Raw genomic sequence first — 57671 nt, forward strand, 5'->3', positions numbered from 1 at the left:
TTGTCGCTTTGGACAAAGAAATGACGTGCCGCCACGCACAGTGGCTAATAGTGATAAAGAGAAAATCCGACTCTCGCAGACCACTAAGGCTGAAAGCACCAACCCGGCATAGACCCCAACCGCTAACCCTAGACCCCAACCGCTAACCCTAGACCCCAACCGCTAACCCTAGACCCCAACCGCTAACCCTAGACCCCAACCGCTAACCCTAGACCCCAACCAAACCCTAGACCCCAACCGCTAACCCAGAACCCTGGCAACCCGGCATAAACTCCGACCAACTAACCCAGAACCCCACCAACCCAACCCCAAACCTGACGAGTGCGAACGAAAACCTAGTGGTATGGGCCTTGCTCGAATCCCGTCTAATCGAACGAGACCCCAGCGAGGCACGCAGTGACATCCCCCCAGCAACCCCAGGACCAACAACCGCAGAGCGAGATCAAGGGCTGCCCGGAAGACCTGCCCCCAGGTCTGCGCTACGTCGATGACTCCCGCCCCGGCTACACTCGCACATGGAAAAACGGCGCCTTCGTCTATTTCAACACCCAGGGCAACCCCCTCTCTGACGACGCCGACATCAAACGCATCAACGCCCTCGCTATCCCTCCCGCGTACACCAACGTCTGGATCTGCCCCGACTCGCGCGGCCACCTGCAAGCCACCGGCCGCGATGCCCGCGGCCGCAAACAATATCGATATCACCCGCATTGGCGCGAAACCCGCGACGCCACCAAGTACGAACGCATGCTGGCGTTCGGCGCCGTATTGCCGAAACTCCGTGCCCGCGTAACCCGGGACTTCGACCTCGAAGGCATGCCCCGCGACAAGGTCCTGGCCACCGTGGTCAAGCTCCTCGACACCACGCTGATCCGCGTAGGCAGCGAAGAATACGCGCGCGAAAACAAGTCCGACGGACTCACCACCCTGCGCAAGAAACACCTGAGCGTCAAATCCGGCACGCTACGCTTCCAGTTCCGCGGCAAAAGCGGAATCGAACACGATGTCTCGGTGAGCGACCCGCGCATCGCCAGGATCATAAAACGCTGCATGGACCTGCCCGGCCACGACCTGTTCCAGTACCTCGACGCGAACGGCGAACGCCACACCGTCAGCTCCTCCGATATCAACGACTACCTCCACGACATCACCGGCACCGACTTCACCGCGAAGGACTACCGGACATGGGCCGGCAGCGTGTTCGCCCTGGCGGCGTTGCGCAAGCTGGCGTGGGAAACCGTGACCGAAGCGCGCAAGCATGTGGTCGGCACGATCAAGGAAGTATCGAAGATATTGCGCAACACACCGGCCGTATGCCGCAAATGCTATGTCCACCCAGCGGTGATCGAAGCGTTCGAAGCCGGTGAACTCGCCGACGAACTGCCACCCTCCCGCCGATCCGGCCTGAAAACCGACGAAACCTTGCTCGCCATTTTTCTGGAGAAGGACGCAAAGCGCCGAGCCCGGGAAGCAGCGCGCGGTCGCAAGAATCCCGCAAATGGCGCTGATCCGCAGCTCGCCGGACTGCTCGACAAGTCCAGTCGAAAAGCGAAAGCGGCTGCGCTAAAGAACTCGTCGAAGGACGTCCGGGGGGAGGCCTCCACACCGAAAAATGCATCGGCAGCCGCGCGCCCCACGAGCAAGAAGATCGCGCGCGTACGGTCATCGACGGCGGTGGCCATCCGCTAAATCAGCCAGTTGAGTTGCCCAGCTAAATTGCCCGGCCTAACCGACCTTGCTCATTTCGAAGACGTTGGTCACGGCCTCGCCATTCCATTCGTATTCCAGATAAGCAGCATGATGGCAATCGCGCAGCAACGTAGTGCGGAAAGCGGCGAGGCATTCGCCGCCGTGATCCCGCACCGACGGATACGCGATGCCCGGCGCACCCGCTTCCCGCGCAGCCCGTCCCAACGCCTGCCCCGCGACGTAACTGGATGGCGAAAGAATCGCTGGATCAAGCGTAGCTTGTTCCAGCCGGCCTTTGCACAGATCGATGACATCGCCTTGCGCCAGCACGGTGTAGAGCCGCATCTGCTGACGCAATGGCGCTTGTTTCGTGTCCGCGAGAAACAACGCGGAGTGATAACGCGTTTCCTCAATGGCCGAGCGCCGGTCGCGCGCGCAATAAAACACGCCGTAGCTGCCATCGGAGAATCGGCTGCCGTTCGGGTTCAGATGGGTGAAGGCTGCCATGATCGGACCGTAACCGGCGCCGAACTGACGCTCGGCGAGCGGCACCAGATCCAGGTCGCCCACTTCTGTGCGCAAGCGGTCATTGGTCATGGCTTCGAGCGCGTAAAGGGCATCGAAATCCTGAGGCGATGCAACGCGATCGAACAGGTTCACGGCAGGAAAACGCGTGGGAATCACGCGATAAGCCGGCGACCAATTGAGGTCAGCGTGCGGCCAGTCAGCGTGCCAGTCGTTTTCAGCTTGCGGCAGATTGGATAGATCGCTCACGCCCAACCGCCTCGCATCGCATCGAGATATTGGCGAACCGCCACGAGATCGCTCACGTTGCCCGCGAGCATGCGGTCAAGCGCGCGTCGTCCGCCAAACGGCGGCGCGGTATTCGCGCGCTTGATCCAGCCATCCGCGGCTTCGGCTTGTGGCAACAGGATCTGCAACGCCTTGTAAATGCCGAGAATCAGCGAAAGCCGCTCGAGCGTGTCGCGCCCAAGACGCGCCGTTTGCGGCGTGGCTTTCCACTTGAAGAACGTAGACCGCCCCGGAGAACCGAGCAAAACGATCTGCTCATCGGCTGACAGGGCCCAGTCGCGCGCGATATTGAAAAATGCACGCAAACCTGCCGCGGACATGTCCGCGATCGACGGCTGTGGCGTAGCAATGGGGCCCGGAACGCGTTGAGCGCGTGGCATATAGATAAGTCTCGTTAAGAACTTGATTCGTATATTAGTCTATTTGTGGACTATATCAAGTTTTAACTGCGACCGGGAGCCGCGCCCAAGTGTATGTCGGTTCGCAGCGGGGCCAAAAAGCGCCGCTGCTAGTGTTTAGCGTGGTATGGGAAGCGTTATTCCTGGACGTTCCCATCTGAATCCGTCGGACCGTAGCGCCGCCCCGACACGTGCGCGCGCAATACTTCTGCGATCTCTGATGTAGTGAACTCTGCCGGCACGACGCTGAACTGGCTGCAGGGATCACTCTTACGCGCCCATTCGACCATTCGATACGCCTTGCCCCACGGTCTTTCCACGGCCTCGGAAAGCCGGCATTCGTGCAGCGGCAGGGCGTGGTCGGTTTTCATCGTGGACTTGATGTTCTGAAACGATGCGCTGGCGGCCATGACGTGTCCTCGCGGTGAAAGCCCTGATTTAAAAGCCGCCGCCGGTGGCGGCGATAAAAGCTCGCGTTTGTAATGTGCCTTCCGACAATTAAGTGCAACTTAAAACCAGACGGGTTTACGTGCACACTGCTCATCGCTGCGCGAATGCTTTTCCGTCGCCCGGCATTACTGTATATTCATACAGGTGAATGCTTTTGCATGGACACGAAACATGAACAGTCATTCCTCTGCTGAAGCCGCTGCGCTCGCCCGTTACGTGCAGGCTACGCGCGCAGTATCGGCCGCTTTTGACGCTACGCGCAGCGAACCGGAACTGGACGCGGACGGCCGCACGGTCGCGCTGGCGCTGCAACGGCTGGACAGCGCGTTGCTTGAACTCGACACTTCGCAGCGCTCACTGGACGCTATACTTTTGCGCGCTGGTGGGCACTGAACACTCTGGAGCACTTGCTGTGAGACCTGTTTTATCCACACTCTCTTCGAACGTCGTGCTTGCGGTCCTGGCCGGATTCATGGGTCTGGGCTCGCTCGCCGCCGCTGCGGCGCAGCGGTACGTCGAAGTCTGGAATCCGCCCGAAGCGCAAATGCATAAATCGAAGGCCAAACCGCGCTGCGTGCAGTCGGCGCAGGTAAAGAAAAAGCGCAAGAGCGGCCCAGCCGTCAAGCAGGTCGCCGATAAAACCAGCATCGCACCACCGGCGCTCACGCCTGCCCCGGCGAATCCGGGACACGCGAAAATGGCGCCCAAAGGGACGGACTCAACGCCGCGCCTGCCGCCGCTGATCGGACCGGACGGACGCGTATTGCGCGTGTGATCCTGAGTTCGGGGCGTTGATCCAGTGCGGTGTACACCGTTCAAAAAGCGGACCGCACAACTCCGCCGTCCACCCGCAGCGCAGCGCCATTCGTAGCGGACGACGCTTCCGAGCACACGTACACCACCATATTCGCCACTTCTTCCGTCGTGGCAAAACGCTTCAGCAGGGAACTCGGCCGCGCCGTTTCGAAGAAGCCTTTCTCGAACTCTGCGAACGACTTGTTGCCCATGCCCTTCGCGGCCATTTCGTCGAGACCGTCGGAATGCGTCGGACCGGGCAATACCGCGTTCACCGTCACGCCGGTGCCTGCGCAGTGTTCGGCTAGCCCACGCGACAATCCCAGTTGCGCCGTCTTCGTCACGCCGTAGTGAATCATCTCGACGGGAATCTGTATGCCACTCTCGCTGCTGATGAACACCACGCGACCCCAGTTCTTCGCTTTCATCTTCGGCAGGTAAGCGCGCGCCAGCCGTACGCCTGACATCACGTTGGTATCGAAGAAACGCAACCATTCGTCATCCGGAATTTCCTCGAACGGCTTTGGATCGAAAATGCCGAGGTTGTTCACGAGCACATCGACAGCCGGATAGCGTGCAACCAGAGAATCGATCTGGCTGGCGTCGGAGAGATCGCCGGCGAAACCTTCCGCATTCGCGCCGGGCACCCGGGCACGTAGTTTCGCCAGGGCTTCATCGACGGATGCCTGTTTGCGCCCGTTCACGATCACACGCGCACCTTCACGCGCCAGTCCGGTGGCAATGGCGAGGCCAATGCCTTTCGTCGATCCCGAGACGAGTGCGAGTTTGCCTTCCAGATGCAGGTCCATGAAATGTGTACTCCTTGATCAGTCAATTTCGAAGAGCGCTCAGAAGCGAATGAAAACCGCCCGCCACAAGGGATGTTCTCCTTCTGGCAGGCGGTAACACAACAGTCTGCAGCAGTTTCACGAAACGCCGCTGCACCTGAGCGCCCTGGCGTTCGCCGTTTATCTTGCATCATCGCCACATAGTGGGGCGGGCGGATGACGCAGCGATTGACTTAAATCTATAGTCGTCCCATGAGCAGCAGCACGATCACAACGATCACGACCACGCCCAGGATCCCACTTGGGCCATACCCCCAGCTACGGCTGTGCGGCCATGAGGGGAAAGCGCCGAGCAGCAGCAGGATCAACACGACAAGCAAGATTGTTCCGATCATTCCACTTCCCCTTAATTATTAAAGTCTGCTGAAGAGTGAATGGCGATGCCGCGTTTGATGCGGCGTGAGTATCGGCGGATTGCTTCTTTACGTGTCCGCTGCGCCAATACCCTCGCGATTACCGCTTTCTTACAGCAAGCGCTGTGCCCGTCGGGAAAAGCATGTGGAGTAAGGCGGGTGGCCGAAAGAGGAACAAACAGCCGTCGGCTATCGGCAAATTCTGCAAGCACGCGAGGGGTTTGAAAAAACCACTCGCGCCTTAATACGAAGGAGGCTTAAATCCGCGTTTGGAAAAGCCCGTTCAGGCTTCCATGTGCCGCTTAGAACAGCCCGCGGAACACCCAGAACAATCCTGCGGCCAGCGCAATCGAAACCGGCAAGGTCAAAATCCAGGCAAGCGCGAGGCTGCGCACGGTGCGCCACTGCAGTCCTGAACCGTTCGCAGCCATAGTCCCCGCGACCCCTGAGGACAGCACGTGGGTCGTACTGACGGGCAAGCCGTAGACGTCTGCCGCGCCAATGGTCACCATCGCGACCAGTTCGGCCGATGCCCCTTGTCCATACGTCAGATGGGTCTTGCCGATCCGTTCGCCGACCGTCACCACGATCCGCTTCCAGCCGACCATCGTGCCCAAGCCGAGCGCTACCGCCACGGCTACTTTCACCCACGTCGGAATGAACTTGGTCGCATGGTCGAGCTGGCCTTTGAAGTTCTTGAGCACGGCGGCGTCATCGGCGGCGAAAGCAGGGGCGTTTTGCTTGTCCATCAGGCGCAGCGCTTCGGAGGCCACATACATATTGTTGCGCACGTTATTCACGATATTTTGCGGCACGGCCGCCATCGAGGACGCAGGCCCGACTTGTCCGTCGATGATCTCGGTGAGCTGCTCGAGCGCGACAACCGTGTCCGGCGCGACCGTCTTGGTCTGCACGTAGCGCTGCACCGTACCGCGCGGGTCGGCAACGGGGGCGGCGCCGTTGGTGTACTTGCCGAGCACTTCGGAGGCGTGATGGCCGACCGACAGGAAGGTCTGCGTCTCGGCCGGCGTGACGGCCTTGTTCAGCGCATAGGCGGTCGGCACGGTGCCGATCAGGATCAGCATGATGAGGCCCATGCCTTTCTGGCCATCGTTGGAACCGTGCGCGAACGACACGCCCGTGCAGGTCAGGATCAACAGGCAGCGAATCCAGAATGGCGGCGGCGTGTTTTTCTTCGGCTCTTTATAGAGCGCGGGAACCCGCACCACGAGCTTCATCACGTAGAGCAGCAAACCCGCCAGGATGAAGCCGACCACCGGCGAGAACAGCAGCGACTTGCCCACCGCGAGCGCCTGGCCCCAGTCGACGCCCGATGTTCCCGACGGGCCGTGCATCATCTGGTTCATCAAGCCGACGCCGATCACCGAACCAATCAGCGTATGGGAGCTCGATGAAGGAATGCCGAGCGCCCAGGTGCCGAGATTCCAGATGATCGCGGCGATCAGCAAAGCGAAGACCATCGCAAAACCCTGCGATGTCCCGACGCCCAGGATCAATTCCACCGGCAGCAGTTGCAGGATGCCGAACGCCACCGCGCCGCTCGACACCAGCACACCGAGAAAATTCCACATGCCCGACCAGACGACGGCGAGGTTCGGCGCGAGCGAATTCGTATAGATGACGGTGGCGACGGCGTTTGCCGTATCGTGGAAACCATTTACGAATTCGAACCCAAGCGCGATCATCAAGGCGACGCCGAGCAGGACGTAAGGCAGTATTGAGGACTGTTGGACCGACTCCAGGTCGTGCATCAGATGCGTCACGCAATAGATAATGCCAACGCCGATCACGACGAGGAATATCGGCATGCTCAGCCTGCGTCCGAGCGAGCGAGGTCCGTTGCTGTCGTTGCTGTCGGGAAGAGTCAAGTCAGGCATGGAACGTCCTTTGGGCTAGAGGCTGCGCGAGTACGGAAGGGAATTCAGGCGTAAGGAAATACCGGCAAGGCGTCGCTTCTGGCGAAATGCGTTGCTCATGGTTGCATAGGCTTTATGTCGGTTTGATGACGCTTGAAACAATGAAATTCGTCTGATCTGAAGGTGTGGTTTGCGACTTGCTGCCCGGCAAGGACAGCCGCTCATCATGGGGAACTTATGTTGCAACTCGTCGAGTTGATGATGGTTGCTCTGGATGCGCCGAATGGTCCGCCGGCCGAAGCGCTGGCGCGATTGAGCCGGTTCGCAACGGCGCGCCGGACGGATTTCGTGCTGCGATCGCACAAAGCCAGGACGAAGCTGGTTGATTGGGAAGTCGCAATCGAGACTGACGATGACCATCGGATTTTCGTGGCAAGGCGCCGTGACTGGCCGCTGATCCGGCGAATTGAAACCGAGGCGGGGCCTTTTGACACGCTGCACGCCTGGATCAAGTCGGAGGCAGTGCTAACTGATCTCAAGACCCTGCTCGGCGATGCCAGCTTTACATTGAGCGAGGCCACCGAGACGGCGATCGTCGAGTGGGATACGCCCGGCGAGATGGATACCGGTGTGCACGTGCGCGCCACGCTGCGGCTTGACCCGGATCACCCGGCAATGCTCACGCTAACCGCTGCCCCCGACGCACGCGAGGCGCTGTTCGCGACCGCCCATGAGATCGCGGAGACGCTGTCGTTCCTGATCGTGCCGATCGCTATCGACCGCTCTTCGCGTGAGCCGGTCAGGGCCGGCAAGCTGAAGTTGTCGAAAGACGCCAGTCCGACCGATGCATTCGTCGAGATCGGCAAGTCGGTTGCGGCGCAATGGTTCGGCAACGACGCTGCATCGCGCGGCGGGCTGGAGGTGGAACACGTGCATCAGTTGAGAGTGGCGCAGCGCCGCTTGAAGACGGCGCTCAAGCTTTTCCCCGAATGGATCGACGGCACCTGGACCACCCGGGTCGCACCCGATCTGAAATGGTTCGGCGACTTGCTGGGTGATGCCCGCGACTGGGACGTCTTCGCCGACGCTACGCTTGCCGCCTACGCGGCATCGGATGACTCGCAGCATAAGGACGCGTGGAAACCGACGCAAAGCGCCGCCGATACCCACCGCATCGCGGCCCGCAAGCGTCTGCAGGACGCGATGAATTCCCCGCGCTACGCTCTTCTCGCGTTGTCGTTTGTCGAGTGGTTCAGCACGCTCGAAGCGCCCCCGAAGCACGCGGACCAGACGCTCGCCGCTTATGCGCAGAAGCGCATCACGAAGCATTATCGGAAGATCGAGCGGGCGCCGGATCTCACCACGCTCGATGCACCCACGCGACACAAAGTGCGGATACATGCCAAGCGCCTGCGTTACGCACTCGAATTTTTCCGCTCGCTGCTGACCCGGGAAACCCGTAAGGAAGTTGAAGAGGCATTGGGGAATCTGCAAAGCGTCCTGGGCGATGGCAACGATGCGGCCGTCGCTGCTCAGCGGCTGGCCGATCTGAAAGAAGCCAGCGATTTCCAGAAGGGTTTGGCGAAGGGCTTTGCCGTCAACGCGCAACGAATGAGCGCAATGGAAGGCGAGCGCATCCTGCGCAAGATAAAACCGCCGCGGATCAAATGAATGCATCGATATAATCTTCCGTACTCTCTTGCCATGCGCCCCGCGCTCGCCCCATGACCGAAGAATCCCGTAGCACACCGCACGATGCTATCGAAGTAGGCGGGTCAGTCTGGCTTCGCAGCGGAGAGGTCACGCTTGGCGGCGCAGCGCGCATCGCGTTGCTCGCGGCCATCCAGCAGACCGGTTCGATCACGGGCGCGGCGAAGGCAGTCGGAATGAGTTACAAAGCGGCGTGGGACGCCATCGACACCATGAACAACCTCGCCGGCACCACGCTCGTCGTCCGTGCCACGGGCGGCAAGGGCGGCGGCGGGACCACGCTGACGGCGCAGGCGCTGAGACTGATCGATACCTATCGGGTTATCGAACGGGAGCATCAGGCGTTTCTCGAACGCGCGGGCGCGGCGATTGAAGGTTTCGCGCAGGACTGGCGGCTTATTGGACGAATCGGTATGAAAACAAGCGCACGCAACCAGCTGTTTGGCACGGTCAGTAAAGTCACGCGCGGTTCCGTCAACGATGAAGTCGAACTCGCGTTGCCCGGCGGCCAATTCATTGTCGCGGTGGTCACGCACGAAAGCACCGCTTCGCTCGGTCTCAAGGAAGGCGTTGAGGCGTTTGCGCTTGTGAAGGCGTCGTGGGTGATGCTGATGGTCGATGACGCCAAAGGGTCTTCCGGACCCATGCGGATCTCGGCGCGTAACCAGTTGCGCGGCAAGGTGTCGAGCGTGACGCCGGGTGCGGTGAACGCAGAGGTTTCTCTCGCACTGGACGACGCTACCACCGTCACCGCAATCATCACCAACGAGAGCGTGACGACGCTGGGCCTCGTGCAAGGTCAGGCCGCCGTCGCGGCGTTCAAGGCGTCGAGCGTGATTCTTGGCGTGACGGATTGAGGGTGTTGAGCGCATCGTCCGGCTGCACGATGCCTTCGCGCAAACTCACGACCTGATCGCCGAACATGGCAACGTCGTCGGGATCGTGCGTAATGAGCACCATTGGAATATCCAGACGGCTTTGAAGGTCGGCCAGTTCCTGGCGCATGCGCTGGCGCAAGGTCATGTCGAGCGCTGAAAAAGGCTCGTCGAGCAACAGCAATTGCGGATGCGGGACCAGCGCGCGCGCCAACGCAACCCGTTGCTTTTGCCCACCCGACAGTTGCGCCGGAAACTGCCGGGCAACCTGGGTCAGATCGAATGCATTCAACCAGTAGTCCACATCGGTGTGCGCAACGTGTTTCGACGGATTCCACCAGCCGCGCTTCAGGCCGAAGGCAATATTCTGGCGCACGTTCAGGTGCGGGAACAGTGCATAGTCCTGAAACAGGTACGCGATCCGGCGCGCTTGCGGGCTCAGGTCGATTGCGTTGGCTGTATCCAGCAGCGTGGTTCCATTCAGGACGATTTCGCCTTCATCCGGCTTGATCAGGCCGGCAATGGTTTGCAGCGTCAGGCTTTTGCCTGCGCCCGACGGCCCGAACAGCACGATGCGCTGACTGGTTGAGCGAAACGCGATATCGAGCATGAAATCGCGCTCGGGCGTGATGAAATGCTTGCGCAGGCGGACGGTAAGGGCGGTCATGGCGGTCATGTTTAACGCACCGATGCGGTGGAGCGCTGCGGCAGCAGCCGTCCGGCTGCGAGCAGGATGACCACGCACGTGACCGAGGTCACGATCACGAGGATGTTTGCGGTGCTGTCATCGCCGGCCTGGACTGCGGCATAGACGGCGACCGAGAGCGTCTGGGTCCTGCCCGGCAAGTTCCCCGCGATCATCAGCGTGGCGCCGAACTCCCCCAGCGCACGCGCAAATGCGAGCAGCGCGCCGGCCAGGATGCCGCGGGCGGCGAGCGGCAGCGTCACGCGGAAGAACACGGCGGCTTCGCTGACGCCGAGTGTGCGTGCCGCGCGTTCGAATTGCGGATCGACCGTCTCGAATGCGGTACGCGCCGACTTCAGCACGAGCGGAAACGCGACCACGGCGGACGCGATTACCGCGCCTTGCCAGGTGAATACCAACTGGATGTCGAACTTGTCGAGCCATGCGCCGATCACGCCGCGCCGGCCTAGTAACACGAGCAGGTAATAACCGAGCACGGTCGGTGGCATGACCAGCGGCAGCGTTAGCAACGAGTCGACGAGCTCACGCGCCGACGAACGCCAGCGTGACAAACCGAATGCCACGGCGACGCCGAGCACGACATCGATTGCTGTCGCCCATCCCGCTACTTTCAGCGACAACAGCAATGGAATCCACGCCTGGTCCATGGTTTTGCGTTCTATCTGGGTTCTATCTATATAGCAGCGTTATTTCACTGGCGGTTTGAAGCCGAATTGCGCGAGCGTTTTCTGGCCGTCCGGTGACAATACGTACGCGATGAACTGCTGGGCATCGGCGGCGTGTTTGCTCTGGGCGACCTGGGCGATGGGGTAGGTAATCGATGTTTGCGTCGGCACGTTCAGCGCCACTTTCACGCGATCCGGCATCACGGCGGCGTCGGTGCTGAATACGAAGCCGGCGTCCACTTCGCCGCGCACCACGTAGTCCAGGCTTTGGCGCACGTTGGCCGCGAGCACGCCCTTGGCGCTGACTGCGTCCCATACGCCGGCTTCCTTCAGCGCGCCTTCGGTATAGCGGCCGACCGGCACCGATGCCGGGTCGCCGTAGGCCACGCGTTTCACGCTGGCGGCCGTGAGGTCTTTGACGCTGGCGGGCGCAAACGTGCTGTCTTTCGGGACGATCAGTACGAGCGAGTTCGCGGCAAAGTCGCGACGCGAGTCGGTATCGATGACCTTTTCGTCGATGGCCTTGTCCATGGCCTTTTGATCGGCGGAGGCGAACACATCGGCGGGAGCGCCTTTCACGATTTGCTGCATCAACACGTCGGAGGCGCCGAAGTTCATCAGGACTTTCGTGCCGGGATGCTGTTTCTCGTAGGCGTCGCCGATGGCTTTGAACGCATTGGTCAGGCTTGCCGCGGCGGAGACGACGATTTCATCGGCGTGGGCGGCGGATTGCAGCGTGAATGTGAAGACAGCGGCGATCAGCGAGTGTTTGAGATTGAACACGATGGACAGGTCGAAGGGAATGGAAAGCGTATCGTAATATAGTTGGGGTTATAACGGGAGGGGGTTTTCGTTCGCACTTGGGGTTTGGGGTGGGGGGGTTGGGCGTTGGGGTTGGGCGTTGGGGTTGGCGGTCGGGGTCTATGCCGGGGTGGTGCTTTCGGCCGTGGTGGTCTGCGAGAGTCGGATATTCTCTTTATCACTATTAGCCACTGTGCGTGGCGGCACGTCATTTCTTTGTCCAAAGCGACAAAGAAACGAAGCAAAGAAAACGCTTTTAAACCACGCTACCCTAAGTGTCCACAGCGTGCAGTTTTCATTCATAGGTGCCCCAAAAGCACGGTGCTCGCCAGAGCGAAGGATGTGTGAACCCCTCCTTCTCGCGAATCCTGACACGAACACGCTTCGCCCCGTACGCCCTCGGGCAAGCACCATTGCTAAGGAACCGGTACGGCCTCACACGTCTTTACTGTCATGTCTTGGTGGGTTGCCCGCGTGGCTATCTCGGTGGGCTATACGGCCGACGCATATTTAAAGCTTCTTTTTTTGCAAATTATTTGCGTGGCCTGCGCCTTATTTTCGCCGGTCTGGGGGTGACCCGCTTCAGTGGACGGTTAAGCAGTTGAATTTGCATAGGTGAGTTTGCTCCGTTGGCGTGGGGGTGCGAGTTGTCCACGGCCGGCCAGCGGGTCGCCTATGGCCTCACGCATTTTGCGGCCTCGTTTCCAGGAGGGTTGGCTACGTGGTTCGAGACGCGTACACATTTGGAGCTCGGTTCTCCGCGGATAGCGCGGGGTGCTCCTTGGGCAGGTCCAATCACTGGTGGCGAAGCGTGTGGGTATCGGTGTTCGGAGAAGGAGGGTTTCACACATCCTCCGCTCTGGCGAGCACCGTGCTTTTGGGGCACCTATGAATCAAAACTGCACGCTGTGGACACTTAGGGTAGCGTGTTTGAAAGCGTTTTCTTTGCTTCGTTTCTTTGTCGCTTTGGACAAAGAAATGACGTGCCGCCACGCACAGTGGCTAATAGTGATAAAGAGAAAATCCGACTCTCGCAGACCACCACGGCCGAAAGCACCAACCCGGCATAGACCCCGACCGCTAACCCCAGAACCGACCAACCCGGCATTGACCCCGACCACTAGCCCCAGAACCTAGCAACCCGGCATAAACCCCGACCCCTAACACTGCCAACCCGCCCCCCATCCCCTAAACCAAGCGCGAGCGAAAACCCTTTTACGATTCCGACGTCCCCGAAAACCGCACATCGATATGTTGCGCCGGCGGTGCAATGGGCTTGTCATAGCGCCCCGCTTTCCATCGAGCGCGAATATAAGGTTGCTCACGGCCTGACAAATGCAGGGCGATATCGGTGATCCAGCGCTGCGAAGGCACCGAAATCCCATAGAGCGTGATGGCCACCATCGCAAGACTCACCACAACCGGCGCCCCTGACAACTTGCCGGGTTCCGCCCGCCACGCGAACACTACGAACACCAGCGCAGCGAGCGCGCCGAGCCCGCATCCTGTCACCACTTCCGACACTGAATGCGCATTCAGCAAGATTCGCGACACGCCGACCACAATTCCGATCAACACGCCCACCGACACTCCCGACGCGCGCACCCACCTACGCCCCGGCAAACACGCGACGAACAACGCAACAGGCAACACCGCCGACGACACCATGGCATGACCGCTGATTCCGGTGAAATCCAGATCGCGCACACCGACACCCCATCCTATGAACGCGATTTTCGTCAACGCCACGAGCCCGCTGGCAGCGCCGAGCACACCAAGCCAGCACGCTGCGTAACGCCATGGATAACCAAGCGCCAGCCATGCGGCTACCGCGAGTGCGAGCGGAATCATGACCCCGACGCTGCCGAGCAAGGTAATGGAGAGCCAGAGTGAATGCGGCAAATCAGGCATGAAGATTGATTCTGCAGGGCAGGGAAAGCCGACAGTATATCTGCCCAAGCGCGCTCCGAAATTTTTAGAGGGAATCTAAAGATAACAATGGATTGAATCAAAGTTACTGCAACGTACCGTATCAACGGCGTACATGTCGGCAACGTGACGCAATGTGAAATTCAGTGGCACGCGCACGGTCCCGGAATAGATGCTATTGTGCACTGCACAACATTCGTCATTCCCGAACGGGTTTGGCGATCCATTCTTCTGTGCGGACCCTTAATTCGATGCCAAAAAGCCTGACAAAACTCTGGCTACGAGGCTTGAAACGCCTTGTAGCGACTCAGATCGCTCCGCCCCGAGCGCCCAAAACGCGCGCTCCGGCGCGGCCTGTTCGCGCCAAGGCGGCCAAACCGGTCGCGGCGAAACCGAAAATCTCGGCCAAACCACGCGTCACTCGCGAGTCACGGGTGAGGCCACGAGCCTCGGCGTGGGCAGCGGGAAAGTGGAGCCGGTCGTTCCATTCGGCCCCGCCGGCCGCGGGCCGGTTCGTCAATCACCTGGCGTACGCGTTGTATCTGCCGACTGGCGCATCCCTCACGGACATGCCGCTGGTCGTGATGATGCACGGCTGCCAGCAATCGGCCGAAGAGTTTGCGCAGGGCACGCGCATCAATTTGCTGGCGGACCGTTTCGGATTTGCCGTGCTGTACCCCGAGCAATCGAAAACCGCGCACGTGCACCGCTGCTGGCACTGGTACGAAGATTCCGCCAATTCCGGCGGAGGTGAAGCGGCGGCGGTTGTTTCCCTCGTGCGCGAGATTGTTGCGCTTCACCATTTCGACTCCGAACGTATCTATCTGGCCGGTATGTCAGCCGGTGCGGGGCTGGCAGCCATGCTCGCCGTCAAATATCCGTCGCTGTTCGCGGCTGTCGGATTGCACTCAGGCGTGGTTTTCGGCGACGCAAACTCCGCGATTGGTGCAATGGACGCTATGCGGCGCGGCACCCGTAGCGACCCTGTCGGCTTGATCGATGCCGCAGTCGACGTCGCCGATTACCCCGGCATGCCGGCCATCATCGTGCACGGCGAGCTGGATTCGGTCGTATCGAAAATCAATGCCGAGCAACTGACAACGGAATTCCTGCGCCTGAACCGTTTCATCGACGCAAACGGTGCGTGGCGCAACGGCGAACGCCGCGAGGAAACTCAAGCCGACGGCACTGTTGTGACGGACTACGTCAAAGGCGGCCGGCGAGTGATCAAGACGTGCATCGTGCGCGGGTTGGGCCATGCCTGGAGCGGCGGTGACGACACCGTGCAGTTCCATTCGTCCAAAGGCCCGGACGCGTCGGCCATGCTGTGGGAGTTCTTCAAATACCAGCGCCGCGTGCAATCGGCCGTGCGTGACGAGACCCTGGTTTAGCCCTCAAGTGTTGTAAAAAAGTCTTTCGTATCAACGTGATTCTTTTTTGAGCGCTAGCATTTGCTTAGGGATTACCCTATACTTCGTTCAAAGCACTAGGTAATTACCCTAATCAATCAAGCGAGGTTCACCATGTATCTGCTCAGCCGCCTCTTCCTGTTCCTGACGAAATCCGCCGACCAGCGTGACAAGGAGCGTAACGACGCTTATCTGGCCGAAGCCACTGACATTTACGACCTCGAATACCGCATGCAGAAGCTGGATCGTCGCGCATCGTCGCGTCATCCCTCGTGGCTCGCGCAGTAATTCGTTAGTCAGAGTAGAAGGACAAGCAGGATGGTGATTGCTGGAGCGACAGGCGCGGACTTTCTATCGCTTAAGTCTCGCCGCGCCTTCGAGCTCAGACCAGCTTGACGCGTACGTCGACGTTATTGCGCGTCGCGTTCGAGTACGGGCACACTTGGTGAGCCGTCTCTACCAGCTTTTGCGCTTCAGCCGCGTCCAGTCCCGGCAGTGAAACCCGCAATTCAACGTCCAGTGCAAAGCCACCCTTGTCGTTCGGGCCCACGCCTACGTCGGCGGTAACCGTCGTGTCGGCGGGAACGGTCTTCTTTTGCTGACCGGCGACAAACTTCATCGCGCTCAGGAAACAGGCCGAATAGCCAGCGGCAAATAGCTGTTCCGGGTTCGTGCCGGCTGCGCCCGAGCCGCCCAATTCCTTCGGCGCGCTCAATTTCACATCCAGGTTTTCATCCGACGATACTGCCCGGCCGTCGCGGCCACCCGTGCTCGTTGCGGTTGCTGTGTAAAGGATGCTCATGATGTTCTCCTGTTCAATGGTTGCCGCTCGGCGGCAGAAAGAGGGTACTGCAGGTCTGAATCCGGTAACGCGGTGTCAACGGGACTAAATATATCGCGATAATTATTTGTGTGCAAACTAAATTGGCGAATGAGCGATTGGTTGTGACTATCGGAGTTTTTAGGCTTCGTTGTGTTCCATCAGCGACGCGCGTAATCGCATCAGATCGTCGCGCAGCTTGATGAGCCGGTCGGCGTCCGATCCGGCGGCGCAATAGATTTCGCCCGGGATATCGCGGATAGCCTTCTTCAGTTCACGACCGGCGTCGGAAAGATGGACATGCACCTGCCGTTCGTCTTCAATACCCCGCACGCGCTTGACGTACCCCTGCGCTTCAAGACGCTTGAGCAGAGGCGTCATGGTCGCCGAATCGAGGCTTAGCCGTTCGGCCAGCTGCTTGACGGTCAGATTGTCGCTTTGCCACAGGACCAACATGGTCAGGTACTGCGGATAGGTCAGTCCGACCTTGTCCAGCAGCGGTTTGTACGTCTTGGTCATCGCGAGCGAGGTCGAGTACAGCGCGAAGCAAAGCTGGGCGTCGAGTTCGAGCGGGATTTGCGGGGAAGAGGTCATGGCAGTCGCGCCTGAGTACGCTAAAACGGATATGACGCTAGTGTACGCAAATATTTAGCGCACTAAGCAAGCCGCGTGTTCTCGCTTCACGGCACGCCACAAAACAAAACAAAACGTCGATGACTGGACAGTCACCGACTGTTCGTTCATCCGGGAAGGTTCACACCGACGGTTCGGAGGGATCCGGAATATCCGGTGAATCTTCCGATTGCACACCGAAACAGCCGCGATACGTGGCGTAAAACGAGCAATACAACGCGGTCGTGACGAGGATGGACGCCGGCATCAATACCGCGAGCGCCATTTCCTGCGCGGCGCCGAGCACTTGCATCAACGCGCTGAGTCCGAAGGACACGGCGAGCGCAATTCCAATCCACAACACGCCGTAGATGACAAACGCACCGCGATTACGCCAGCAACTGACGAAGCTGAAAAACAGCGCTTTCACCGGCGGCACGTCGTGCCACGCGACCAGAATAGGCGCGAACCAGAACAGCATGGCGACCGGCAGGTAACAGACCATGGCCACCAGCACCGCGAGCGGGTTGAAGCTTGCTGCCACGGTTTCCGGATCGCCGGCCGGGCCGTTGCCGAGCATCATGTTGAGCAGCAGGCCGTCATCGACCAGCGCGGACGCGGCGAAGATCAGACCCATGGCTGCCACATAAATCACGCCGAGCACAAGCAGGCGGCGTGCGACGATTTGCCCATAGGCACGAAAGCCGTCGACGAGCACCGTAGGCCAGACCGGTTTCTTCGCGATGGTATTGCGGCAAGCCGCCATGAACCCCACGGCCACGCCTGGAATCAGCAGCAGCGGCAGCACGGGACCGATCAGCGGTAGCCGCGAGATTAGCGTCATGGCAAACAGATAGGCGAAGAACACCGTGAGAAACGCGAGCGGATTCCGGCGAAACAGCCAGATACCCTGTCGGAACCACACATAACCGGTTTTGGCGGGGACTTCGATCAATTGCATTGATTAATTACCGTGAACGGAAGGAGGCGCAACGTTGATGCGCTCGCGCAAAATGCGTTCGAAATGGCCGGGATCGTGAGGTTTTAGCATCTCGGCTTCGCGTGGCCGGTAAAAATCATAAAGACGCGACACCCAGAAGCGCAACGCGCCCGCCCGCAGCATGTCGTTCCAGTGATGCGCTTCGGCCGGCGTGAACGGCCGCACCGTCTGATACGCGCGCAGCAACGCATCGACCCGCGCGATATCCAGCGCGCCGCTTGGCCAGTCAATGCACCAGTCGTTCACGCACACGGCGACATCGAAGAGCCATTTGTCGTTGCCGGCGAAATAGAAGTCGAAAAACCCGCCGAGCCGCGTTTCATTCGCCGTCGGATGCGCGAACAGCACGTTGTCGCGGAACAGGTCGCAGTGGCATGGGCCTTCGGGCAGCGACCGATACGCGTCCGATGCAAAAAACGCCGCCTGATAGGCGAGCTCGCTCGCGATCAGCGTGCGCTGTGCGTCGCTCAAATGCGATAACACGGCGGGCACGTTCTCCTGCCACCACGCGAGACTTCGCAAGTTCGGCTGATGCGTGGGGAAATCCCGGCCGGCCAAATGAAGCCGCGCCAGCATCTGGCCCACTTCGATGCAATGCAAGGGGCCCGGCGCCAGTTCCGGCGCGCCTTCCAGTTTCGTCACGATCGCCGCCGGCTTGCCGTTCAGCGTGCCGAAAAGCGTCCCGTCTCGACGCGGCATGGGGTCCGGTACCGGCACGGCGTGCGACGCCAGATGACGCATCAAATCGAGATAAAACGGCAATTGCGTGGCCGTGAGGTTCTCGAAGATCGTCAGCACATACGCGCCGCGCGTGGTCGTCAGGAAGAAGTTGCTGTTCTCGATACCGGATGCAATGCCACGGAAATCGACGGCTTCGCCGAGTTCGTACTGTTGCAGCCAGTCGGTGAGCTGGGAATCGGTGACAGCGGTGAATACGGCCATGCGGGAGAGCGTCGGTGAGGTTGAACAAGCAGGATGACCGACAAGGCGCGTCAGTCAGGCGTTGCGTGGCCGGGAAGCGGCGGCGCGGCGCAGGGCTCAGCGGATGAAACGGGCAGCGGTCGCGGGTTGTCGAGCACTCAAGCACTCGTTAAGCGCTCGACAACCCTTCACTAAGCGCTCAGTACGTCAGGTTCCACGAAGGCAGGCGCGTGCTGGGCTTGCCATTATCGCGTACGGTCGGCGACGTATCGGCGGGCGCGCTCATCTGATAACGCGTGCCGAAGTTCGAGCGCACGTCGATTTCAACCGGTTTGCCTTTGTCGCGATACTCGGTGATTTCAGTGCCGTTCGTGCTTTCTTCGTGGTAGCTCGGCAGGCGCGGCGGCGAAATTTCGACCTTCGAGGTGACTTGTGCGGCGGGCCGGTTGATGGCCTTCAGGTCCGGCAGTCCGGCATTCTCTTCAGGCGACATGACATGCGCCGGAGGAGCATCCGTCGCGACGGCCGATTGCGCGTAGGCGCCCATGCTGGCTGCGGCGAGAATGGCCGCGATGGCGACAGATTGAAGCGGCTTCATGATGTTTCTCCAGATGAGTGCCCGGATTTTAGCAAAACGCACTCGCTAAAGGGACACTAAAGGGACGTTAAGCCCCTCGCAAAAGTCTTATTTTGCGCTGGTTTCATTGAAAGCGTGTTGGCGCGGCGGAACATGTTGAAGAAACGCGTCGCCGGGAGGGGTGTTCATGGGCATGTGGTTCTTCCGTGTTAATGTCGATTCATCACAAGAGCGCAGAAGATCATGACAAACGACCGGACTCAAGCAAGCCATTCCACGCCTGCCAACAACTTCCCCACGGAGTCTTTCGACGACCCCGTGGCCGCGGTCGCGCGGGTATCGGCAATCTACGAAGCCAACACCTCTTTCCTGCGCGACGCGTTCGCGCGCTATAGAAAGCATGAACCTTTTTCACATCGCGTGCGGGCGTGTTATCCGTTCGTGCGCGTGCGTACCGAGTTGAATACGCAAATCGATTCACGCCGTTCATATGGCTTTGTCGCGGGGCCGGGCATATTCGAAACCACGCTGACGCGGCCGGATTTATTCGGCCATTATTATCGCGAGCAATTGCGGTTGCTGACCAAGAATCATCACGTTGGCATTGAGGTGGGTGTGTCGGCGCAACCCGTGCCCATTCACTTCGCGTTTGCGGAAGGCATTCACCTGGAAGGCGACCTGGATCGTGACCGGCTACTCGCCATGCGCAATATCTTCGATATGCCCGATCTCGCATTGCTCGACGATCGCATTGTGAACGGCACGTATGAACCGGCTCCGGGCGAACCGCATCCGCTCGCCTTGTTCACGGCGGCGCGGGTGGATTTCTCTTTGCATCGGCTGAAGCATTACACCGCGACTTCGCCTACGCATTTCCAGAACTATGTGCTTTATACGAACTACCAGTTTTATATCGATGAATTCGTGAAGCTCGGGCGCAAGATCATGTCCCGCGCGGATGATGAAGAAACACGCGCGTATAGAAGCGAATATACGTCGTTCGTGGAACCCGGCGACGTGATCACGGGCAATGAGAACCTTGGTGATTCGCAAGAGGAGCAGCAGGGCGTCGCCCCTCCTCGCTTGCCGCAAATGCCCGCCTATCATCTGAAACGTGCCGATGGCAGCGGCATCACCATGGTCAATATTGGCGTGGGGCCGTCGAATGCGAAGACGATCACGGACCATATCGCGGTACTTCGGCCGCATGCGTGGATCATGCTTGGGCATTGCGCAGGATTAAGGAATACGCAACGTCTGGGCGACTATGTATTGGCGCATGGTTATGTGCGCGAGGACCATGTGCTCGACGCAGACTTGCCGCTCTGGATTCCGATTCCCGCATTGGCTGAAGTTCAGGTCGCGCTGGAGAAAGCGGTCGCGCAAGTGACGAAACTCGAAGGCGTGGATCTGAAGCACGTCATGCGCACGGGAACCGTGGCGAGCGTGGATAACCGTAATTGGGAGTTACGCGATCACCGTGAGCCGGTACAGCGTTTGTCGCAAAGCCGCGCCATTGCGCTCGATATGGAAAGCGCAACCATTGCCGCCAATGGATTCCGTTTTCGCGTGCCTTACGGAACCTTGCTTTGCGTCTCCGATAAACCTTTGCACGGCGAATTGAAATTGCCAGGCATGGCGGACCAGTTTTATCGCGCGCAAGTGGATCAGCATTTGCAGATCGGCGTCAAGGCGATGGAGTTGCTGCGAATGAACGGGCTATCGAAACTACACAGCCGGAAGTTGCGAGGGTTTGCGGAAGTTGCATTCCAATAACGCATTCCAAGAACGCAAAAAAGCGGCTCCGAAAGGAGCCGCTGATTGAGCGCTTACGTTATCGAATCCGCGATCAAACCATCAAAGATAGAACATCCGGTCTTCGTCCGACTTGCCTTCGGCCGGCTGTTCTTCCGCGGTCTCGCGGTCTTCGTAGAACTGGAGCACCGCTTCCAGCACCTGATCCGGATCGTCGATCACCTGCATCAGGTCGAGATCCTTCGCGCTGATCACCCCGGTCGGGATCAGCGTGTTGCGGAACCACGAGAGCAAGCCTTCCCAGAACTCGGCGCCGACCAGCACAATGGGGACATGCCGCGACTTCTTGGTCTGGATCAGCGTCAGCACTTCGGCCATTTCATCAAGCGTACCAAAGCCGCCCGGCATGACCACCACCGCGTCCGAGTTCTTCACGAACGTGACCTTGCGCGTGAAGAAATGCCGGAAGCGCAGCGAGATATCCTGCCACTGGTTGCCCGACTGCTCGTGCGGCAACTCTATGTTCAGCCCCACGGACGGCGACTTTCCCGCATGGGCGCCCTTGTTGGCCGCCTCCATGATGCCGGGGCCGCCGCCGGAGATGACGGCGAAGCCGGCGTCAGAGAATTTCTGCGCGATTTCCATGGTGAGCTTGTAATACGGCGACTCCGGTTTCAGGCGCGCCGAACCATAGATGCTGATGGCAGGGCGAATCTCCGACAGGTACTCGGTCGCCTCGATAAACTCTGCCATAATCGTAAACATCTGCCACGATGCGCGGGCCTTCTTGGCCGTCGCGCGCTCTTGATCTGCGAGCGATCGCAGACTCGGAATCACTTTTCTTTTGTTCATAATGCCTGAAGAACTTAATCTTGAAGGTAAGACCCTGCTATTGGTCGACGGATCCAGCTATCTCTATCGGGCCTACCACGCCATGCCGGATTTACGCGGCCCTGACGGCGGTCCAACCGGCGCGTTGTATGGAATGATCAACATGCTGCGGCGGTTGCGAAAAGACATCAACGCAGAGTATAGCGCGTGCGTATTCGACGCCAAAGGCAAGACATTTCGTGACGACTGGTATCCAGATTACAAGGCAAACCGGGCGTCCATGCCCGAGGACCTCTCGAAACAGATAGAGCCCATCCACGTGATCGTGCGAGCGCTCGGCTGGCCGCTGGTGATGATCGAAGGCGTGGAGGCCGACGACGTCATTGGCACGCTTGCGGTTGCCGCCGAAAAGCGCGGCATGAACGTGGTCGTGTCGACCGGGGACAAGGATCTGGCGCAGCTTGTGACGGATCATGTCACCCTCATCAATACGATGTCCAACGAGACGCTCGATCGCGCCGGGGTGCTGAATAAGTTCGGCGTGCCGCCGGAGCGGATCGTCGACTATCTCTCGCTCATCGGCGATACGGTCGATAACGTACCGGGTGTCGAAAAATGCGGGCCGAAGACGGCGTTAAAGTGGCTTGCACAATACGAAACCCTTGATGGCATCGTGGCACACGCGGACGAGATAAAAGGTGCGGTGGGAGACAATCTGCGCAAGGCTTTGCCGTTCCTCCCCATGGCGAAAAAGCTCGTTACCGTACAGACGGAATGCAACCTGACGGAGCAGATCGTGTCGATCGGGGAAACGCTTCCGGCGCGGCCCGAGGCCCGCGACGAATTGCGCGACCTGTTCACGCGCCACGGTTTCAAGACCTGGCTGCGGGAAGTGGAGATTGCGGACGCGGTGGAAGGTCCGGTCGACACGCCACCCGCGCCGGCCACGGAAATGGAGCGGCATTACGACACCGTGCAGACGTGGGAACAATTCGATGAATGGCTCGCGCGCATCAACGCCGCCGAGCTGACTTCCTTCGATACCGAAACGACCGCGCTCGACCCCATGCTCGCGCAACTCGTTGGGCTTTCTGTGTCGGTCGAGCCGGGGCATGCGGCGTATATTCCGGTCGCGCATCGCGGACCGGACGCGCCCCTGCAGTTGCCGCGCGACGAAGTCCTGCAAAAGCTTAAATCGTGGCTTGAGGATCCGTCGAAGAAGAAGGTCGGCCAGCATATGAAATACGACGAGCAGGTGCTGGCGAACTACGGTATTGAATTGAACGGCGTCGAGCACGACACGCTGTTGCAGTCGTATGTGCTGGAGTCGCATCGGCCGCACGACATGGACAATCTCGCGCTGCGGCATCTGGGCGCGAAGACCATCAAGTACGAAGAGGTGGCGGGCAAGGGCGCATCGCAGATCGGCTTCGACGAAGTGGCGCTGGAGCAGGCCGCGCCCTATGCAGCGGAAGACGCGGACATCACGTTGCGGCTGCATCAGGCGCTTTATCCGCAGCTCGCCGATGAAGCGCAATTGCTCTACGTGTATCGCGATATTGAAATGCCGACGTCGCGCGTGCTGCGCAAGATGGAGCGCAATGGCGTGCTGATCGACGGCGAATTGCTGCGTGTGCAAAGCGGCCAGATCGCCACGCGTTTGATCCAGCTCGAAGCCGAGGCATACATGCTCGCGGGCGGCGAATTCAATCTTGGTTCGCCGAAACAGATCGGCCAGATATTCTTCGAGAAACTGCAATTGCCGGTGGTCAAGAAGACCCCGAGCGGTGCGCCTTCCACCGACGAGGAAGTGCTGCAGAAGCTTGCCGAAGATTATCCGCTGCCGAAGATCTTGTTGGAACATCGCGGCTTGTCGAAGCTGAAGTCCACTTACACCGACAAACTGCCGCGCATGGTCAACGCCAAGACCGGCCGCGTGCATACCAACTATGCGCAGGCCGTGGCGGTGACGGGGCGGTTGTCATCGAATGAGCCGAACTTGCAGAACATCCCTGTGCGGACCGCTGAAGGCCGGCGGATTCGCGAGGCGTTCATTGCGCCGCCGGGAGCCAAGATAGTTTCGGCGGATTACTCGCAGATCGAGTTGCGGATCATGGCGCATATCTCCGGCGATCCGTCGCTCATGCGCTCGTTTGCCGAAGGCGAAGACGTGCATCGGGCGACTGCCTCGGAGATTTTCGGCGTCACGCCTATCGAGGTGTCGAGCGATCAGCGGCGCATCGCGAAGGTCATCAACTTTGGCTTGATCTATGGCATGAGCGCGTTTGGATTGGCGTCGAATATCGGTATTTCGCGCGATGCGGCGAAGCTTTATATCGACCGGTATTTTCAGCGCTATCCGGGTGTCGCCAACTACATGGAAGAAACGCGCACGAAGGCGAAGCGCGATGGTTTTGTGGAGACCGTGTTCGGGCGGCGCTTGTGGTTGCCCGAGATCAACGGCGGCAGCGGACCGCGCCGGCAAGGCGCCGAGCGTGCCGCTATCAATGCGCCCATGCAAGGCACCGCTGCCGACCTCATCAAGCTCTCCATGATCGCGGTGCAGGACTGGCTGGAAGCATCGAAGATTGAAAGCAAGATGATCATGCAGGTCCACGATGAACTCGTGCTCGAAGTGCCCGAAGGCGAATTGGCGGAAGTCCGCAAGCGCCTGCCGGAGTTGATGTGCGGCGTTGCCAAACTGAAGGTGCCGCTGGTGGCCGAAGTTGGCGTGGGCAATAACTGGGAAGAGGCGCACTGAGTGTGTCGGTCGGCCTACCCAGCTAGTTTTGATTGATGTCATAGGGGAGTTTGAATGCACCGTTTCATCATCGTCGGCGGCGGAGCGGGCGGGCTTGAACTGGCCACGCGTCTTGGCGACAAGTTCGGCAGCGCCGACGGCAAACGCGAGCCGCGTGCGCAAGTCACGCTGATCGACCGCAATTCCACGCACATCTGGAAGCCCTTGCTGCACGAGGTCGCTGCCGGCAGCATGGACCCGTTTTCGCAGGAATTGCCGTATGCCGCGCAGGCGCGCTGGCATGGTTTCGAATTCCAGCAGGGCGATCTGCTCGGCATCGACCGGACGGCCAAACGCGTCACGCTCGGCCCCCTTCTCGACGATGAAGCCGGCGAGTTGATGCCGCAGCGCGATCTCGAATACGACACGTTGATTGTGGCGATCGGCAGCACGACGGCTTTTTTCGGCGTTCAGGGCGCGCAAGAAAATTCGCTCGCCCTCGATACCGTCGATCAGGCCGAGTTATTCCGCAAACGGCTGATCGCGGCGTGTATTCGCGCGGAGTATCGGACGCCGGAGCCGGACGCGACCGGCGCTTCCAATGCCGGGCCAAGGCAGCCGCGGATCCAGGTGGCGATTGTCGGCGGCGGGGCGACGGGCGTGGAGTTATCGGCGGAATTGCGCAACACGGCGCAAGTGCTGCACGCTTACGGGCTGCACAAGCTCGATCCGAAACACGATATCGGCATTGTGCTGATTGAAGCCGGGCCGCGCATTCTCCCCGCGCTGCCCGAGCGCGTGTCCACCGCAACCGCCGACTTGCTGGACAAGCTTGGCGTCGCGCTGATGACCAGCGAGACGGTGGCCGAAGTGTCGCGCGGGTTCATCCGCACGGCGAGCGGCAAGACTATCGCTGCCGATCTGACCGTGTGGGCGGCCGGTATTCGCGCGCCGGGCGTGCTCGCGAAACTCGACGGCTTGGCCACCAACCGGATCGGGCAGTTGATCGTGCGCCGCACGCTGCAAACCGAAACCGATGACAACATTTTCGCTCTCGGCGATTGCGCCGCGTGTCCGTGGCCCGGCGGCGAGAAGGAAGGACGTAACGTGCCGCCGCGTGCGCAGGCCGCGCATCAGCAGGCAAGTTTCCTGCTGAAATCGCTGGAGCGCCGGCTTGAAGACAAGCCCTTGCCCGACTACACGTATCGGGACTTTGGATCGCTGGTGTCGCTCGGGCATTTCAGCGCGGTCGGGAGTCTGATGGGCGGGTTGATCGGCGGCAACATGCTGATTGAAGGGCTGTTCGCGCGTTTCATGTATCAGTCGCTGTACCGCATGCATATTGCGGCGCTGCATGGCTGGGCGCGCATGGCGCTTGATACCGTCGCGCACTGGCTGCGGCGCTCCACCGCGCCGCGCGTCAAGCTGCATTGAGGCTGTTTAGAATGGGCAGCCGGCCTTGAAGCGCAGTGCGCGCTTCAAGGCCGGCTGCCGTGTAGTGATCGCGTAGTCGTTGCCGTGCTTTCGGCTTGGCGGCCGGTAGCGCGGCGTTCCCGTACCGGACGTCTGGTTCGCTAGCATCGTGTGCCAGTGGTCCTTCGCGGCCCATGCCGCTGGAGCTTTGCATGCTTACGCCTGAAATCGACAGCCTCGTTCCGCATGTCCCGTTCAACCGGCGCACGTTTATCAAGGCCGCGGTCGGCAGCGGTTTTGCCGCCTGCGTGATGCCGGTGTCCGCGCAAACCATCATTACCGATAGCAACGGTCTGGAAGCCGGTCCGGTCGGCTTCAAGGCCGCCGACGGTACGCTCGTGCCCGCGTACCGGGCGCAGCCGAAAGGCAAGACGCACTTGCCGGTGATCATCGTGATTCACGAGATTTTCGGCGTGCACGAGCATATTGCCGATGTCTGCCGGCGCTTCGCCAAACTCGGTTATCTGGCCGTCGCGCCTGATCTTTATGTGCGCGAAGGCGATGCGTCGAAATTCACGTCGATGCAGCAGTTGAACGATCAACTCGTCTCCAAAGTACCGGATGACCAGGTGCTCTCCGATATCGACTCGACCGTCGCCTGGGCGGGCGAACATGGCGGCGATTTGAATCGGCTGGGGATCACCGGTTTTTGCTGGGGCGGCCGGATCACGTGGCTTTATACCGAGCGCAATCCCCGCCTCAAAGCGGCGGTGGTCTGGTACGGGCGCGTGGTGGGGCCCAAGACGCCGAACAATCCGGCGAATCCGCTCGACCTCGCGTCAAACTTGAAAGCGCCGGTGCTTGGTCTGTTCGGCAAGCTCGATCCAAGCATTCCACAGGACTCGCTTGAGCAGATGAAGCAGGCAATAGCCACGGGGCCGGCGGTCGCGCGCGGCTCGCAAATTGTGGTCTATGACGACGCGCCGCATGCGTTTTTCGCGGATTATCGGCCGAGTTACCGGAAAGCCGATGCGGAAGATGGCTGGAAGCGCACGCTGGCGTGGTTCAGGGAGCACGGGGTGAAATGAGCGGGAAGGAGGACGTTGCCGCCGCAATCCTGTCTGTTTCAAACACCGCATGTGAAGTTGGCCGCGCCGCCGTTTTGTCCAGCGCGGCGCGTGATTCCTGCAATGGGCGGTGAGGGGCCGCCCATTTATGCCGTTGCGCCTTCCTCCGCTCCTGGTAGAGCAACCGTCCCAAGTTCTTGCGATGAGCGAAGAGCGAGTCTCTCACTCATACCGCTGCGCGTTCTTTCACTCCCGGCAGAGCTAAGATCTCACGCAGCCGCGCCGGCAGCCACCGGTCGCGATGCATCCGCACACCATTCGCTCCACGATCCCCCGTAAAGCGCCGCGCCATGCAGGCCGGCGATTTCCATGGCCAGTGCGTTGTGGCAGGCCGTCACGCCCGAGCCGCATTGCAGCACCACCCGATCCGGCGACGTCGCCCCGAGCAGCCCGCTAAATGCCTCGCGCAATTCGTGCGCGGTCTTGAAGCGGCCATCGGCGTTCAGGTTGTCCTTGAAAAAGCGATTCAGCGCGCCCGGAATATGGCCGCCGACCGGATCGAGCGTCTCATTCTCTCCGCGATACCGGTCCGCCGAGCGGGCATCGATCAGCACACGCTCGTGCGTGGTCAGGTTGCGCACGACGGCGTCGACATCGAACGTGACGGCCAGCGGCGCGCCGGCCTTGAACGTGCCTTCGGACTCGGGTGGGGTGGCTGTATCGAGGGGCTGGCCGGCCGCTTGCCATGCGTTGAGGCCGCCGTCGAGCAGCGCGACGGAATCGTGGCCGAGCCAGCGCAACAGCCACCACAGACGTGCCGCGTACATCCCGCCCTGGGCGTCGTAGGTCACGACTTGCTGGCCTTCTTTCAGGCCCAGGCGCTTGAGCGTGGCGACCAGCGCCGCGCGTTCCGGCAACGGGTGGCGGCCGTTCTTGCCGGTCTTTGCACCCGACAAATCGCGATCGAGATGCAGATAATGCGCGCCCGGAATATGTCCCGCTGCGTAAGCGGCTTGCCCGGCTTCGGGCGCTGCGAGGTCGAAGCGGCAATCGACGAGCAGCACGTTGCCGGGCGCGGCGGCGAGGCGTTCGACGAGATTGGTCGCGGAGATAAGCGTGGTGTGGTGCGTGTGCGGCATGACAGCTCCCGGAGCGAACGCGCGGCTTGGTGGGCCGAGGGACGGCGCGTTGCGGTAGTTAAGTTTCAAGTCTAAACAAAAAAGACGGACCTAAGCCCGTCTTTCTTATTCAAACCGCATCCCCTCAAATCTCGCCCAACTGCCGTCGCAAGAACTCATGGAAGTGCTGCATCCCTGACTCCATCGGGCTCTGATACGGCCCGACTTGCGACTCGCCGCGATTCATCAGCGCGCGCCTTCCGGCGTCCATGCGCTCGGCGATCTCATCGTCCTCACGCGCCGTTTCCATATACGCCGCCCGTTCCGCCTCGATGAAGTCACGCTCGAACAGCGCGATTTCCTCCGGGTAATAGAACTCGACGATATTCGTGGTCTTCTGCGGACCCTGCGGAATCAGCCACGACACCACGAGCACATGCGGATACCACTCGATCATGATGCCCGGGTAATACACCATCCAGATCGCGCCGAATTCGGGCGGTTTGCCGTCGCGAAAACGGAGCACTTCGTCGTGCCACTTGCGGTACGTCGGGCTACCGGGTTTTTCCAGGTTCTTGTGCACGCCAACCGTCTGAACGCTATACCAGTCGCCGAATTCCCACGTCAGGTCATCGCAGGAAACAAAGCTCCCCAGGCCCGGATGGAACGGCGCGACGTGATAATCCTCGAGGTATACCTCGATAAAGCTCTTCCAGTTGTAGTTGCATTCGTGCACTTCGACGTGATCGAACATGAAGCCCGAAAAGTCGAAATGTTTCGCCGGGCCGAGCTTGGCCAGATCGGCGGCAACGTCGCGTCCGCTGGACTCGAACAACAGCCCCTGCCAGTTCTGCAAGGGCGATTTGCCGAGGTTGAGGCACGGGTTGTCGGCGAAATGCGGCGCGCCCAGCAACTGGCCGTCGAGGTCGTAGGTCCAGCGGTGCAGCGGACACACGATGTTTTCCGCCGTGCCGCGTCCGTTGAGCATGATGGCCTGGCGGTGGCGGCACACGTTCGAGAGCAACTCGATTTCGTCTTGTTTATTACGGACGAGCAGACGCCCTTCGCCTTCGCCGGGCAAAGCAAAATAACTTCCCGCCTCGGGCACCATGAGTTCATGCCCGATATAGCGAGGACCGCGTTTGAACAGCGTGTCGATTTCGCGCTTGAGAAGCGCTTCGTCAAAGTAAGCCGTGACTGGCAACTGACTGTGAATGGCGTTCAGTTGCAATGCATTGCTCAGATTGGACATTCCCACTCCCGTGAAGACGTGAAAGCAGTGAACAACCCAACCATCGAAAATTCGATTTAGGGAGCCCGCGATTATACCGAAAAGCCTCTCAATGGGGCGCTTAGGGCCTTGATTTGGGTCAATTCCCGCTGAGTAGTTCCGCACGGCGCTGCGTTTTTCACGGACTTTCGGAGATAGGCGCTGATAGCCTGAGACAGGCCACAGGCATGGGTAAGAGCACGCTGAAGGTCGGAAAAGCAGCTTTTGCCGTAGAATGTCCGACTTGTTTCCAAAAATCCGACACCACACTCACGATTCATGGCGAAGACCGCAACGCAGGAAGGCTCGGCAAGCGCGGACAACGCGCCGCTCCCGGAGAACTACGAAACGGCGCTGGCCGAACTGGAGGGGCTCGTGGCGCGCATGGAGGGCGGCGCGCTGAGCCTTGAAGAATCGCTGGCGGCTTACCGGCGCGGCGCCGCGCTCGTCGGCTTTTGCCAGCAACAACTAGAGAAGGTCGAGCAGCAAGTTCGCGTGCTCGACGGCGACACACTAAAACCGCTGCCCGCCGAGGTCCAGCGCGCCACTCAGGGCGCCGGCACAACGGCAGATAACGGGGACGACTTATGACTTTCGATCAATGGATGCGCGCGAGCCTTGACCGCGTGGAAACGGCGCTGGAGCATTACTTGCCGGGAACGGACATCGCGCCCGCCAAACTGCATGAAGCCATGCGCTACGCGGTGCTTGGCGGCGGCAAGCGGGTTCGCCCGCTGTTGTGCCACGCAGCCGGTGAGCTGACCGGCGCTGGTTCGCAGCAACTGGAAGCGGCGAGCGCGGCGCTCGAGATGATTCACGTGTATTCGCTGGTGCATGACGACATGCCGGCCATGGACGACGACGCTTTGCGTCGCGGAAAACCAACGGTACACGTGCAATATGACGAAGCGACGGCATTATTGGTCGGCGACGCCCTGCAGTCGCAAGCTTTCATTGCACTGACGGCGGACAACGGCCTGAGCGCGGCGCAGCAGGCGTCGCTGACGCGTGAACTGGCGCTGGCAAGCGGTTCGATCGGCATGGCGGGCGGCCAGGCAATCGATCTGGAAAGCGTGGGCCGCAAGCTGTCGCGCCCGGAACTTGAAACCATGCATCGCAAGAAAACCGGCGCGTTGCTGCGCGCGGCCGTGCGAATGGGTGCACTCTGTGGCGAAGCGCCGGATGCAGCCGCCATGAACGCACTGGACGCCTACGCGGCTGCGGTCGGACTCGCGTTTCAGGTGGTGGACGACATTCTCGACGTCACGGCCGACTCCGCCACGCTGGGCAAAACAGCGGGCAAGGACGCGAAGGATGACAAGCCGACCTACGTGTCGATCATCGGGCTCGATGCATCGCGCGAACTGGCGGCGCAACTGGGCCGCGATGCGCACGCCGCGCTCGCGCCCTTTGGCCCGCGTGCCGGTCGGCTCGGGGAATTGGCTGACCTGGTTGTGAACCGGGTGCACTGAAACATACGATAAAACGCGGGACCGGCGGGCGTGCCTGATGCAACTTGCGGCACCTTACGCATGCTGTCTTAAGCAGCGCCGGGTAACAACCGAACGGCTTCCGCCAGTTTTCCTAAATGGGACGACGATGTACGACTTGCTGAAAACCATCGACGATCCGGCCGCCTTGCGCGCCCTGGACCGCCACGAACTAAAACCGCTGGCCGAAGAACTGCGTGCCTACGTGCTCGACAGCGTGTCGCAGACGGGCGGGCATTTGTCGTCGAATCTCGGAACGGTCGAACTGACGATCGCGCTCCATTACGTCTTCGATACCCCGCACGATCGCATTGTCTGGGACGTGGGTCATCAGACTTATCCGCACAAGATCCTGACCGGCCGTCGCGATCAGATGAAGACGCTGCGCCAGGCCGGCGGCATTTCCGGCTTCCCGCGCCGTAGCGAATCGAAATACGACACCTTCGGCACCGCGCATTCCAGCACGTCGATTTCGGCGGCGCTCGGTATGGCAATCGCCAGCAAGCTGCAGGGCGACAACCGTTATTCGATCGCGGTGATCGGCGACGGTGCGATGACCGCCGGCATGGCGTTCGAGGCCATGAACAATGCCGGCGTGGCCGACGACGTGCCGCTGCTCGTGATCCTGAACGACAATGACATGTCGATCTCGCCGCCTGTGGGCGCGTTGAATCGCCATCTCGCGCGCTTGATGTCGGGGCGTTTCTACGCGGCGGCGCGTGCCGGCGTGGAACGCGTGCTGCGTGTCGCACCGCCCATGCTGGACCTCGCGCGCAAGCTCGAGGAACACGCGAAGGGCATGATCGTTCCGGCCACGTTGTTCGAGGAATTCGGCTTTAACTACATCGGTCCGATTGATGGCCATGATCTGGAATCGCTGATTCCTACGCTGCAAAACATCAAGGAATTGCGCGGCCCGCAGTTCCTGCACGTCGTGACGAAGAAGGGGCAGGGTTACAAGCTCGCCGAAGCCGATCCGGTCCTCTATCACGGTCCCGGCAAGTTCAATCCGGCGGAAGGCATCAAGCCGTCGACGGCGCCATCGAAGAAAACTTATACGCAGGTCTTCGGCGAATGGCTGTGCGACGCTGCCGAGCAGGATTCGCGGGTCGTCGGCATCACGCCGGCCATGCGCGAAGGCTCGGGCATGGTGGAATTCGAGAAGCGCTTCCCGGATCGTTATTTCGATGTGGGTATCGCGGAACAACACGCTGTGACGTTCGCGGGCGGTCTCGCCGCCGACGGCATGCGCCCGGTTGTCGCAATCTATTCCACGTTCTTGCAGCGTGCCTACGACCAGTTGATCCATGACGTCGCGCTGCAGAACCTGCCGGTGGTATTCGCTATCGATCGGGCCGGTCTGGTGGGCGCGGACGGCGCGACGCACGCGGGTAATTACGACCTCGCGTTCCTGCGCTGCATCCCGAACATGACGGTGATGGCGGCTTCAGACGAAAACGAATGCCGTCAAATGCTGTACACCGCTTTGCAGCAGCCCAATCCGTCCGCTGTGCGTTATCCGCGCGGCGCCGGTACGGGCGTGAAGATCGTCAAGAAGATGACCGCGATTCCGCTCGGCAAGGGCGAAATCCGCCGTGAGTCCACGCAGAAAGTGGGTTCCGGCAAGCGCATCGCGATCCTTGCGTTCGGGACCATGGTCGCCCCCGCGCTGGCGGCGGCCGAGGAACTGGACGCTACGGTTGCGAACATGCGCTTCGTGAAGCCGATCGACGCCGAATTGCTGCGTGAACTCGCCGCCACCCACGACGCGCTCGTGACCGTGGAAGAAGGCGCGATCATGGGCGGCGCGGGTTCGGCATGCGTGGAAAGCCTGTTGGCGAGCGCGGTCATCAAGCCCGTGCTGCAACTGGGCTTGCCCGATGTATTTATCGATCACGGCGATCCGGTCAAGCTGCTTGTTTCGTGCGGACTGGATGGTGCTGGCATTGCCAAGTCGATTCGCGAGCGCTTTCTCGATAACATCACTAGCGCCACTAGTGCCGTCGAAACCGATGCGGGCAAGTTGACGAAACGCGTCGCCTGACGCGAAGAACGTGTGGTGAAGACGGGCGTCGGGGACGCCTGTCTGGTGGTTTCATCCGTGCGCGTCAAGGTTCGCGCGACGAGATTCACGCCACGGACAAGGAAAAAGAATGAATCAGATGAATCCCGCCTTTGCGATGCCCGATGTCCAGAGTTCGCTCGACGTCCGGCAGATTCCAATCCAGCGTGTGGGCGTAAAAGCGGTTCGATATCCGCTGACCATCCGGACGTCCAGCGGCGAATTGCAGCCGGGCGTTGGCGTGTGGAATCTCGACGTTCATCTTCCCGCCGATCAAAAAGGCACGCACATGTCGCGCTTCGTCGCTTTACTCGACGAACACCGCGCGCCGCTCGACCAGGCTGCATTCCGCACCATGCTCGCGTCGATGCTGGCGAAGCTCGAGGCGCATTCGGGGCGTATCGAGGTGTCGTTTCCGTACTTCGTCATGAAGACCGCGCCGGTGTCCGGCGTGCAAAGCCTGATGGATTACGAGGTTACGTTGACCGGTGAGGTGCGTGACGGCGAGACGCGGATATCGTTGAAAGTGCTCGTACCGGTTACTAGCCTGTGCCCGTGCTCGAAGCAGATTTCGCAGTACGGCGCGCATAACCAGCGCTCGCATGTGACTATCGCGGCGGAGCTGAAGGGCGATGTCGCGATCGAGGACTTGATCCGGATCGCGGAAGAAGAAGCCTCGTGCGAGTTGTGGGGTTTGCTGAAGCGGCCCGACGAGAAGTTTGTGACCGAGCGTGCTTACGAGAACCCTAAATTCGTTGAAGACCTGGTTCGCGATGTCGCCACGCGGCTGAATGCGGACGAACGAATTGTGGCGTATGTGCTGGAAGCCGAGAACTTCGAGTCGATCCACAATCACAGCGCCTACGCCGTGATCGAGCATGACAAGCGGGTTTCAGGCGCGGCTGTTTGAACGAGTTGGGTAGTTTTTTAGCGCTTGCGGCTACTTAAGACTTAAGCCTTAAGCCGCCGCCAGCGATGTCAAATCCCAACGCGGCTTCACCGTGAACGCGTAATCGCGCACGGCCTGATCGGGCCAACGCGCGAGACGCAAGGCGCCCGCGAGGGCAATCATGGCGCCGTTATCGGTACATAGCGACAAATCCGGGTAATGCACCTCGAAGCGACGCTTTTTAGCGGCCGCGGACAGTGCCTCGCGCAATTGCCGGTTCGCGCCCACTCCGCCCGCCACGACCAGCCGGCTCAGGCCCGTCTGCTTTAACGCAGCGATCGACTTTGTGGTCAGCACATCGACGGCGGCATCGACAAAACCCCGCGCCAGATCCGCTTTCGATTGCTCGCAGATGTTCGCGCCAAGCTTGCGGCTGTGAGTCAGTACCGCGGTTTTTAACCCGCTGAAGCTGAAATCCAGATCGCCGGAATGCAGCATCGGGCGCGGCAGTTTAACTGCGCCGGATGTACCGAATTCGGCGAGCCGCGAGACTTCCGGGCCGCCCGGATAACCCAGGCCCAGTAATTTCGCGGTTTTGTCGAAGGCTTCGCCGGCGGCGTCATCCAGCGTCTCGCCGAGCGTTTCATATTCGCCTACGTCGGTCACGCGCATCAATTGCGTATGGCCGCCCGACACCAATAGCGCGACGAACGGAAACGGCGGCGGCTCGCTCACCAGCAGCGGCGACAGCAGATGCCCTTCCAGATGATGAATCCCGACGGTCGGCAGGTCCCATGCCATAGCAAGCGCATTGGCGATGCTCGCGCCCACCAGCAGCGCCCCGGCGAGGCCGGGGCCTTGCGTAAATGCAATAGCGTCGATATCCGTTGGCACCGTGCCGGCTTCCGCCATGACTTGTTCGAGAAGAGGCAATGCCCGGCGGATGTGGTCGCGAGAGGCCAGTTCCGGCACGACACCGCCGTATTCCCTGTGCATGGCGATTTGCGAATGCAGCGCGTGCGAAAGCAGGCCGCGCTCGGTGTCGTAGAGCGCAAGGCCGGTTTCGTCGCAGGAACTTTCGATGCCTAGAACAAGCATGGGGCAGAGGTGTTTGGATTAACGGACAAGTATAGCAGTGGGCGGGTTTGGCTTCGTTTCACCTAATGGCGTTGCTTTTGGACGGTAGTCGGGGTGGACGCCTTGGTCCACGCACCGCGACCCGCGCACCGCGGCAAACCATGAACCACGGCCCGCGCTTCACCCGTTAGAACCCAAACACACCAACCGTTACAATGCGCGCCATGGAAACCTACGATATCGCAGTCATCGGCGCGGGCGCGGCGGGCATGATGTGCGCCGCGGTAGCCGCGCAAAACGGCCGCCGGGTGGTCCTGATCGACCATGCCGAACGGCTCGCGGAAAAAATCCGCATCTCGGGCGGCGGCCGCTGCAATTTCACGAATATCAATGCCGGACCGGCCAACTTCCTGTCGGCAAATCCGCATTTTTGCCGCTCTGCGCTTGCTCGCTACACACCGCAGGATTTTCTCGCGCTGCTCAAGCGTCATCGCGTGGATTGGCATGAGAAACATAAAGGCCAGCTTTTCTGCGATGACTCCAGCGAATCGATCATCCAGCTCCTGAAAACCGAATGCGACGCGGGCGGCGTGACCTGGCGCCGGCCTGTCACCGTCGAGTCGATCCGCCACGACGGCGCCCGGTTTTTCCTCGACAGCAGCGCCGGCACGATCTCAAGCGCAGCACTCGTCGTAGCAACCGGCGGCCTGTCGATCCCGAAGATCGGCGCGACGGATTTCGCGTATCGGCTGGCGAAGCAATTCGGTCACAAGCTGATTGATACCCGTCCCGCCCTGGTGCCGCTGACCTTCGCGCCTGCCGACTGGGAGCCGTTTGCGGCGTTATCCGGATTGTCCGTGCCTGTGGAGCTCAGCGCAGGCGCTGGCCGCAGCCGTGGGGAATTCAGCGAGGACCTGCTGCTCACGCACCGCGGTTTATCGGGGCCGGGCGTGCTGCAGATTTCGAGTTACTGGAACCCGTCGGAGCCTATTTGCATCGATTTGTTGCCCGGCGTCGATGCCACCAGCGAACTGATCGCGGCCAAGCGGGAATCGCGCAAACAGGTCGGCACGTTTCTCGCCGAGCGCGTGCCGGCGAGGCTCGCGCAAACCTGGCTCGACGTGCAGCGCGTGCCCGCCGACGCCCGTCTCGCCGATCTCCCCGATAAAACGCTGCGTCAGATCGGCGAATCCCTGTCCCGCTGGACACTCACGCCGAACGGCACGGAAGGGTACCGGAAGGCTGAGGTCACGCGCGGCGGCGTGGACACCCGCGAGCTTTCATCGACGACCATGATGAGTTCGCGCGTCGCGGGTTTATATTTCATCGGCGAGGCGGTCGATGTCACTGGCTGGCTCGGCGGCTACAACTTCCAGTGGGCATGGGCTTCGGGCGTGGCGGCGGGCAAAGCGGCGGCCGAACTGGTTCGCATCTAGAACCGCAAAGGCACGACCAGTATGGCTTTCACCCGTAAGGGCGGGTATCCGTGCAAGGCCGTTTCCCCCGGGAAATCCTGATTTCGACCTGCTATACTGCTTCGTTCGTAGCGGCAATCGGCACCAAGCGGGCGCGAGCGCAAAATGAGTGAAAACCGGGCGGTGATCCATGAAGATAGAAGACGATCCCTGCCGCGAACGGCGACTCGACCTGTCTCGGGACCCTGCCTCGGCGTCATGCCGGCCGGCTTCAAAGGTACCCGAATCACCCCGTTCATGATCCCGCTTGAGGAAACGTCCCAAGCGGGTTTTTGCTTTAGCGCCATGAACGGCTGACGTCCGCATTCTCTCAACACAGCACCAGCAGAGTTCCCAAGCGATGAGCCTCAAAGACCAGATCACCGACGACATGAAAACCGCGATGCGCGCCCGCGAAACCGATCGCCTCGGCACCATCCGGCTGCTGCTCGCGGCAATCAAGCAGCGCGAAGTCGACGAGCGCGTGACGCTGGACGACGCAGCCATCACGGCGGTCATCGACAAAATGATCAAGCAGCGCAAGGACTCGATCAGCCAGTTCCAGACGGCCGGCCGCGACGACCTCGTGGCGAAGGAGCAAGCCGAGCTGGTCGTTCTGGCAGCCTACATGCCCGAGCAGATGTCCAATGAAGCCATCGACGCCGAGATTCAGGCGGCTGTGGCGGCAACCGGCGCTGCCGGACCACAGGACATGGGCAAGGTGATGGGCGTGCTGAAACCGAAGCTGGCGGGCCGTGCAGATATGACCGCGGTGTCTGGGCTGGTCAAAGCGGCGCTTGCCAAATAAGCTTGCGAAATAAACCTGCAAGATGAGTTTGCCAAATAAGCCTGCTTAAGTACTTAAGAAAGTCTGATCCAGAAAACTCACTAAGTGATTCCGCATTCGTTTCTTCAGGACTTGCTGAACCGCGTCGATATCGTCGACGTGGTGGGCAAGTTCGTCCAATTGAAGAAGGGCGGCGCGAACTTCATGGGCCTGTGCCCGTTTCATAACGAGAAGAGCCCGTCGTTCACCGTCAGCCCGACAAAGCAGTTCTATCATTGCTTTGGCTGCGGCGCGCACGGCACGGCGATCAGCTTTCTCATGGAGCATACCGGGCTTACGTTCCCCGAAGCAGTCAAGGAACTCGCCCAGTCCTGCGGCCTGACCGTGCCGCAAGAACCGTCAATGCGCGGTGGAGTTGGCGGCGGGTCGGGCGGCGAAGGCTACGCTCCCGCGCCAAGCAAAGCCGTCAGCGTTGCGTTGACCGAAGTCATGCAGACCGCCTGCGAGTTCTATCGCAAGCAATTACGCGGCGCGCCCAACGCTATCGAATATTTGAAAAAGCGCGGCCTGACGGGCGAAATCGCGTTGCGCTTCGGGCTCGGCTACGCGCCGGACGGCTGGCAGAGCCTCGAAGCGGCATTCCCCGATTACAAGAACGACAACCTGGTGGAAGCGGGTCTGGTGATCGTCAGCGAGAAAAGCGACAACCAGGGCCAGTCTCGCCGATACGACCGCTTCCGCGAACGCGTCATGTTCCCTATCCGGAACGTGAAGGGCAATGTGATCGGCTTTGGCGGGCGCGTGCTCGACGGCGGCGAGCCGAAGTACCTGAATTCGCCCGAAACACCGCTGTTCAGCAAGGGCAGCGAGTTATACGGCCTTTTCGAAGCGCGGCTGGCCATTCGTGAACTCGGATACGCGCTGGTCGTCGAAGGGTATATGGACGTTGTTGCGCTGGCGCAATTGGGTTTTGCGAACGCGGTTGCTACGCTGGGTACGGCTTGCACGCCGGTTCACGTACAGAAGTTGTTTCGTCAGACAGATACCGTCGTGTTCAGTTTCGATGGTGACTCCGCCGGCCGCCGCGCCGCGCGCCGCGCACTGGACGCCTGCCTGCCGCATGCCGCCGACAACCGCACGATCCGCTTCCTGTTCCTGCCGAAGGAACATGACCCGGACAGTTACGTGCGTGAATTCGGCACTGACGGTTTCGGCGAGCAGGTTGACCGCGCGATGCCGCTGTCGCAATTCCTGTTGAACGAAGTCCTGAACGACAAGGAACTCGATCAGCCGGAAGGCCGCGCCAAGGCGCTTTTCGACGCCAAGCCGCTGCTTCAGGCGTTACCGGCGAACGCGTTGCGCGTGCAGATCCTGCACATGCTGGCCGATCGGCTGAATACACCGTTTGGTGAAATCGCGGCATTGTGTGACATCGACTCGCGAGCTGCCGCCGTTGCCCGCGCTGCGTTGCCGAAGAGCGAGCGTCGTCGCGTAAAGGGTCATGAGCAGCGTGCATTGCGTAATCTGGTGATGTACCCGGCCATTTACGCCACGCTCGATCACGAAAGCGAGCAGACGCTGATCACCATGACCGAGCACGGCGAGTTGTTCAGCGAGGTGATCGGGCATGCGCGGGAACTGGGAGAAACGGCGGAATTCCAGATGCTGTCGGATCTGTTGCGCAACGCCGCAAATGCCCCGACTTACGAGGATATCTTCCAGGAAATTCTCGCCTATGATGAAAATGTACGGGATCTGTTGATGCGCGATCCGGCCGACGAAGGCGCCAATGAACGCGTACAGGAGCAGAAAAAGCTGCTCGCGGAAGAGTTGCATGCAACGGTTGTCAAGCTGCGTCACGACAGCTATAGGAACCGGCTGGATCAACTGGCGCAGCAATCGAGCTTGACTGCGGAAGAAATTGCCGAATTTTCGGATTTATCGGCTAAAGCTGCTCAAATTAAGGCCTTGCGCGGGGTGAGTCGGGACATTTAAGACCTACATGCTACAATTAAAGATTTTCAGCAAGTTGTTTTTTGACTTTTTGTGCTCATTTGCGAAAGAGGTGAGGCACGCATGGTTAAGACTGCTAGCGGGAAGAAAACGACGGTACGCGGCTCAAGCGAGTCGAAACGGGCAGTGGCCCATAGCCGGTCAGTTCCTTCCCCCGGAGTGTCGAAGGCCCGAGCGATCGCCATTCCCTCTCCTCCATCGGGTGCAAGCAAAAAACCCCCGGTTGCGTCGGCAGTGAGTAACAGGTCTAAAGGCCCTAGCGGGTCTACAGGGCCGGTCAGAACGGCGAAGGTCGTGAGGCCGGTGGGCAAGAAGACGCCGGGTCAGTCGAAGGAGCAGGTTGGCCTGATAGCAGGCGAGACTGGCAGGAGTGGCAAGGCCGGAACTCCGGCCGGCAAGCAAGCGAGTGCAACGGAAGCGGCTGCTAATGCGGGCCGGAAACGCAACACGAAGCAGGGGTCGAAGCTGGCTCGCGTGCGCGTCGTGAAGCGGGGGCCGGCGCAGGACTCGGGGCGACGCACTGCCAAGGGGTCGCAGGACAAGGCAGCGCGCGCATATTCTGTATCTACGGTTCCATCGGCTGTCGTCCAGCAGCCGCGAGTCGAGACTAAAGCCGGTACGGCGAACTCCATGACGAAAAAGCTGAACGAAGTACCCGTCGATGACGACGCAACGCAAAACGTGCAGGCCGACCCGGCCGTGGCCCCCGCTGCGGATACTGTAGCCGCGCCTCCGGCCAAGGTCGAAAAGGTCAAGGCGCGCGACCGGCGTGCGAAGGAAAAAGCGCTGTTGAAGGACGCGTTCGCCTCGAGCGCGCCCGGTACGGTTGAAGAGCTCGAAGAGCGGCGTGCGAAGCTGCGCGCGCTGATCAAGCTCGGCAAGGAACGCGGCTTCCTGACCTACGCTGAAATCAACGATCACCTGCCCGATAACTTCACGGAAACGGAAGCTATCGAAGGGATCATCAGCACGTTCAACGACATGGGCGTGGCGGTCTACGAGCAAGCGCCCGACGCTGAAACGCTGCTCCTCAACGACAACGCCCCGGCGGCTTCATCGGACGATGAAGTTGAAGAAGAAGCCGAAGTCGCGCTTTCCACTGTCGACTCCGAATTCGGCCGCACGACCGACCCGGTCCGCATGTACATGCGTGAAATGGGTACCGTCGAACTGCTGACGCGCGAAGGCGAAATCGAGATCGCGAAGCGGATTGAAGACGGCCTCAAGCACATGGTCATGGCCATTTCTGCTTGCCCGACGACTATCGCTGACATTCTGGCCATGGCTGAGCGCGTGCAGAACGAAGAAACGCGCGTGGACGAACTGGTCGACGGCCTGATCGACCCGAACGCCGCCGACGCCGACGGTTTCTCCGAGCAGGAAGCGGAAGCTATCGAAAGCGAAGAGGAAGAAGAGGAAGAGGCGAGTGAGGACGAGGAAGAAGTCGACGAAACCACGGCTCAGGCCAACGCCAACGCTGCGCAGTTGGAAGCGCTCAAGCGTGCGTCGCTGGAGAAGTTCTCGCTGATCAGCGAGTGGTTCGACAAGATGCGCCGTGCGTATGAGAAGGAAGGTTATAAATCGAAGGCTTATTTGAAGGCGCAAGAAGCCATTCAGAGCGAGCTGATGACCATCCGCTTTACCGCGCGGACTGTCGAGCGTCTGTGCGACACGTTGCGTGCGCAAGTGGACGAAGTCCGTCAGGTGGAGCGTCAGATCCTGCATACCGTTGTCGATAAATGCGGTATGCCGCGTGCCGAATTTATCGCGCGCTTTCCGGGCAGCGAAACGGATCTCGAGTGGTCGGAGAAGGTCGTGGCCGAGAATCATGGCTATAGCGTGATTCTCGCGCGTAACGTTCCGGCGATTCGCGAACAGCAGCAACGTTTGCTCGACTTGCAGGCGCGTGTTGTGTTGCCGTTGAAGGACCTGAAGGAAACCAACCGCCAGATGGCGGCCGGCGAGTTGAAGGCGCGTCAGGCGAAACGTGAAATGACGGAAGCGAACTTGCGTCTCGTGATTTCGATTGCCAAGAAGTACACGAACCGCGGCCTGCAATTCCTGGATCTAATCCAGGAAGGCAACATTGGTTTGATGAAGGCGGTGGACAAGTTCGAATATCGGCGTGGTTATAAGTTCTCGACGTACGCCACGTGGTGGATTCGTCAGGCCATCACGCGTTCGATCGCCGACCAGGCGCGCACCATCCGGATTCCGGTTCACATGATCGAAACGATCAACAAGATGAACCGTATTTCGCGGCAGATCCTGCAGGAAACCGGTCTTGAGCCGGATCCGGCAACGCTTGCTGAAAAGATGGAAATGCCGGAAGACAAGATCCGCAAGATCATGAAGATCGCGAAGGAGCCGATCTCCATGGAAACGCCGATCGGTGACGACGACGATTCGCATCTTGGCGACTTTATCGAAGATACGAATACGGTGGCGCCGGCCGACGCCGCGCTGCATGCCAGCATGCGCGACGTGGTGAAGGACGTGCTCGATTCGCTGACGCCGCGCGAGGCGAAGGTGTTGCGGATGCGTTTCGGTATTGAGATGAGCACGGACCACACGCTCGAGGAAGTGGGCAAGCAGTTCGATGTGACGCGCGAGCGGATTCGCCAGATCGAGGCCAAGGCGCTGCGCAAGCTTCGTCATCCGAGCCGTTCGGACAAGCTGAAGTCGTTCCTGGAAGGGAATTGATGTCTGGTTGATGAGTCAAGCGCGGCGGGCCGAATGGTCCGCCGCGCTTGTTTTATAGGCCGTTTCAAGGCAAACTCGCAGACCTTCGCGAGTGCAGTCGGATAGAATTCGCTGCGTGCCGGAAGCGTCGCTCGACGTCTTCCTTGAGCGCGTCTACTCGCGGCAGGGCGTTTTCCTGCAAAAGGGCCGGAAGCTTAATTGGTATAAGCTGTCGACTCATAATCGACCGATAGTGGGTTCGAATCCCACCCGGCCCACCAGAATTTTCCGAGTTCACAGTCATTTGCGCGCGCTGCGTCCCCTTGGGGACCGGCTGGGGACAATCACAGTCCAGCAGTGTCCTGAAAACCCGCGTGCAGCGGAGTTTTGCTTTTCAGGACTAGGGCTTCGTGGGGATAACTTCCGATCGTCCGGAATCGATACCCCAGGCTCATTGTCGATTCTGCCCCACCAAAGAGTCCCGCAGCCGGCGCCGCTTAGACCTTCCGCAAGCAACTGGAAGGACCATGGGCGAGCACCTTATTTCGGCCCACTGTGAATTCCCCTATCCGGCAAAGTGAATCCCAATATTTGACGGCTGGCTGTGGAGCGTGCCCGAACCAGTCCGTCTGTTAAACGTTCAACAGGTCTTTCACGGTAGGCTGATTCGCGGATCGCTAGCGGTGTCAGAGCGTCTCTTTTCGGCAATAACCAGTCCTCGCTTTCGAAACGCGAATATCTGAGACGATCGCCCTGCCTACGTCCAGGCCAGCTTGTCGGCTGGGCGCGAGCGCCCGCACCGACCGGCCTTGCATCCAGGGCACGCTCAGCGTAAAATGTGTACACACAGATTCACAATCAGGCGCCATTCGTGGAGGCGAGATCATGGAAACAATCAAGGTTGGTATCCGGGAATTCCGGGCGGATCTGGCAGAGTATATTGCCGCGAGCACGCCGGTGGCTGTCACACGTCACGGGCAGACGGTAGGCTACTTCATTCCGGCACAAGGTCAGAACGAAGGGGATATTGCAGCTCTGAAAAAAGCAGGCAGGACGTTGGATCGGCTTCTTGCAGAGCAGGGCGTTGATGTTGAAGCAATCGTGTCCGATTTCAAGGCAGCTCGCAGGCCCGCCGGCGACCGCAAAAAGGCGCACGCGAAAACTGCATGAGTAACAAGGCGATCGTTCTAGATGCAAATATTTTGATTCGCGCTGTCCTCGGCAAGCGAGTGCGCGAACTTATAGTCGAACACGCTGTTGCAGTCAGATTTTTCGCCCCTGATGTTGCTTATGCTGACGCCAGAAAGTATCTACCCCCACTGCTGAAGAAGCGTGGTATTCCGAGTGAAGCTGCCATGCAGGTACTCGACAATCTGGTTTCAGTCGTTCAGGTCATTGATGCCGACATTTATCTCGACATGAAGCGGAAGGCCCTGCAGCGCATTGAGCGAAGAGACGCCGATGACTGGCCTGTTCTTGCGTGTGCGATGATAATTGGATGCCCTGTTTGGACGGAAGATGCTGATTTTTTCGGCACTGGCGTAGCAACCTGGACGACGGACCGCGTCGCGCTGTACTTCGAGTAGTTGAAGCGTTGTCACTCGCGACTATAAACACATACTTCCTTTCGGCCGGGTCGGAGTCGTTCAAAGGCCGACCGACATAGCAGGAAGGTAGGGTTTGTAGGTGAGCGGTGGATATCCAGTCCGAGCCAATGGAAGTCGGGCGAGAGAACGACGATCTGACGCGGCGGCCGTGGTGCACAGCCAGACCGCTCCGGGTTCACAACGGCTGTTTAGTCCGACCGGGGCTTTCCGTCGATCTTCGTCGCATATTCTCTATTCAGTTGTCCTGCATATTGTTGGAGGGTACCCTTCCATGAGTCGGCATTGCAAGAACGAGCGTATCTAGCGGCGGATGGTCAAGATCGTGGCGCCTAACTTGTATGTCGCGGTCGGCATCTCGGGCGCAATCCAGCATTTGGCGGGGATGAAGGACAGCAAGGTCATCGTGGCGATCAACAAGGACGCCGAAGCGCCTATCTTTGGCGTGGCGTATGGCCTCGTGGGCGATTTGTTCACGGTCGTGCCCGAGTTCACAGAGTCGGTCTGATAAAGCTTACGTGTCAGTTCCAGGTTAGCGAAAGCATCGAGTTTCGAGGAGATGGATTTGCGCAAGACACGAATAGCCATTATCGGTGCGGGTCTTGCCGCGACACCTAACGCGTTAGCGCTGAATTAGTTGCGTGATTGTTTTTCATTTGGCCGACGTGCGATTCCGTAAGGTGCCGGTCCGCTCGTCCTCAGGAACCGCATGTCAGGAGGCTTACGGGCGCTCCCGGGTTACGTCATCTTTGTGCCTGTTCAGTAATGCAAACCGTTTCTTCAGATGATGCAGGGGAGATCGCCGGAACATCTCGCGCCGCTCCTCTTCCTCGAAGAACGCGAGCGACGGCTTCACGAGGTCGCTACGGCTTATCAAGCCCACCAGACGACGCGACTGCGCGTCCGACACCACCGGCAACCGCTCGAGTCCATGCACCGCCAGCCGGTTGGACACGATCCGGCAAGTTTCCCCGGGCAACGCCATGATCGGTGTGTTTGCGCCGAACAGGTCGCTCATGACCTGCATGGCTGGATTGCCGGTGCGCGCGATCAATCCGTCTCGCTCGATCATTCCCACCAGCGCGCCGTCTCGCGTCACCGGAAACGCGCGATGGTTTTGTTTTTCACCAAAGTATTTCGCCATCACCTCGGCGACCGGCAGCGCTGCATCGATCGTCTGGACCTTGCGCGTCATGACTTCCTCGACGAAATGGCGTTCGAGAGGATCGATGCCGTACTCCCGATAGATGTGGTAACCGCGGCGTGCGATCTTCTCGGTCAGGATGGAGCGCCGCATCAGCAGTACCGTGAATCCGTAGGCGACAGCCGAAGCCATGAGCAGGGGCAACAGTACGTTGGCGTCATGGGTGAGTTCGAACGCGAATACGGTTGCCATGATCGGTGCGCGCATCATTCCGCCGAGCGTCGCCGCCATGAAGACCAGCGGCCATACTGCCGGCTCCCCGCCAGGCAGGAACGGTCCGACGATGGTTCCCATGGCCGCACCCATCATCAGCAGCGGAGCGAGTACGCCTCCAGACGTGCCGGAGCCGAGGGCGATGACCCAGATGATCGCCTTCACCAGTATCAAGCCGGCCACGACGCTGATAGCAAGATGGTTGTGCAGCAAATCGCCGATGACGTCATACCCTACGCCGAGCGCGCGTGGCTCGACATATCCACCGATGCCCACGGCAATGCCGCCAAGCGCCGGCCACCACATCCAGTGGATCGGCAATTTGCCGAAGAGGTCCTCGACCTTGTATAGCGCCGATGACAGGCCCCAGGACATCGCGCCGGCCATGAGACCCGCAACCACGCATGAAACGAGGCCGAGCGGACCCAGTGCGATGGTTTGCAACGGGAAGAGGGCGCCGCTGCCGATCAGAAGGGGCCGGGTGAAACCGGCCACCGCGCACGCGACGGCAACGGGCAGCAGGCTACGCGGGCGCAGTTCGAACAGCAACAGTTCGACCGCGAGCAGGACGGCGGCTACAGGCGTACCGAAAACCGCGGTCATGCCGGCGACGGCGCCGGCAACGAGCAGCGTCTTGCGTTCACCCGCTGTCAAATGGAAATACTGCGCGAGCAGCGACCCCAGTGCGCCGCCTGTCATGATGATTGGCCCTTCCGCACCGAACGGGCCGCCGCTGCCGATGGCGATGGCGGAGGAAAGAGGCTTGAGCACGGCGACCTTCGGCGACATCTTGCTCTTGCCGAACAGGATGGCTTCGATCGCTTCCGGAATGCCATGCCCGCGGATGGCTTCGCTGCCATAGCGCGCGATCAGTCCAATCACGAGTCCGCCGATTACGGGAATCACGATCACCCACAGACCGAGAGTATTTCCGGCGGGCGAGCGACCGTCGAACGATAGCGACTGGAAGAAGAAAAGGTTGGTGAAAAAATTGATCAGGTGGAGCAGGACATAGGCCGTGACCGTGCTCAACGCGCCGATCACTACTGCAATGGCCGTGATGCGCAACAGGTGAGCATTCGCTGCAAAATCCCCTCTTGAAGCGTTTTCGTGCACATTAACTCCTCATCAATTCAGATTTGCGTTGCATCGGCTGCCGGAACGGCGTGACCTTGCTGAAATTGAAATGCCGGCAAAGGTGGGCAGTGTCGGTATGCCCTGATCTAAAGGTCGATCTGCGGAACGCGGAAGGTGCCCGCGAGGGACTTCAGTTCTGCCCGATGCAATTGGGCGAGCCGCGAGAGGATCTTCTCTCCGGGTTTCAGCAAATGAACCTCGACCTGACGGCGATCGATTTCGCTAGGCTTTCTCTTGACCAAGTCCAGCGCCTCGCACCGGGACACGAGCGAAACGACTCCGTGGTGATGTGCCTGAAGCCGCTCAGCCAGTTCGCCGACAGTTGCCCAGTCCCGGTCCGGGTAGCCCTTGATATGCAACAACAGCAAATACTGCAGCGGAGTAATGCCTTCGTCCTGAGCAGCCTGCTCGGAGAACCGCTCGAACCGCCGCATCTGGTAACGAAATTCGGACAGCTGTTCAAAGTCTTCTTTTCTCAAGGTGCGAAAGGTTTCTTTCATGGGGATAGTCCAGTCAGGATCCTGGATTAAAATCATATCACATCATGATATATATGGGAGCGTGCTGAATGTGCAGGACCGGGAGGCCCTGGAGTGACGAGCGCTTGGCTGGTGGGCGACAGCGCATGCAGTGCGCTGCCACGCACGTCAGTGATAGCAACTATATGATGGGCTGCGGTGGCTGCTTCAAAATTGGGAGTGCGAACGATCGGTCAGGGGTGCGCAAGTCCCGTAGATTCCCTATTCCCTTTTGCGTGCACGGAGGGGGGGGCGACGTACCCCCAAGTCAGGACATGAGGCGGACCAGAAGCGGCGTTCCACGCAAGGTCGGTACAACCATGCTGAGCGCGCTTTTCAATAACCATTCCGGGGACCGCCGCACCGCCCCCTTAAACCACTCCAAGCAACTCTTTCAATTGCGCGGTTCTCGACCGGCTAACCGGAACCTGGGTCTGATCGGCGTCGTCCATTACAAGGTTGACGCTCTCCTCCGACTTGACCAGTTCGACCGCATACGGAAGGCTCACGATATGACTGCGGTGCACGCGTAAATAGATGCTGTCGTCGAGTCGCAGTTCGAGATCCGCTAGCGAAAGATTGGAAAGATACCGATCATCCCGGGTGACAATCGTCGTGTAATGTCCGTCCCCCTGAAAGCGGACGATGTCCTTGAGATCGATCAGGATCACGCGGTTCTTCCGGTAGACCGGAATCTTGAACAGCCGGCGCGGCAGTGCAGCATTGCCGCCGGATTGCTGCCCCGACGGCTCGGTCGTGAGATCGGTGACATCGTAGAAAATCATGCAGGTGCCGCAAGCACCCTGGGCGCCGCTCATTTTCGACACCTTGATCATCAGGATCCGGTCGGGGATGTTGATCATCATCGCCACCGGCGGCGGCGACTTGATCGGGCAGCCGCCCGCGTCCTTCGATTGCAGCAGGAAGCGCAGCTTGTCGCGGCTCTTCTCCGGGTGTAACTGCACCACGTCGATGCCGAACAGCTTGTCCTGGCTGACCCCCAGCGACTGCTCGCCGGCCGGCCCGAGGATTTGCAGCGCGACGTCGTTAAAAGCCGTCACGTGCCCTTGCTCGTCGAGCCAGACCATCCCCGGATTGAACTGCTCCAGCTTATGCTGGAATGTCTCGTTGCGACGATGTTCCGACGTCGGCGGCCCGGCGTGTTCAAACGGTTTCATCCAAGGCCTCCTGCCCTGAAAAGCGGTCGCCGCTCTCTGGCGGCTGTTCTTTGTTGTATGTCTTTTCCGAAATTCGCGCAAGTTTTCGAGCCGTTCACGCAGGTAAACCCGCCATTCACGAAATCCGCTTGAACTGCTGCGCTGCGTCGTGAAATCGTGATTTTTCGGGTCGGGCGGGCAAAGCGTCGCGCATGGCGGGTCACTCGGCCCGTCTCGGGTTTCATGCCCGTTTTCCGTTAATTGGCGCAAGCGAACTGCCGTTCGGGAAATCGCGTTGAATGGCGGCGCCAGAATGTGAAATGCTCATCAAAGGCTAATACAAAACGCTTCATTTACGCTTCAGTTCGCCGGCGGATGAAAACCAAAGGAGGCCAGTGTGATCCCCCGTCCATTCGACTATTACGTTCCGCGTACCTTGCCCGAGGCTGTCGCTCTGCTGAGCGAGCATGGCGACACTGCCAAGCTGCTTGCCGGCGGCCACAGCCTGCTGCCAATGATGAAGCTGCGCATGGCCGAACCAGGTCAACTGATTGACCTGGGCAAGCTTGCGGAGCTAAAGGGCATCCGCGAGGCTGGCAACGAAATTCGCATTGGCGCGATGACCACCGAGAACGAACTGATCTGGTCCGGATTGCTGCAAACACAATGTCCGCTGATCGTGGAGGGCGCGCGCCAGATTTCGGATCCGCAAGTCCGCTACCGGGGTACGCTGGGCGGCGACATTTCGCACGGCGATCCAGGCAACGATCACCCGGCGCTGATGTTGGCGCTCGATGCATCGTTCGTGCTCGTGGGTACAGACGGCGAACGTGTCGTGCCCGCCGATGGGTTCTTTCTCGGCACTTATATGACGCTGCTCGAACCCGGCGAGATCCTGACAGAGATCCGCATACCCATTCCCGCAGCCGGAAGCGGCTATTGCTACGCGAAGCTCAAGCGCAAGACCGGTGACTTCGCGACCGCGGCCGCGGCAGTGACGCTGCGCATGAGCGGCGGCACTGTGGCCGACGTGCGCATTGCTCTGACGAATGTCGCGGACACCGCCTTCCGGGCGACCGGCGCGGAGCGGTCGCTGCTAGGCAAGCCCATCGATGAACAAACGATAGCCGAGGCCGCGAGTCAGGCGATGGCCGCTTGCGCACCGGTTGCAGATCTGCGCGGCGACATCGAATACAAGACGGCGATGGCGGGCGAAATGACGCGACGGGCCTTGGCCACTGCCTTTTCGCGCGCAGTTCATTGAGCATTGGGTAATTGAGTATCGAGCGCGATTTCCTGGAGATCGAGACATGAACAAGAAAGTCATGGTGTCGTTCAAGCTGAACGGCAAGGAAACCGATGTGGTGACCGAGCCGCGCGAATTGCTGATTCATACGCTGCGCGAAAAGTGCCTTCACACCGGGCCGCATATCGGTTGCGAGACTTCGCATTGCGGCGCATGTACGGTCGATTTCGACGGCATGTCGGTGAAATCCTGCACAGTGCTGACCGTGCAGGCCGAAGGCGCGCAGGTGCTGACCGTCGAAGGCCTCGCGCAGGGCGGTGAACTTCATGCGCTGCAGGAAGGGTTCATGCAGGAGCACGGTCTTCAATGCGGCTTCTGTACGCCGGGCATGCTGATGCGTGCCTATCGGTTATTGCAGGAAAACCCCGACCCGAGTGAAGAGGAGATCCGTTACTGGATGGCGGGCAACCTGTGCCGCTGCACGGGTTATCAGAATATCGTGAAGGCCGTGCAATACGCCGCGCGCAAGCTGCGCGGCGAACCGGTCGAGACCTCGCACCCGCTGATGGCAGCGCACGCGCACTGACACCAGGAGAACCGTGATGGGAAACATTGACACCAATCTCGATCGTCTCGCCGCGCTGGAAGGCATGGGCTGTTCGCGCAAACGCCGCGAGGATCCGCGCTTCATTCAGGGCAAAGGCACTTACGTCGACGACATCAAGATGCCGGGCATGCTGTTTGGAATAATGGTTCGTAGTCCATATGCTCATGCGCGGATCAAGAAAATCGACAAATCGCGCGCGCTCGCCCATCCTGGCGTGCATGCGGTACTGACCGCTGACGACCTGAAGCCGCTCAAGCTTCACTGGATGCCGACACTCGCGGGCGATGTGCAGGCGGTGCTCGCCGACGAAAAGGTCTGCTTCCAGAACCAGGAGGTGGCATTCGTCGTGGCCGACGATCGTTATGTCGCCGCCGATGCCGCGGAACTGGTGGAAGTGGAGTACGAGGAACTGCCGGCGGTAGTCGATCCGTTCGCCGCCCTTGCCCCGGATGCGCCAGTGATCCGCGAGGACATCCGCGACAAGCAGACTGGCGCGCACGGCGCACGCACGCATCCGAATCATATTTTCACGTGGAATATCGGCGACAAGGACAAGACTGATCGCGTATTCGACAACGCGGACGTGACCGTGGTGCAGGACATGCTGTATCCGCGCGTGCATCCGTGTCCGCTGGAGACCTGCGGTTGCGTTGCATCGTTCGATAAGGCGCGAGGCGATCTGACGGTCTACATCACGTCACAGGCGCCGCATGTCGTGCGCACGGTGGTGGGCTTGTTGTCGTCCATTCCGGAGTCGAAGATTCGCATCATCTCGCCGGACATTGGCGGCGGTTTCGGCAACAAGGTCGGCGTGTATCCCGGCTATGTCGTATCGATTGTCGCGTCGATCGTGCTCGGGCGGCCCGTCAAGTGGATCGAGTCGCGTATCGAGAACCTGAGTTCGACGGCTTTCGCACGCGACTATCACATGACGGGCGAACTGGCCGCTGACAGCGACGGCCGGATCAAGGCGCTGCGGGTGCACGTCACGGCGGATCATGGCGCGTTCGATGCCTGCGCCGATCCCACCAAGTGGCCCGCCGGCATGTTCCACGTCTGCACCGGTTCCTACGCAATCCCCAACGCGTTCGTCTCGGTCACTGGCGTTTATACGAACAAGTTTCCAGGCGGCGTTGCTTATCGATGCTCGTTCAGGGTGACGGAGGCGGTCTATCTGATTGAGCGGATGGTCGACGTGCTGGCGCAGAAACTCGGTATCGACAAGGCCGAAATACGCTTGCGCAATTTCATCCACAAGGAGCAGTTCCCGTACACCACGCCGCTCGGACTTGAATACGACTCCGGCGACTACGAGCCGGCGTTCAAGAAGGTGCTTGCCGCTGTCGACTACCCGGCGTTGCGCGCCGAGCAGGCCGCGCGCCGTGCCGATCCGCACGCTGAGTGGTTGATGGGTATCGGCATGGTGAACTTCACCGAGATCGTGGGCGCGGGGCCGTCGAAGATGTGCGACATCCTGGGCGTCGGCATGTTCGATTCCTGCGAGATACGGGTACATCCGGACGGCTCGGCGATTGCGCGCATGGGCACGATCACGCAAGGGCAGGGCCATCAGACTACCTATGCGCAGATCATTGCTTCAGAGGCCGGGATTCCTGCCTCGGTGATTACGGTCGAGGAGGGCGATACCTCCACGGCGCCCTACGGGCTCGGCACTTATGGCTCGCGCTCGACCCCCGTGGCGGGCGCAGCAATCGCGCGGGCGTCGCGCAAGATCCGCGAGAAGGCCCGGCAGATTGCCGCGCATTTGCTGGAAGCCAGTCCAAACGACGTCGAGTTTGATCTCGACCGCTTCGTGCTCAAGGGCTCGCCGGAGCAGTTCAAGACCATCAAGCAAGTGGCCTGGGCCGCGTATAACAACGTCCCCAATGGTATGGAGATGGGGCTTGAGGCGGTGGACTATTACGACCCCCCCAATTTCACGTTTCCGTTCGGCGCGTATGTCTGCGTGCTCGACGTGAATCGCTACACGGGGGAAACACGCGTGCGCCGCTTTTATGCACTCGACGATTGCGGCACGCGGATCAATCCGATGATCATCGAAGGGCAGATCCATGGTGGCTTGACGGAAGGGTTCGCGGTGGCGATGGGGCAGGAAATGCCCTACGACGAAGCGGGCAATCTGCTGGGCGCAACGTTGCTGGATTATTTCATACCGACTTCGGCGGAGACGCCTCATTGGGAAACCGATTTCACCGTGACGCCGTCGCCGCATCATCCGATTGGCGCGAAGGGCGTGGCTGAATCGCCGCACGTTGGATCGATTCCGTGTTTTACGTCGGCCATGGTCGATGCGTTCGCGCATCTGGGTGTGACGCACATGAATATGCCGCACAACGCGTATCGAGTGTGGCAGCAGTGCCATTCGTTGGGCCTGACCAGGCAATAGTGATCCGGTTGCGGCGAAACTCGATTATGCAAAGGGTGATGGAATGAAAGTCGTACTCGAAAAGGTGTTTCCACTAGACGCTTCGTCGGATAGCGCCTGGCAATTGCTGCAGGACATTGAGATGGTGGCCGGATGCATGCCCGGCGCGAAGATCACGGAACGCGTGGACGCGACCCATTACAAAGGCACGATCACCGTTCGGCTCGGTCCGGCCACGATGTCGTTCAAAGGCGATATCGAGGTGTTGAATCTCGACACGGCGGTGCGCAGTCTGCATCTGGTGGGTAAGGGAACGGACGCCACAGGCAGCTCGGCGGCATCGATGGATCTGGTCGCGAGTGTCCAGGCCACGGGCGACACGTGCGAGCTGACGGGCAGGAGCGAGGTGACGATGAGCGGCAAGGCCGCCGCGCTCGGAAGCCGGCTGATGGGTCCGGTCGCTGACCAGATGCTCAAGCAGTTCGTCGCCAACTTTGCGGCGCGGCTGCAGGCCTCTGCGACCCCGCAGGTGACGCCCGTGGCATCGGAAGCACCGGGGAGCGTGCCCCAATCCGTCATGTCCGTCGCGCCGGAAGCCGCTCACGTCCCGCCCTCCGAGCTCAATGGCCTCGCGTTGGCGTGGGCGGTCATGCGCGAGTGGTTCCGTGGGCTTTTCGCCCGCAAGTCGGTCTGAGAGCGGACAGAGGCAGCCATGGTGACCGACCGGATGAACGATGTCGTGAGCCTGCAACACAGGCTGGAGGGTCATGGTTTTATCGCCGAGCGCAGCTTTGCGGCGACCCTCCTGCTGACGATGGAAATGCGTCGGCCGCTGTTGCTGGAGGGCGAGGCCGGCGTTGGCAAGACCGAGGTGGCGAAAGCGCTTGCGCGGCTCCTCGATACGCGGCTGATCCGGCTGCAATGCTACGAAGGCCTTGATGCGCACTCCGCGCTGTACGAGTGGAACTACCAGCATCAACTGCTCGCGATCAAGTTGTTTGAACAGGACGAGCGATCGGTTCTCGACAAGGAGCAGGATATTTTCTCCGAACGCTATCTGCTCAAGCGGCCGCTGCTCGAAGCGATCACGACGACGCCGGCGCCTGTCTTGCTGATCGACGAGATCGACCGCACCGATGAAGCGTTCGAAGCCTATTTGCTGGAGTTGCTGTCCGACTTCCAGATGTCGATTCCCGAGCTTGGTGTGATACGCGCCACGGAAAAACCGTTCGTCATCCTGACTTCAAACGGAACGCGCGAGATCTCCGACGCGTTGCGCCGCCGCTGCCTGTATCAGTACATCGACTATCCGGGCTTCGAAAAGGAGTTGCTGATCGTGCGTACCCAGATTCCGGAAGTGCCGGAGAAACTGGCACGGCAGATGGTGGAGTTCGTGCAGTCGGTCAGGCAGATGGATTTGCAGAAAAAGCCCGGTCTGGCCGAGACACTCGACTGGGTATCTGCGTTGCTTCGTCTGGGGGTGAGCGTGATTGATACGGATGGCGTGGAGCAGATCATGGATTCGCTGCCCGCGCTCGTCAAGACGCGTGAGGATCAGGCCGGCCTGACACGGCCGGTCGTCGAGAAACTGGTGGCCGCATGTTGAGCGTGAATACTTGCACCGATGATTGTGCGCCTCCATCGGGCGTTGAGGAGGTTTTGGTCGCCCGCTACACCGGGTTTGCCGGGTGGCTGCGCGCGAACGACTTTCGCGTGACGACCAGCGACATCGCGACATCAATGGAAGTTGCCCAACTCGCGGGCCAGACCAACAGCCAGATCTTGCGCTGGAGCCTGCGTGCCGTGCTGTGCTCGCGCGCCGAAGAATGGCGGCGCTTCGATGACCTGTTCGACGCTTACTTCCTGATGCCGAATCGGCGAGCGCTGGTTGAAGCGCGTGCTGGCGGCACCGGCCGGATCGAGCGGGATAACGAGCGCGACAAGAACGCTGGCCAGCGCGACGGCAGCGAAGGTTTGCCGTTGTCCCTGGCCGGAAGCGGCGCGGACCCGGAGCATGCAGACGGCAGCACAGCCGACCAGGGCGCCTCAGGCGAAACTCCGCTCTCCCATGCGGACTTTCGCCACCTCAACGAGCCGGACGAACTGTTTGCAATCGACGAGGCAATCCGGCGTTTCGCGCTTCGGCTGCGAGGCATCCAGATTCGCCGTGAACGCCGCGCGAACGCCGGCCGTGTGATCGATATGGCGTGGACGATCCGTCGCAGCGTCTCACGCGGCGGGTTGCCGCTCGATCTCGGCTGGCGCAGGAAGCGGCGCCTGCGTCCGCGCATCGTGCTGTTGCTGGACGTCAGCCGTTCCATGAGCCTGTACAGCTTTTTCTACCTGAGGTTGGCACGCGTGCTGAGCGCCCGGGTGACAGATGTCCATAGCTTCATCTTCCACACGCGGCTCGTGAGTGTCGCGCAAGCGTTGCGGGACCCCGACCCGCGACGCTCGCAGGAGCGGCTGCACATGCTGTCGGCCGGGTGGGCGGGAGGCACGCGCATTGGAGAGAGTCTCGATGAATTCATCCAGCAGCATGCGACCCGGCTGCTGCACTCGCGCACTGCGGTCGTGATCGTCAGCGATGGCTACGATGCAGGTGAGCCCGACAGCCTGCAGCAGGCGCTCGCGAAAATCCGGCGGCGTTGCCGCCGTCTGGTCTGGCTCAATCCTCTCGCGGACCGCGCTGACTTCACACCATCGAGCGTCGGCATGCAGGCTGCGATGCCTTATATCGATTTACTGGCAGGCGCACGCGATCTGGCGAGTCTCGAGCGTGTGCTGCCCCAAGTGCTGTCCGCCCTGCAATGAGCACCGATACCCTCCTGCAACTCGAACAACGGCTGATTGAAGAGGCGCAGCCGTTTGCCGTGGCCACTGTTATTCGGGCCGGCCCGCCAACGTCTACCTGGGTCGGTGCGCAGGCGCTGATAGACAGTGAGGGCGCGCTGCACGGCTGGATTGGTGGCGGCTGCTCGCGAGCGATCGTGATCCAGGCAGCGTTGGCCGCGATCCGCTCGGGGCAGGCCAAACGCATTCGCATCAGCAACGAGCCGGCGACGCAAGACGCGGACGTCGAACTCCACACCATGCCTTGCGCGAGCAACGGCACCATCGAGCTCTTCATCCAGCCGACACTGCCCGCGCCATTGGTGCTCGTGCTGGGCTCGACACCGACCGCGCTCGAAGCATGCGTGCTCGCGCAACGCATGGGGCTGCGCGTGTGCGCTGCGGCGAACGTGAGCGCACCGTTTGCCGCTCTCGGCCTGACGCGCGTCATTCAAGGTTTCGATGCCGATGCCCTGGGCCAGATCAAGCCGCAACTGATTCTGGTTGCTACGCAAGGCGACTGCGACGAGGACGCGCTTGAGGCGGCGTTGCGCACGTCGGCGGCGGCTGTGTTGCTTGTGGCGAGCGAGCGCAAGGCGGACAGGTTGCGCGACACCATGCGTTTGCGCGGTATTGCGCAGGAGCGCATGGCCGCGCTGCATGCGCCCGCCGGCCCTCATATCCACGCGCATACACCGCAGGAGATCGCGCTTGGCGCCGTCGCCGGATTGGTGACGCAGTGGCGCGAACTTGAGCTGGCAGCGGCCGATGCCGGTGCGCCGCGTATCACCGGCGACGACGCGGTGCCGAGCGTGCCGCCATGCGAATCGATGGCATCGGTTGAGCCCGCGGTGGCACGCTATGTCAATCCGGTGTGCGGCATGCCTGTCGATATCGCGTCGGCGAAACATGTTGTCGACTGCGGCGGACAGCGTGTCTATTTTTGCTGTGATGGTTGCAAGATCGAGTTCGAACATTCGCCCGATAAATATCTTGCGATTGCTCAAGGCAGGCGGGAACGGGAGAAGACATGAACGACGCGCGGAACATGACGGGGCCGGCGTTTTCGGTCGTGGTGCTGGCAGCGGGCTTGTCATCGAGGATGCAGGGACAGCACAAGCTGCTGCTGCCCGTTGATGGGCAGCCCGCAGTCAGGCGCACCGTGAGCGCGTTGGCTGCTGCAGGCCCCGAGGAAATCGTGGTGGTGACGGGCTTCAAGGGGCGCGCCGTCATGGAGGCGCTGGACGGCTTGCCGGTCATCTTTCAGTGCAACCCGCGCTATGAGGATGGGCAGATGACGTCGGTCGCCGCGGGTGTTGCCGCGCTCCGGTCGCCGTGCAGCATCGTGCTGGTCTGCCTTGCAGATCAGGTGCTGCTGGAGGCCGCCGACTACCGCGAACTTGTCGACGCTTTCGCCGCGATGCCGCGCGGATCGATCCTGATTCCCATGTTCAACGGACTGCGTGGTAACCCTGTGGTTTTTTCCGCCAGCTATGCCGCCGAGGTCATCAGCGGACACGTCAATCCAGGATGCCGCAAGCTGATCGCCGAGCATCCGGATGAGGTGTTCATTCATGAAGCCGCGCATGATCGCTTCGTCGTCGATATGGACACGCCGGAGGACTATGCGAGCATTCTGGCGCGCGTGGCGCAGATTTCCGCCGAAACGGCCGGTCCAACTTCCAGGGTATGACCGGCGGCACGAACTCGAGCGTTCCGGCATGCACGCCAGCGGCACATGCTCGATCAACTGCGTGAACGTGACGCTCGCAACGTCACGTGCCCCCAAACCCGATACGCCGAGCGCAGGTTTAAAGACCCAACGCCTGGCCGTCGCTACGCGGATCGTGAGCCCCTGACAGCGCATCGTCCGATTCAATTCGAATCACCCCCGGATGACCCGCAAGCGGACTTTGCGCTGCAATAGCGCTCACCTCATGCCCGCGCGTCGCCAGCGCGGCGAACACATCGGCACCGGCGTCTTCCTCCAGCTTCAGCGCATCGCGGGTATCCGAGAAGGTCTTGCCAAGCAGGAAACGTGGACGAGCCAGCGCGCTCAACGGGTCCATCCCGTAGTCGATCAGCCGCGTCAACACCGCTGCCAGCGTCTGCGGTTGACCGTCCGCGCCCTGCGTGCCGAACAGCAGATGCGGCCGCCCATCCTTCAGGTACATGCCGGGATTGAGCGTATGAAATGGCCGCTTGCCCGGCCGCACGGCATTGTGATGCGCGGGGTCCACGCTGAACGACGCGCCGCGGTTATGCCAGAGGATGCCGGTGTCGCCCGCTACAACACCGCTGCCCCAATCGAAGTAGACCGTCTGCAACATGCTGACGCTGCGGCCTTGCCCGTCCGATGCACCGATGAACACCGTATCGCCCGGACGAAATACATGCGGCCAGGCCCGCGCTTTATGAAGGCTGATCGAGCGCGCGTGGGCGTCGAGCGTGTCGGTCGAGAGCATGTCACCGACAGGAACGTGATTGAACTCGGGGTCAGAGACCCAACGATCCCGATCGACGAATGCGCATTTCACTGCCTCCACCAGCAAGTGATAGTAGTCGGCGCTGCCCTCGGCAATAGACGACAGATCGAAGCGTGCGAGCGTGCCCATGATCTGCAGCGTGGTGACGCCTTGCGTTGGCGGTTGCAGGCTCACGAGTTCCCCGCCGCGATACGCCACGCGCAGCGGTGCTTCGTCGCGTGCGCGGGTGTTCGCAAGGTCGGTTTGTGTCAGCGGCGAGCCGGCCTGCTGCAGGCCGCGTGCGATGCGCTCCGCGAGTTCGCCTTCGTAGAATTCGCGCGCGCCATAGGTCGCGATGCGTTCAAGACTGCGCGCGAGCGCCGGTTGAACGAAGCGCTCGCCAATC

General features: G+C 60.5%; 52 protein-coding genes, 1 tRNA gene and 1 pseudogene (1 of these 54 running past the window's edge). 31 read left to right on the forward strand and 23 right to left on the reverse strand.

All coding sequences use genetic code 11. From position 1 onward, the window contains the following. Positions 1-441 precede the first annotated feature (441 nt). Complete coding sequence (locus tag HB376_RS34245; RefSeq protein WP_346730645.1) at positions 442-1689, forward strand: DNA topoisomerase IB; 1248 nt, start codon at positions 442-444, stop codon at positions 1687-1689. A 36-nt stretch (positions 1690-1725) separates the two neighbouring features. On the opposite strand, the gene HB376_RS34250 is transcribed toward HB376_RS34245, so the two are convergent. From HB376_RS34250 to HB376_RS34260, 3 genes are all read right to left on the reverse strand, one after another. Next, positions 1726-2445 (reverse strand): RES family NAD+ phosphorylase, encoded by a 720-nt coding sequence (locus tag HB376_RS34250; RefSeq protein ID WP_213768179.1) that lies wholly within the window; start codon positions 2443-2445, stop codon positions 1726-1728. Between the two features lie 14 nt (positions 2446-2459). After that, a complete protein-coding gene (locus tag HB376_RS34255) occupies positions 2460-2882 on the reverse strand; it encodes an MbcA/ParS/Xre antitoxin family protein (RefSeq protein WP_213768113.1) in 423 nt (140 codons plus the stop codon). Positions 2883-3037: 155 nt separating this feature from the next. After that, positions 3038-3310 (reverse strand): DUF2866 domain-containing protein, encoded by a 273-nt coding sequence (locus HB376_RS34260; protein WP_213768114.1) that lies wholly within the window; start codon positions 3308-3310, stop codon positions 3038-3040. Positions 3311-3521: 211 nt separating this feature from the next. On the opposite strand from HB376_RS34260, the gene HB376_RS34265 reads away from it, so the two are divergent. Beyond that, the gene (locus tag HB376_RS34265; RefSeq protein ID WP_213768115.1) at positions 3522-3743 is read left to right on the forward strand and encodes a hypothetical protein; all 222 of its coding nucleotides are present in this window, start codon (positions 3522-3524) and stop codon (positions 3741-3743) included. Between the two features lie 19 nt (positions 3744-3762). Then, positions 3763-4125, forward strand: a complete 363-nt coding sequence (locus HB376_RS34270; RefSeq protein WP_346730644.1) for a hypothetical protein — start codon at positions 3763-3765, stop codon at positions 4123-4125. A 40-nt stretch (positions 4126-4165) separates the two neighbouring features. Here the strand turns inward: HB376_RS34270 and HB376_RS34275 are convergent, their stop codons facing one another. The 3 genes from HB376_RS34275 to HB376_RS34285 all read right to left on the reverse strand — a co-directional run bounded on the left by HB376_RS34275 (position 4166) and on the right by HB376_RS34285 (position 7244). Then, entirely contained in the window at positions 4166-4954 is a 789-nt protein-coding gene (locus HB376_RS34275) for an SDR family oxidoreductase (protein WP_213768116.1), read from the reverse strand. A 218-nt stretch (positions 4955-5172) separates the two neighbouring features. Continuing rightward, positions 5173-5328: a DUF3309 family protein gene (locus HB376_RS34280; RefSeq protein WP_213768117.1), complete on the reverse strand. Its 156-nt coding sequence runs from the start codon at positions 5326-5328 to the stop codon at positions 5173-5175. Positions 5329-5648: 320 nt separating this feature from the next. Then, positions 5649-7244, reverse strand: a complete 1596-nt coding sequence (locus tag HB376_RS34285; protein WP_213768118.1) for an inorganic phosphate transporter — start codon at positions 7242-7244, stop codon at positions 5649-5651. A gap of 216 nt (positions 7245-7460) precedes the next feature. Between HB376_RS34285 and HB376_RS34290 the strand changes: the two genes are divergently transcribed. Further along, positions 7461-8894 carry a CHAD domain-containing protein gene (locus HB376_RS34290; RefSeq protein WP_213768119.1) on the forward strand — a complete coding sequence of 478 codons (1434 nt, stop codon included), beginning with the start codon at positions 7461-7463 and terminating at the stop codon, positions 8892-8894. A 53-nt stretch (positions 8895-8947) separates the two neighbouring features. Beyond that, positions 8948-9790: a TOBE domain-containing protein gene (locus tag HB376_RS34295; RefSeq protein WP_213768120.1), complete on the forward strand. Its 843-nt coding sequence runs from the start codon at positions 8948-8950 to the stop codon at positions 9788-9790. Here HB376_RS34295 and HB376_RS34300 read toward each other — a convergent pair. From HB376_RS34300 to HB376_RS34315, 4 genes are all read right to left on the reverse strand, one after another. Continuing rightward, positions 9753-10475 carry an ATP-binding cassette domain-containing protein gene (locus tag HB376_RS34300; RefSeq protein WP_213768182.1) on the reverse strand — a complete coding sequence of 241 codons (723 nt, stop codon included), beginning with the start codon at positions 10473-10475 and terminating at the stop codon, positions 9753-9755. The two genes, HB376_RS34295 and HB376_RS34300, sit on opposite strands and share 38 nt — an antisense overlap. An 11-nt stretch (positions 10476-10486) precedes the next feature. Further along, entirely contained in the window at positions 10487-11161 is a 675-nt protein-coding gene (modB, locus tag HB376_RS34305; protein ID WP_213768122.1) for a molybdate ABC transporter permease subunit, read from the reverse strand. 39 nt (positions 11162-11200) lie between these two features. Further along, complete coding sequence (gene modA / locus HB376_RS34310) at positions 11201-11941, reverse strand: molybdate ABC transporter substrate-binding protein (protein WP_255631733.1); 741 nt, start codon at positions 11939-11941, stop codon at positions 11201-11203. A 1254-nt stretch (positions 11942-13195) separates the two neighbouring features. After that, positions 13196-13891, reverse strand: coding sequence for a phosphatase PAP2 family protein (locus HB376_RS34315; protein ID WP_213768124.1), 696 nt, complete (start codon positions 13889-13891; stop codon positions 13196-13198). Between the two features lie 269 nt (positions 13892-14160). On the opposite strand from HB376_RS34315, the gene HB376_RS34320 reads away from it, so the two are divergent. Both HB376_RS34320 and HB376_RS34325 read left to right on the forward strand, forming a co-directional pair. After that, positions 14161-15300 carry a PHB depolymerase family esterase gene (locus tag HB376_RS34320; protein WP_213768125.1) on the forward strand — a complete coding sequence of 380 codons (1140 nt, stop codon included), beginning with the start codon at positions 14161-14163 and terminating at the stop codon, positions 15298-15300. 132 nt (positions 15301-15432) lie between these two features. Then, positions 15433-15606, forward strand: coding sequence for a DUF3563 family protein (locus tag HB376_RS34325; RefSeq protein WP_075645337.1), 174 nt, complete (start codon positions 15433-15435; stop codon positions 15604-15606). Positions 15607-15700: 94 nt separating this feature from the next. Here HB376_RS34325 and HB376_RS34330 read toward each other — a convergent pair whose 3' ends face one another. The 5 genes from HB376_RS34330 to HB376_RS34350 form a co-directional block, all read right to left on the reverse strand. Next, positions 15701-16120: an organic hydroperoxide resistance protein gene (locus HB376_RS34330; RefSeq protein ID WP_213768127.1), complete on the reverse strand. Its 420-nt coding sequence runs from the start codon at positions 16118-16120 to the stop codon at positions 15701-15703. Positions 16121-16279: 159 nt separating this feature from the next. Continuing rightward, a complete protein-coding gene (locus tag HB376_RS34335; protein WP_213768128.1) occupies positions 16280-16732 on the reverse strand; it encodes a MarR family transcriptional regulator in 453 nt (150 codons plus the stop codon). Positions 16733-16892: 160 nt separating this feature from the next. After that, positions 16893-17711, reverse strand: a complete 819-nt coding sequence (locus HB376_RS34340; RefSeq protein ID WP_213768129.1) for a BPSS1780 family membrane protein — start codon at positions 17709-17711, stop codon at positions 16893-16895. Positions 17712-17714: 3 nt separating this feature from the next. Beyond that, the gene (locus HB376_RS34345) at positions 17715-18692 is read right to left on the reverse strand and encodes a homoserine kinase (protein ID WP_213768130.1); all 978 of its coding nucleotides are present in this window, start codon (positions 18690-18692) and stop codon (positions 17715-17717) included. 178 nt (positions 18693-18870) lie between these two features. Continuing rightward, positions 18871-19269 (reverse strand): hypothetical protein, encoded by a 399-nt coding sequence (locus HB376_RS34350; protein ID WP_213768131.1) that lies wholly within the window; start codon positions 19267-19269, stop codon positions 18871-18873. 222 nt (positions 19270-19491) lie between these two features. Between HB376_RS34350 and HB376_RS34355 the strand changes: the two genes are divergently transcribed. Further along, positions 19492-21024 carry an AMP nucleosidase gene (locus tag HB376_RS34355; RefSeq protein ID WP_213768132.1) on the forward strand — a complete coding sequence of 511 codons (1533 nt, stop codon included), beginning with the start codon at positions 19492-19494 and terminating at the stop codon, positions 21022-21024. Between the two features lie 81 nt (positions 21025-21105). Here the strand turns inward: HB376_RS34355 and HB376_RS34360 are convergent, their stop codons facing one another. Continuing rightward, positions 21106-21855 (reverse strand): TIGR00730 family Rossman fold protein, encoded by a 750-nt coding sequence (locus tag HB376_RS34360; protein WP_089160369.1) that lies wholly within the window; start codon positions 21853-21855, stop codon positions 21106-21108. A 1-nt stretch (position 21856) separates the two neighbouring features. Here HB376_RS34360 and polA point away from each other — a divergent pair, with 1 nt between their 5' ends. The 3 genes from polA (at position 21857) to HB376_RS34375 (ending at position 27075) form a co-directional block, all read left to right on the forward strand. After that, positions 21857-24595 (forward strand): DNA polymerase I, encoded by a 2739-nt coding sequence (gene polA, locus HB376_RS34365; RefSeq protein ID WP_213768133.1) that lies wholly within the window; start codon positions 21857-21859, stop codon positions 24593-24595. Positions 24596-24649: 54 nt separating this feature from the next. Next, entirely contained in the window at positions 24650-26008 is a 1359-nt protein-coding gene (locus HB376_RS34370; protein WP_213768134.1) for an NAD(P)/FAD-dependent oxidoreductase, read from the forward strand. Between the two features lie 191 nt (positions 26009-26199). After that, positions 26200-27075: a dienelactone hydrolase family protein gene (locus tag HB376_RS34375; protein ID WP_213768135.1), complete on the forward strand. Its 876-nt coding sequence runs from the start codon at positions 26200-26202 to the stop codon at positions 27073-27075. Between the two features lie 248 nt (positions 27076-27323). On the opposite strand, the gene HB376_RS34380 is transcribed toward HB376_RS34375, so the two are convergent. After that, positions 27324-28193: a sulfurtransferase gene (locus HB376_RS34380; RefSeq protein ID WP_213768136.1), complete on the reverse strand. Its 870-nt coding sequence runs from the start codon at positions 28191-28193 to the stop codon at positions 27324-27326. Between the two features lie 124 nt (positions 28194-28317). Beyond that, positions 28318-29424 carry an aromatic ring-hydroxylating dioxygenase subunit alpha gene (locus HB376_RS34385; protein WP_213768138.1) on the reverse strand — a complete coding sequence of 369 codons (1107 nt, stop codon included), beginning with the start codon at positions 29422-29424 and terminating at the stop codon, positions 28318-28320. Between the two features lie 297 nt (positions 29425-29721). Between HB376_RS34385 and HB376_RS34390 the strand changes: the two genes are divergently transcribed. From HB376_RS34390 to folE2, 4 genes are all read left to right on the forward strand, one after another. Next, positions 29722-30033: an exodeoxyribonuclease VII small subunit gene (locus tag HB376_RS34390; RefSeq protein WP_158935703.1), complete on the forward strand. Its 312-nt coding sequence runs from the start codon at positions 29722-29724 to the stop codon at positions 30031-30033. Then, on the forward strand, positions 30030-30914 hold the full coding sequence (locus tag HB376_RS34395; RefSeq protein WP_213768140.1) for a polyprenyl synthetase family protein: 885 nt from the start codon (positions 30030-30032) through the stop codon (positions 30912-30914). Before HB376_RS34390 ends, HB376_RS34395 begins: the two co-directional genes overlap by 4 nt. Positions 30915-31041: 127 nt before the next feature. Next, entirely contained in the window at positions 31042-32976 is a 1935-nt protein-coding gene (gene dxs / locus HB376_RS34400; protein ID WP_213768142.1) for a 1-deoxy-D-xylulose-5-phosphate synthase, read from the forward strand. A gap of 109 nt (positions 32977-33085) precedes the next feature. Continuing rightward, a complete protein-coding gene (folE2, locus tag HB376_RS34405) occupies positions 33086-33904 on the forward strand; it encodes a GTP cyclohydrolase FolE2 (protein ID WP_213768143.1) in 819 nt (272 codons plus the stop codon). A gap of 48 nt (positions 33905-33952) precedes the next feature. Here the strand turns inward: folE2 and tsaD are convergent, their stop codons facing one another. Then, on the reverse strand, positions 33953-34981 hold the full coding sequence (tsaD, locus tag HB376_RS34410; protein ID WP_213768144.1) for a tRNA (adenosine(37)-N6)-threonylcarbamoyltransferase complex transferase subunit TsaD: 1029 nt from the start codon (positions 34979-34981) through the stop codon (positions 33953-33955). Positions 34982-35184: 203 nt separating this feature from the next. On the opposite strand from tsaD, the gene HB376_RS34415 reads away from it, so the two are divergent. From HB376_RS34415 to HB376_RS34450, 8 genes and pseudogenes are all read left to right on the forward strand, one after another. Next, positions 35185-36396, forward strand: coding sequence for an NAD(P)/FAD-dependent oxidoreductase (locus tag HB376_RS34415; RefSeq protein WP_213768145.1), 1212 nt, complete (start codon positions 35185-35187; stop codon positions 36394-36396). A gap of 379 nt (positions 36397-36775) precedes the next feature. After that, positions 36776-37222 carry a GatB/YqeY domain-containing protein gene (locus HB376_RS34420; RefSeq protein WP_213768146.1) on the forward strand — a complete coding sequence of 149 codons (447 nt, stop codon included), beginning with the start codon at positions 36776-36778 and terminating at the stop codon, positions 37220-37222. 84 nt (positions 37223-37306) lie between these two features. Next, entirely contained in the window at positions 37307-39196 is a 1890-nt protein-coding gene (dnaG, locus tag HB376_RS34425; RefSeq protein ID WP_213768148.1) for a DNA primase, read from the forward strand. A gap of 492 nt (positions 39197-39688) precedes the next feature. Further along, positions 39689-41917, forward strand: coding sequence for an RNA polymerase sigma factor RpoD (rpoD, locus tag HB376_RS34430; RefSeq protein ID WP_213768184.1), 2229 nt, complete (start codon positions 39689-39691; stop codon positions 41915-41917). Positions 41918-42100: 183 nt separating this feature from the next. Next, positions 42101-42177 (forward strand) — tRNA-Ile (locus HB376_RS34435). A 604-nt stretch (positions 42178-42781) separates the two neighbouring features. After that, on the forward strand, positions 42782-43066 hold the full coding sequence (locus tag HB376_RS34440; RefSeq protein WP_213768150.1) for a type II toxin-antitoxin system Phd/YefM family antitoxin: 285 nt from the start codon (positions 42782-42784) through the stop codon (positions 43064-43066). Continuing rightward, a complete protein-coding gene (locus tag HB376_RS34445; RefSeq protein ID WP_213768151.1) occupies positions 43063-43482 on the forward strand; it encodes a PIN domain-containing protein in 420 nt (139 codons plus the stop codon). The genes HB376_RS34440 and HB376_RS34445 overlap by 4 nt, the downstream gene beginning before the upstream one ends. A 337-nt stretch (positions 43483-43819) precedes the next feature. Beyond that, positions 43820-44008, forward strand: a pseudogene (locus HB376_RS34450) (FAD-binding protein); the annotation flags it as partial. Between the two features lie 213 nt (positions 44009-44221). Here the strand turns inward: HB376_RS34450 and HB376_RS34455 are convergent. The 3 genes from HB376_RS34455 to HB376_RS34465 all read right to left on the reverse strand — a co-directional run bounded on the left by HB376_RS34455 (position 44222) and on the right by HB376_RS34465 (position 47750). Then, a complete protein-coding gene (locus HB376_RS34455; protein ID WP_213768152.1) occupies positions 44222-46033 on the reverse strand; it encodes a chloride channel protein in 1812 nt (603 codons plus the stop codon). A 107-nt stretch (positions 46034-46140) separates the two neighbouring features. Continuing rightward, entirely contained in the window at positions 46141-46554 is a 414-nt protein-coding gene (locus tag HB376_RS34460; protein WP_213768153.1) for a helix-turn-helix domain-containing protein, read from the reverse strand. Positions 46555-46943: 389 nt separating this feature from the next. Next, positions 46944-47750: a LytTR family DNA-binding domain-containing protein gene (locus HB376_RS34465; RefSeq protein WP_213768155.1), complete on the reverse strand. Its 807-nt coding sequence runs from the start codon at positions 47748-47750 to the stop codon at positions 46944-46946. Between the two features lie 376 nt (positions 47751-48126). Here HB376_RS34465 and HB376_RS34470 point away from each other — a divergent pair, with 376 nt between their 5' ends. From HB376_RS34470 to HB376_RS34505, 8 genes are read left to right on the forward strand one after another with little or no spacing between them, the layout of a single operon-like run. Continuing rightward, positions 48127-48993 (forward strand): FAD binding domain-containing protein, encoded by an 867-nt coding sequence (locus HB376_RS34470; protein WP_213768156.1) that lies wholly within the window; start codon positions 48127-48129, stop codon positions 48991-48993. 46 nt (positions 48994-49039) lie between these two features. Next, complete coding sequence (locus HB376_RS34475; RefSeq protein WP_213768157.1) at positions 49040-49561, forward strand: (2Fe-2S)-binding protein; 522 nt, start codon at positions 49040-49042, stop codon at positions 49559-49561. Between the two features lie 16 nt (positions 49562-49577). After that, entirely contained in the window at positions 49578-51989 is a 2412-nt protein-coding gene (locus HB376_RS34480) for an aerobic carbon-monoxide dehydrogenase large subunit (protein WP_213768158.1), read from the forward strand. Between the two features lie 43 nt (positions 51990-52032). Then, a complete protein-coding gene (locus HB376_RS34485; protein WP_213768159.1) occupies positions 52033-52662 on the forward strand; it encodes an SRPBCC family protein in 630 nt (209 codons plus the stop codon). A gap of 18 nt (positions 52663-52680) precedes the next feature. Beyond that, a complete protein-coding gene (locus tag HB376_RS34490; RefSeq protein ID WP_213768160.1) occupies positions 52681-53574 on the forward strand; it encodes a MoxR family ATPase in 894 nt (297 codons plus the stop codon). Further along, complete coding sequence (locus tag HB376_RS34495; protein ID WP_213768161.1) at positions 53568-54782, forward strand: VWA domain-containing protein; 1215 nt, start codon at positions 53568-53570, stop codon at positions 54780-54782. Before HB376_RS34490 ends, HB376_RS34495 begins: the two co-directional genes overlap by 7 nt. Continuing rightward, the gene (locus tag HB376_RS34500; protein ID WP_213768162.1) at positions 54779-55834 is read left to right on the forward strand and encodes an XdhC family protein; all 1056 of its coding nucleotides are present in this window, start codon (positions 54779-54781) and stop codon (positions 55832-55834) included. Before HB376_RS34495 ends, HB376_RS34500 begins: the two co-directional genes overlap by 4 nt. Next, positions 55831-56493, forward strand: coding sequence for a nucleotidyltransferase family protein (locus HB376_RS34505; RefSeq protein WP_213768163.1), 663 nt, complete (start codon positions 55831-55833; stop codon positions 56491-56493). Before HB376_RS34500 ends, HB376_RS34505 begins: the two co-directional genes overlap by 4 nt. Before the next feature lie 118 nt (positions 56494-56611). On the opposite strand, the gene HB376_RS34510 is transcribed toward HB376_RS34505, so the two are convergent. Next, on the reverse strand, positions 56612-57671 hold the 3' portion of the coding sequence (locus HB376_RS34510) for a gamma-glutamyltransferase family protein (protein ID WP_213768165.1). 527 nt of this gene lie beyond the right edge of the window; 1060 of the gene's 1587 nt are visible here — the last part of the coding sequence; its start codon lies off the right edge, out of view — the gene reads right to left on this strand; the stop codon is at positions 56612-56614.

Origin of the sequence: Caballeronia sp. dw_19 (genome assembly GCF_018449515.1) — a bacterium.
GTDB lineage: Bacteria > Pseudomonadota > Gammaproteobacteria > Burkholderiales > Burkholderiaceae > Caballeronia.

Bases quoted from the DNA above. Each gene is read 5' to 3' on its own strand.
- HB376_RS34465 (WP_213768155.1), bottom strand. From the start codon at position 47,750: ATGAAACCGTTTGAACACGCCGGGCCGCCGACGTCGGAACATCGTCGC.
- HB376_RS34335 (WP_213768128.1), bottom strand. From the start codon at position 16,732: ATGACCTCTTCCCCGCAAATCCCGCTCGAACTCGACGCCCAGCTTTGC.
- HB376_RS34475 (WP_213768157.1), top strand. From the start codon at position 49,040: ATGAACAAGAAAGTCATGGTGTCGTTCAAGCTGAACGGCAAGGAAACC.
- HB376_RS34295 (WP_213768120.1), top strand. From the start codon at position 8,948: ATGACCGAAGAATCCCGTAGCACACCGCACGATGCTATCGAAGTAGGC.
- HB376_RS34500 (WP_213768162.1), top strand. From the start codon at position 54,779: ATGAGCACCGATACCCTCCTGCAACTCGAACAACGGCTGATTGAAGAG.
- HB376_RS34355 (WP_213768132.1), top strand. From the start codon at position 19,492: ATGACAAACGACCGGACTCAAGCAAGCCATTCCACGCCTGCCAACAAC.
- HB376_RS34275 (WP_213768116.1), bottom strand. From the start codon at position 4,954: ATGGACCTGCATCTGGAAGGCAAACTCGCACTCGTCTCGGGATCGACG.
- HB376_RS34300 (WP_213768182.1), bottom strand. From the start codon at position 10,475: ATGACCGCCCTTACCGTCCGCCTGCGCAAGCATTTCATCACGCCCGAG.
- HB376_RS34495 (WP_213768161.1), top strand. From the start codon at position 53,568: ATGTTGAGCGTGAATACTTGCACCGATGATTGTGCGCCTCCATCGGGC.
- HB376_RS34285 (WP_213768118.1), bottom strand. From the start codon at position 7,244: ATGCCTGACTTGACTCTTCCCGACAGCAACGACAGCAACGGACCTCGC.
- HB376_RS34415 (WP_213768145.1), top strand. From the start codon at position 35,185: ATGGAAACCTACGATATCGCAGTCATCGGCGCGGGCGCGGCGGGCATG.
- HB376_RS34325 (WP_075645337.1), top strand. From the start codon at position 15,433: ATGTATCTGCTCAGCCGCCTCTTCCTGTTCCTGACGAAATCCGCCGAC.
- HB376_RS34320 (WP_213768125.1), top strand. From the start codon at position 14,161: ATGCCAAAAAGCCTGACAAAACTCTGGCTACGAGGCTTGAAACGCCTT.
- HB376_RS34390 (WP_158935703.1), top strand. From the start codon at position 29,722: ATGGCGAAGACCGCAACGCAGGAAGGCTCGGCAAGCGCGGACAACGCG.
- polA (WP_213768133.1), top strand. From the start codon at position 21,857: ATGCCTGAAGAACTTAATCTTGAAGGTAAGACCCTGCTATTGGTCGAC.
- HB376_RS34290 (WP_213768119.1), top strand. From the start codon at position 7,461: ATGTTGCAACTCGTCGAGTTGATGATGGTTGCTCTGGATGCGCCGAAT.
- HB376_RS34445 (WP_213768151.1), top strand. From the start codon at position 43,063: ATGAGTAACAAGGCGATCGTTCTAGATGCAAATATTTTGATTCGCGCT.
- HB376_RS34260 (WP_213768114.1), bottom strand. From the start codon at position 3,310: ATGGCCGCCAGCGCATCGTTTCAGAACATCAAGTCCACGATGAAAACC.
- dxs (WP_213768142.1), top strand. From the start codon at position 31,042: ATGTACGACTTGCTGAAAACCATCGACGATCCGGCCGCCTTGCGCGCC.
- HB376_RS34360 (WP_089160369.1), bottom strand. From the start codon at position 21,855: ATGAACAAAAGAAAAGTGATTCCGAGTCTGCGATCGCTCGCAGATCAA.
- HB376_RS34265 (WP_213768115.1), top strand. From the start codon at position 3,522: ATGAACAGTCATTCCTCTGCTGAAGCCGCTGCGCTCGCCCGTTACGTG.
- HB376_RS34315 (WP_213768124.1), bottom strand. From the start codon at position 13,891: ATGCCTGATTTGCCGCATTCACTCTGGCTCTCCATTACCTTGCTCGGC.
- HB376_RS34505 (WP_213768163.1), top strand. From the start codon at position 55,831: ATGAACGACGCGCGGAACATGACGGGGCCGGCGTTTTCGGTCGTGGTG.
- HB376_RS34485 (WP_213768159.1), top strand. From the start codon at position 52,033: ATGAAAGTCGTACTCGAAAAGGTGTTTCCACTAGACGCTTCGTCGGAT.
- HB376_RS34490 (WP_213768160.1), top strand. From the start codon at position 52,681: ATGGTGACCGACCGGATGAACGATGTCGTGAGCCTGCAACACAGGCTG.
- HB376_RS34330 (WP_213768127.1), bottom strand. From the start codon at position 16,120: ATGAGCATCCTTTACACAGCAACCGCAACGAGCACGGGTGGCCGCGAC.
- HB376_RS34255 (WP_213768113.1), bottom strand. From the start codon at position 2,882: ATGCCACGCGCTCAACGCGTTCCGGGCCCCATTGCTACGCCACAGCCG.
- folE2 (WP_213768143.1), top strand. From the start codon at position 33,086: ATGAATCAGATGAATCCCGCCTTTGCGATGCCCGATGTCCAGAGTTCG.
- HB376_RS34340 (WP_213768129.1), bottom strand. From the start codon at position 17,711: ATGCAATTGATCGAAGTCCCCGCCAAAACCGGTTATGTGTGGTTCCGA.
- HB376_RS34350 (WP_213768131.1), bottom strand. From the start codon at position 19,269: ATGAAGCCGCTTCAATCTGTCGCCATCGCGGCCATTCTCGCCGCAGCC.
- HB376_RS34280 (WP_213768117.1), bottom strand. From the start codon at position 5,328: ATGATCGGAACAATCTTGCTTGTCGTGTTGATCCTGCTGCTGCTCGGC.
- HB376_RS34375 (WP_213768135.1), top strand. From the start codon at position 26,200: ATGCTTACGCCTGAAATCGACAGCCTCGTTCCGCATGTCCCGTTCAAC.
- HB376_RS34460 (WP_213768153.1), bottom strand. From the start codon at position 46,554: ATGAAAGAAACCTTTCGCACCTTGAGAAAAGAAGACTTTGAACAGCTG.
- HB376_RS34345 (WP_213768130.1), bottom strand. From the start codon at position 18,692: ATGGCCGTATTCACCGCTGTCACCGATTCCCAGCTCACCGACTGGCTG.
- HB376_RS34420 (WP_213768146.1), top strand. From the start codon at position 36,776: ATGAGCCTCAAAGACCAGATCACCGACGACATGAAAACCGCGATGCGC.
- HB376_RS34440 (WP_213768150.1), top strand. From the start codon at position 42,782: ATGGAAACAATCAAGGTTGGTATCCGGGAATTCCGGGCGGATCTGGCA.
- HB376_RS34395 (WP_213768140.1), top strand. From the start codon at position 30,030: ATGACTTTCGATCAATGGATGCGCGCGAGCCTTGACCGCGTGGAAACG.
- HB376_RS34480 (WP_213768158.1), top strand. From the start codon at position 49,578: ATGGGAAACATTGACACCAATCTCGATCGTCTCGCCGCGCTGGAAGGC.
- modB (WP_213768122.1), bottom strand. From the start codon at position 11,161: ATGGACCAGGCGTGGATTCCATTGCTGTTGTCGCTGAAAGTAGCGGGA.
- HB376_RS34380 (WP_213768136.1), bottom strand. From the start codon at position 28,193: ATGCCGCACACGCACCACACCACGCTTATCTCCGCGACCAATCTCGTC.
- HB376_RS34370 (WP_213768134.1), top strand. From the start codon at position 24,650: ATGCACCGTTTCATCATCGTCGGCGGCGGAGCGGGCGGGCTTGAACTG.
- tsaD (WP_213768144.1), bottom strand. From the start codon at position 34,981: ATGCTTGTTCTAGGCATCGAAAGTTCCTGCGACGAAACCGGCCTTGCG.
- HB376_RS34385 (WP_213768138.1), bottom strand. From the start codon at position 29,424: ATGTCCAATCTGAGCAATGCATTGCAACTGAACGCCATTCACAGTCAG.